The sequence below is a fragment of the Allobosea sp. FW305-C-101 genome (assembly GCF_058783685.1).
The window spans coordinates 224,580-280,538 of sequence record NZ_JBYSYT010000001.1; the positions used below are offsets into that span (position 1 = coordinate 224,580).

General features: G+C 66.4%; 50 protein-coding genes and 3 tRNA genes (1 of these 53 cut by a window edge). 13 read left to right on the forward strand and 40 right to left on the reverse strand.

What is annotated here, in order from left to right; all coding sequences use genetic code 11:
• The 3 genes in view from AC3WMA_RS01060 to AC3WMA_RS01070 are tightly spaced (each overlapping or abutting the next) and all read right to left on the reverse strand, a layout consistent with a single transcriptional unit that may run on beyond the window.
• Positions 1-1,300: the 5' portion of an FAD/NAD(P)-dependent oxidoreductase gene (locus AC3WMA_RS01060; RefSeq protein WP_492283570.1), read on the reverse strand. It extends 119 nt beyond the left edge of the window; the window shows 1,300 of its 1,419 coding nt (coding positions 1-1,300); the start codon lies at positions 1,298-1,300; its stop codon lies off the left edge, out of view.
• Entirely contained in the window at positions 1,297-1,593 is a 297-nt protein-coding gene (locus AC3WMA_RS01065; protein ID WP_492283571.1) for a (2Fe-2S)-binding protein, read from the reverse strand. Before AC3WMA_RS01065 ends, AC3WMA_RS01060 begins: the two co-directional genes overlap by 4 nt.
• On the reverse strand, positions 1,574-2,692 hold the full coding sequence (locus tag AC3WMA_RS01070) for an NAD(P)/FAD-dependent oxidoreductase (RefSeq protein WP_492283572.1): 1,119 nt from the start codon (positions 2,690-2,692) through the stop codon (positions 1,574-1,576). Before AC3WMA_RS01070 ends, AC3WMA_RS01065 begins: the two co-directional genes overlap by 20 nt.
• Positions 2,693-2,784: 92 nt before the next feature.
• Between AC3WMA_RS01070 and AC3WMA_RS01075 the strand changes: the two genes are divergently transcribed.
• A complete protein-coding gene (locus AC3WMA_RS01075) occupies positions 2,785-3,702 on the forward strand; it encodes a LysR substrate-binding domain-containing protein (protein WP_492283573.1) in 918 nt (305 codons plus the stop codon).
• 138 nt (positions 3,703-3,840) lie between these two features.
• Here the strand turns inward: AC3WMA_RS01075 and AC3WMA_RS01080 are convergent, their stop codons facing one another.
• From AC3WMA_RS01080 to AC3WMA_RS01125, 10 genes are all read right to left on the reverse strand, one after another.
• Positions 3,841-5,391 carry an ABC transporter substrate-binding protein gene (locus AC3WMA_RS01080; protein ID WP_492283574.1) on the reverse strand — a complete coding sequence of 517 codons (1,551 nt, stop codon included), beginning with the start codon at positions 5,389-5,391 and terminating at the stop codon, positions 3,841-3,843.
• A gap of 213 nt (positions 5,392-5,604) precedes the next feature.
• A complete protein-coding gene (locus tag AC3WMA_RS01085; RefSeq protein WP_492283575.1) occupies positions 5,605-7,521 on the reverse strand; it encodes a CocE/NonD family hydrolase in 1,917 nt (638 codons plus the stop codon).
• Positions 7,522-7,532: 11 nt separating this feature from the next.
• Positions 7,533-9,140 (reverse strand): ABC transporter substrate-binding protein, encoded by a 1,608-nt coding sequence (locus AC3WMA_RS01090; RefSeq protein WP_492283576.1) that lies wholly within the window; start codon positions 9,138-9,140, stop codon positions 7,533-7,535.
• Positions 9,141-9,154: 14 nt separating this feature from the next.
• On the reverse strand, positions 9,155-10,183 hold the full coding sequence (locus AC3WMA_RS01095) for an ABC transporter ATP-binding protein (RefSeq protein ID WP_492283577.1): 1,029 nt from the start codon (positions 10,181-10,183) through the stop codon (positions 9,155-9,157).
• Complete coding sequence (locus AC3WMA_RS01100; protein WP_492283578.1) at positions 10,180-11,151, reverse strand: ABC transporter ATP-binding protein; 972 nt, start codon at positions 11,149-11,151, stop codon at positions 10,180-10,182. The genes AC3WMA_RS01095 and AC3WMA_RS01100 overlap by 4 nt, the downstream gene beginning before the upstream one ends.
• Before the next feature lie 3 nt (positions 11,152-11,154).
• Complete coding sequence (locus AC3WMA_RS01105) at positions 11,155-12,075, reverse strand: ABC transporter permease (RefSeq protein WP_492283579.1); 921 nt, start codon at positions 12,073-12,075, stop codon at positions 11,155-11,157.
• Positions 12,075-13,046 (reverse strand): ABC transporter permease, encoded by a 972-nt coding sequence (locus AC3WMA_RS01110; protein ID WP_492283580.1) that lies wholly within the window; start codon positions 13,044-13,046, stop codon positions 12,075-12,077. The genes AC3WMA_RS01105 and AC3WMA_RS01110 overlap by 1 nt, the downstream gene beginning before the upstream one ends.
• Positions 13,047-13,153: 107 nt before the next feature.
• Complete coding sequence (locus tag AC3WMA_RS01115; RefSeq protein WP_492283581.1) at positions 13,154-14,053, reverse strand: LysR substrate-binding domain-containing protein; 900 nt, start codon at positions 14,051-14,053, stop codon at positions 13,154-13,156.
• A gap of 324 nt (positions 14,054-14,377) precedes the next feature.
• Positions 14,378-14,454: transfer RNA gene (locus AC3WMA_RS01120), tRNA-Asp, on the reverse strand.
• A 116-nt stretch (positions 14,455-14,570) separates the two neighbouring features.
• A complete protein-coding gene (locus AC3WMA_RS01125; protein ID WP_492283582.1) occupies positions 14,571-15,038 on the reverse strand; it encodes a hypothetical protein in 468 nt (155 codons plus the stop codon).
• A gap of 116 nt (positions 15,039-15,154) precedes the next feature.
• On the opposite strand from AC3WMA_RS01125, the gene AC3WMA_RS01130 reads away from it, so the two are divergent.
• Positions 15,155-15,230: transfer RNA gene (locus AC3WMA_RS01130), tRNA-Val, on the forward strand.
• A gap of 26 nt (positions 15,231-15,256) precedes the next feature.
• Here the strand turns inward: AC3WMA_RS01130 and AC3WMA_RS01135 are convergent.
• The 6 genes from AC3WMA_RS01135 to AC3WMA_RS01160 all read right to left on the reverse strand — a co-directional run bounded on the left by AC3WMA_RS01135 (position 15,257) and on the right by AC3WMA_RS01160 (position 22,395).
• Positions 15,257-15,469 (reverse strand): hypothetical protein, encoded by a 213-nt coding sequence (locus AC3WMA_RS01135; protein WP_492283583.1) that lies wholly within the window; start codon positions 15,467-15,469, stop codon positions 15,257-15,259.
• A gap of 123 nt (positions 15,470-15,592) precedes the next feature.
• The gene (gene lon / locus AC3WMA_RS01140) at positions 15,593-18,019 is read right to left on the reverse strand and encodes an endopeptidase La (protein ID WP_492283584.1); all 2,427 of its coding nucleotides are present in this window, start codon (positions 18,017-18,019) and stop codon (positions 15,593-15,595) included.
• Positions 18,020-18,364: 345 nt separating this feature from the next.
• Positions 18,365-19,636 carry an ATP-dependent Clp protease ATP-binding subunit ClpX gene (clpX, locus tag AC3WMA_RS01145; RefSeq protein ID WP_199092832.1) on the reverse strand — a complete coding sequence of 424 codons (1,272 nt, stop codon included), beginning with the start codon at positions 19,634-19,636 and terminating at the stop codon, positions 18,365-18,367.
• A gap of 266 nt (positions 19,637-19,902) precedes the next feature.
• Entirely contained in the window at positions 19,903-20,526 is a 624-nt protein-coding gene (locus AC3WMA_RS01150) for an ATP-dependent Clp protease proteolytic subunit (protein ID WP_257731782.1), read from the reverse strand.
• A gap of 263 nt (positions 20,527-20,789) precedes the next feature.
• Positions 20,790-22,220 (reverse strand): trigger factor, encoded by a 1,431-nt coding sequence (gene tig / locus AC3WMA_RS01155; RefSeq protein ID WP_492283585.1) that lies wholly within the window; start codon positions 22,218-22,220, stop codon positions 20,790-20,792.
• Between the two features lie 90 nt (positions 22,221-22,310).
• Positions 22,311-22,395, reverse strand: a tRNA-Leu gene (locus tag AC3WMA_RS01160).
• Positions 22,396-22,583: 188 nt separating this feature from the next.
• Here AC3WMA_RS01160 and AC3WMA_RS01165 point away from each other — a divergent pair.
• A complete protein-coding gene (locus AC3WMA_RS01165) occupies positions 22,584-24,020 on the forward strand; it encodes a multicopper oxidase family protein (protein WP_492283586.1) in 1,437 nt (478 codons plus the stop codon).
• A 139-nt stretch (positions 24,021-24,159) separates the two neighbouring features.
• On the opposite strand, the gene AC3WMA_RS01170 is transcribed toward AC3WMA_RS01165, so the two are convergent.
• The 3 genes from AC3WMA_RS01170 to AC3WMA_RS01180 form a co-directional block, all read right to left on the reverse strand.
• Positions 24,160-24,684 carry a gluconokinase gene (locus AC3WMA_RS01170; protein ID WP_492283587.1) on the reverse strand — a complete coding sequence of 175 codons (525 nt, stop codon included), beginning with the start codon at positions 24,682-24,684 and terminating at the stop codon, positions 24,160-24,162.
• A gap of 10 nt (positions 24,685-24,694) precedes the next feature.
• The gene (gene gnd / locus AC3WMA_RS01175) at positions 24,695-25,675 is read right to left on the reverse strand and encodes a phosphogluconate dehydrogenase (NAD(+)-dependent, decarboxylating) (protein WP_492283588.1); all 981 of its coding nucleotides are present in this window, start codon (positions 25,673-25,675) and stop codon (positions 24,695-24,697) included.
• A 79-nt stretch (positions 25,676-25,754) separates the two neighbouring features.
• Positions 25,755-26,624, reverse strand: coding sequence for a helix-turn-helix domain-containing protein (locus AC3WMA_RS01180; RefSeq protein ID WP_492283589.1), 870 nt, complete (start codon positions 26,622-26,624; stop codon positions 25,755-25,757).
• Between AC3WMA_RS01180 and AC3WMA_RS01185 the strand changes: the two genes are divergently transcribed.
• From AC3WMA_RS01185 to rpmG, 5 genes are all read left to right on the forward strand, one after another.
• Positions 26,623-27,033, forward strand: coding sequence for a DUF2000 family protein (locus AC3WMA_RS01185; RefSeq protein ID WP_492283590.1), 411 nt, complete (start codon positions 26,623-26,625; stop codon positions 27,031-27,033). The genes AC3WMA_RS01180 and AC3WMA_RS01185 overlap by 2 nt on opposite strands.
• Before the next feature lie 423 nt (positions 27,034-27,456).
• Positions 27,457-29,826 carry a ribonuclease R gene (gene rnr / locus AC3WMA_RS01190; protein ID WP_492283591.1) on the forward strand — a complete coding sequence of 790 codons (2,370 nt, stop codon included), beginning with the start codon at positions 27,457-27,459 and terminating at the stop codon, positions 29,824-29,826.
• Complete coding sequence (locus AC3WMA_RS01195; RefSeq protein WP_492283592.1) at positions 29,826-30,272, forward strand: DUF983 domain-containing protein; 447 nt, start codon at positions 29,826-29,828, stop codon at positions 30,270-30,272. Before rnr ends, AC3WMA_RS01195 begins: the two co-directional genes overlap by 1 nt.
• Entirely contained in the window at positions 30,269-31,003 is a 735-nt protein-coding gene (locus AC3WMA_RS01200) for an NUDIX hydrolase (RefSeq protein ID WP_492283593.1), read from the forward strand. The genes AC3WMA_RS01195 and AC3WMA_RS01200 overlap by 4 nt, the downstream gene beginning before the upstream one ends.
• Positions 31,004-31,143: 140 nt before the next feature.
• Positions 31,144-31,311 (forward strand): 50S ribosomal protein L33, encoded by a 168-nt coding sequence (gene rpmG, locus AC3WMA_RS01205; RefSeq protein WP_038367996.1) that lies wholly within the window; start codon positions 31,144-31,146, stop codon positions 31,309-31,311.
• 130 nt (positions 31,312-31,441) lie between these two features.
• On the opposite strand, the gene AC3WMA_RS01210 is transcribed toward rpmG, so the two are convergent.
• From AC3WMA_RS01210 to AC3WMA_RS01225, 4 genes are all read right to left on the reverse strand, one after another.
• The gene (locus AC3WMA_RS01210) at positions 31,442-31,753 is read right to left on the reverse strand and encodes an I78 family peptidase inhibitor (RefSeq protein ID WP_492283594.1); all 312 of its coding nucleotides are present in this window, start codon (positions 31,751-31,753) and stop codon (positions 31,442-31,444) included.
• Positions 31,754-31,841: 88 nt separating this feature from the next.
• On the reverse strand, positions 31,842-32,525 hold the full coding sequence (locus AC3WMA_RS01215; protein WP_492283595.1) for a DUF2161 domain-containing phosphodiesterase: 684 nt from the start codon (positions 32,523-32,525) through the stop codon (positions 31,842-31,844).
• A 194-nt stretch (positions 32,526-32,719) separates the two neighbouring features.
• Positions 32,720-34,288, reverse strand: a complete 1,569-nt coding sequence (guaA, locus tag AC3WMA_RS01220; RefSeq protein ID WP_492283596.1) for a glutamine-hydrolyzing GMP synthase — start codon at positions 34,286-34,288, stop codon at positions 32,720-32,722.
• Between the two features lie 49 nt (positions 34,289-34,337).
• Positions 34,338-35,636, reverse strand: a complete 1,299-nt coding sequence (locus AC3WMA_RS01225) for an RsmB/NOP family class I SAM-dependent RNA methyltransferase (protein ID WP_492283597.1) — start codon at positions 35,634-35,636, stop codon at positions 34,338-34,340.
• A gap of 183 nt (positions 35,637-35,819) precedes the next feature.
• On the opposite strand from AC3WMA_RS01225, the gene AC3WMA_RS01230 reads away from it, so the two are divergent.
• The gene (locus AC3WMA_RS01230; RefSeq protein WP_173046700.1) at positions 35,820-35,957 is read left to right on the forward strand and encodes a lipoprotein; all 138 of its coding nucleotides are present in this window, start codon (positions 35,820-35,822) and stop codon (positions 35,955-35,957) included.
• Between the two features lie 152 nt (positions 35,958-36,109).
• Here the strand turns inward: AC3WMA_RS01230 and AC3WMA_RS01235 are convergent, their stop codons facing one another.
• A complete protein-coding gene (locus AC3WMA_RS01235; protein ID WP_492283598.1) occupies positions 36,110-36,763 on the reverse strand; it encodes a pentapeptide repeat-containing protein in 654 nt (217 codons plus the stop codon).
• Between the two features lie 135 nt (positions 36,764-36,898).
• On the opposite strand from AC3WMA_RS01235, the gene AC3WMA_RS01240 reads away from it, so the two are divergent.
• Positions 36,899-38,059, forward strand: coding sequence for a glycerophosphodiester phosphodiesterase (locus AC3WMA_RS01240; RefSeq protein ID WP_492283599.1), 1,161 nt, complete (start codon positions 36,899-36,901; stop codon positions 38,057-38,059).
• Between the two features lie 86 nt (positions 38,060-38,145).
• On the opposite strand, the gene AC3WMA_RS01245 is transcribed toward AC3WMA_RS01240, so the two are convergent.
• The 6 genes from AC3WMA_RS01245 to AC3WMA_RS01270 form a co-directional block, all read right to left on the reverse strand.
• Entirely contained in the window at positions 38,146-38,430 is a 285-nt protein-coding gene (locus tag AC3WMA_RS01245; protein WP_492283600.1) for a hypothetical protein, read from the reverse strand.
• 121 nt (positions 38,431-38,551) lie between these two features.
• Positions 38,552-39,346 (reverse strand): amino acid ABC transporter ATP-binding protein, encoded by a 795-nt coding sequence (locus AC3WMA_RS01250; protein ID WP_374678830.1) that lies wholly within the window; start codon positions 39,344-39,346, stop codon positions 38,552-38,554.
• A 20-nt stretch (positions 39,347-39,366) separates the two neighbouring features.
• A complete protein-coding gene (locus tag AC3WMA_RS01255; protein ID WP_492283601.1) occupies positions 39,367-40,746 on the reverse strand; it encodes an amino acid ABC transporter permease in 1,380 nt (459 codons plus the stop codon).
• Between the two features lie 10 nt (positions 40,747-40,756).
• Complete coding sequence (locus tag AC3WMA_RS01260) at positions 40,757-41,953, reverse strand: amino acid ABC transporter permease (RefSeq protein ID WP_492283602.1); 1,197 nt, start codon at positions 41,951-41,953, stop codon at positions 40,757-40,759.
• A gap of 370 nt (positions 41,954-42,323) precedes the next feature.
• Complete coding sequence (locus AC3WMA_RS01265) at positions 42,324-43,364, reverse strand: amino acid ABC transporter substrate-binding protein (RefSeq protein WP_492283603.1); 1,041 nt, start codon at positions 43,362-43,364, stop codon at positions 42,324-42,326.
• Positions 43,365-43,510: 146 nt separating this feature from the next.
• Positions 43,511-44,533: an amino acid ABC transporter substrate-binding protein gene (locus AC3WMA_RS01270; protein ID WP_492283604.1), complete on the reverse strand. Its 1,023-nt coding sequence runs from the start codon at positions 44,531-44,533 to the stop codon at positions 43,511-43,513.
• Positions 44,534-44,798: 265 nt separating this feature from the next.
• Between AC3WMA_RS01270 and metC the strand changes: the two genes are divergently transcribed.
• Complete coding sequence (gene metC / locus AC3WMA_RS01275; RefSeq protein ID WP_492283605.1) at positions 44,799-45,989, forward strand: cystathionine beta-lyase; 1,191 nt, start codon at positions 44,799-44,801, stop codon at positions 45,987-45,989.
• A gap of 184 nt (positions 45,990-46,173) precedes the next feature.
• Here metC and ppx read toward each other — a convergent pair whose 3' ends face one another.
• From ppx to AC3WMA_RS01305, 6 genes are all read right to left on the reverse strand, one after another.
• Positions 46,174-47,700, reverse strand: a complete 1,527-nt coding sequence (ppx, locus tag AC3WMA_RS01280) for an exopolyphosphatase (RefSeq protein WP_492283606.1) — start codon at positions 47,698-47,700, stop codon at positions 46,174-46,176.
• The gene (locus AC3WMA_RS01285) at positions 47,684-49,879 is read right to left on the reverse strand and encodes an RNA degradosome polyphosphate kinase (RefSeq protein ID WP_492283607.1); all 2,196 of its coding nucleotides are present in this window, start codon (positions 49,877-49,879) and stop codon (positions 47,684-47,686) included. Before AC3WMA_RS01285 ends, ppx begins: the two co-directional genes overlap by 17 nt.
• Before the next feature lie 121 nt (positions 49,880-50,000).
• Complete coding sequence (locus AC3WMA_RS01290; RefSeq protein ID WP_492283608.1) at positions 50,001-50,699, reverse strand: P-loop NTPase family protein; 699 nt, start codon at positions 50,697-50,699, stop codon at positions 50,001-50,003.
• Positions 50,700-50,706: 7 nt separating this feature from the next.
• Positions 50,707-51,816, reverse strand: a complete 1,110-nt coding sequence (locus AC3WMA_RS01295; protein WP_492283609.1) for an AI-2E family transporter — start codon at positions 51,814-51,816, stop codon at positions 50,707-50,709.
• A 195-nt stretch (positions 51,817-52,011) separates the two neighbouring features.
• Positions 52,012-52,542, reverse strand: a complete 531-nt coding sequence (locus tag AC3WMA_RS01300) for a CDP-alcohol phosphatidyltransferase family protein (protein WP_492283610.1) — start codon at positions 52,540-52,542, stop codon at positions 52,012-52,014.
• A 40-nt stretch (positions 52,543-52,582) separates the two neighbouring features.
• Positions 52,583-53,248 (reverse strand): helix-turn-helix domain-containing protein, encoded by a 666-nt coding sequence (locus AC3WMA_RS01305; RefSeq protein ID WP_492283611.1) that lies wholly within the window; start codon positions 53,246-53,248, stop codon positions 52,583-52,585.
• Between the two features lie 109 nt (positions 53,249-53,357).
• On the opposite strand from AC3WMA_RS01305, the gene purM reads away from it, so the two are divergent.
• Together purM and purN are read left to right on the forward strand one after the other, a co-directional pair.
• The gene (gene purM / locus AC3WMA_RS01310) at positions 53,358-54,431 is read left to right on the forward strand and encodes a phosphoribosylformylglycinamidine cyclo-ligase (protein WP_492283612.1); all 1,074 of its coding nucleotides are present in this window, start codon (positions 53,358-53,360) and stop codon (positions 54,429-54,431) included.
• On the forward strand, positions 54,428-55,051 hold the full coding sequence (purN, locus tag AC3WMA_RS01315; RefSeq protein WP_492283613.1) for a phosphoribosylglycinamide formyltransferase: 624 nt from the start codon (positions 54,428-54,430) through the stop codon (positions 55,049-55,051). Before purM ends, purN begins: the two co-directional genes overlap by 4 nt.
• Here the strand turns inward: purN and AC3WMA_RS01320 are convergent.
• Entirely contained in the window at positions 55,048-55,803 is a 756-nt protein-coding gene (locus AC3WMA_RS01320) for a helix-turn-helix transcriptional regulator (protein WP_492283614.1), read from the reverse strand. The two genes, purN and AC3WMA_RS01320, sit on opposite strands and share 4 nt — an antisense overlap.
• Positions 55,804-55,959 lie beyond the last annotated feature (156 nt).

Genomic DNA, 55,959 nt, shown 5'->3' on the forward strand with positions numbered 1-55,959 from the left:
CGATATGGGCCATGGTGTAGCCGCATTGCCGGCCCTGGCACGGCCCCATGCCGGCGCGAGTGAAGGCCTTGAGCTGGTTCGGGCCGGGCCGCCCCTGAGCGGCACGCATGCGCAATTCACCGGCCGTAACCTCCTCGCAGCGGCAGACCAGCGTCTCGTCGGCCGGTGCGAAGACCTGAGGGCGCGGCGCATAGAGCGCATCGAGGAAGGGACGCAGCGCGAGCGCGCGCGCCAGCGTGGCCCGCTCGGTGCGCGCCGCCGTTTCAGCGGCGCCCTCACCCAGCTTTCCAAGCCTGCTCGCGACCCGCAGTGCCGCGAGCCGCCCACGCGGCTCAGCCGCCTCGGCCCCGCCGATACCAGCGCCGTCGCCGGCGACGAATATCTTCGCCTGCGTGGTCTCGCCCCAGGCGTCGAGCACCGGCACCTGACAGTGCTGGCTGGCGTTCCATGTCATCGCACAGCCGAGCGCGAGCGCGGCGTGGATGTTCGGCACGACACCTTCATGGACGAGCAGCACCTCGGCCGCGACCTGTGCCTCCCGTCCGTCCTCAGTGCGGTAGCGCAGGCTTTCGAGGCGCCCGTCGCCCTCGGCGCGCAGCTCCGCGATGTGACGGATGATCGGGAAGCCGGCCCGCTTCAGCGCGAGCGACCAGGACAAACCCTTCAGGAGATCGCCGAACCGCCCGATCGCCTGCGGCAGATGGCGCAAGGCCGGTGCGAGGCGACCGCGAGGCGTGGTGTCGAGGAAGCCGGCGATCCGCCCGCCCGCCGCGACGAGCTGCGTCATGTAGAGCAGCGGCAACGGCCCACAGCCGGCAATCCAGACCGGCTTGTCCGGCACGGAATCGGCGGTCTTCAGCAGGATCTGCGCGGCACCGACCGTCAGCACGCCGGGCAGCGTCCAGCCCGGGAACGGCACGGGGCGCTCCTGCGCGCCGGTGGCGAGGATGATCGCCTCCGCCGTGACGCTGCGGGCCTTGCCGTCGCGGCTCAGGAAGGCACGAAAGCCCGGCTCGATCTGCCAGAGCTGCGCCTGCGGCTCGTAGAGCGCGCCGCAGGCGCGGAAGGCGGTAGCCCGGTCGACGCCCGCACGATAGGCTTCGCCGAGGCGAGCGAGGCGCGGCGTCGCGGCAACGGTCTCGATGGCGCGCCAGATCTGGCCGCCGGGCGCCGGCTGGTCGTCGACCACCCGCACGGAAAGGCCATGCTGGCGCGCCGTCACGGCGGCGGCCATGCCGGCCGGCCCGGCGCCGACGATCAGGAGATCGGTATGGCTGAGGTCGGGATGCGCGTTGCTCATGCCGAGAGGCTCCGGCGGCCCTGCTGTCGGGTGACCGACATGCCGTCCCGCACCGGCGTCAGGCATCCCTGCACGGAACCCTGACCATCGACCTCGACGAGGCATTCGAAGCAGACGCCCATCATGCAATAGGGCGCACGGCGGCTTTCGGAGACCGGCGTCGTCCGGCTCCAGCCTTCGGGCTGGCGCATGAGCAGCGCGGCGATGCTCTCGCCGGCTTCGGCCCTGACCGGGCGCCCGTCGATATGGACCGTCACGGTTGCCGGCCCCGGATCATGCAGCTTGCGGAACATCGAAGCGTCTCTGGTGGAAGGGGGAAAAGCTTTCGGGCAGCGAGCCGGCGGCGATCGCCCCGGCCAGAATCTCGGCATGGAAGGCCGCGAGCGTCACGCCGGAGTGGCAGAGCGCGACGAAGGCGCCGGGATGGCTCTCGGATTGCGCATAGATCGGGTAGCTGTCCGGCGTCATGATCCGCAGGCCGGCCCATTGCCGGATGAGTCCGACACGCGCGAGCGTCGGGATCATCCTGATCGTCTTGCGGCTCAGCCCGGCCGCCGCCTCCGTCGTCGTCGAGGCGTCGAGGCCGACCCTGTCCTTGGTCGCGCCGACCATCACGGTGCCCTCGGTCGTCTGGCGCAGGCCGCTCACCGGCAACGGCAGGAAGGGGGCGAGCCGCTCAGTGACGAGGACCTGGCCGCGTTCCGGGTGCACTGGCACGTCGAGCCCGACCTGACGGCCGAGCTCCGTCGAGCCGAGGCCGGCGGCGATGACGATACGCGGCGCGCTCACGGTCTCACCGGCCAGCGCGAGCTGGAAATCCGCTCCGGCCTTCTCGATCCGCTCGACCCGCGCACGGTGGCGGATGTCGCCGCCGAGGCGCAGCAGCCCGCCATGCAGCGCAGCCAGCAGCCGGAGCGGATTGGTGTGGCCGTCATGGCGGCCGAAGCTCGCGCCCGACACATCCGGACCGAGCCCCGCCTTGGGCAGGAGGCGCTCCAGCGCCGGCCGGTCGAGCATCTCCCAATCCGGCTCGCCGGCGCCGCGCTGGTTATGGAGGCGCATGAGTTCGAGGCGCCGCTTCTCGAAGCCCTCCTCCCCCAGGCAGAAGGCAAGCCCCCCGTTCTGCTCGTAGCAGAGATCGGTTCCGGTCTCGGCTTCGAGCCCGTCGGAAAAGTCGCGCCACAAGCCGATGCTGTGGCGTGTCAGGGCCTGATAGGCGGGCATGCCGAGCCCCTTGCCCTGCAGCCAGACCAGCCCGAAATTGGCGCGCGCCGCCCGGAAGTCGCCGTCCTCGCCATCGAGCAGCAGGACCTTCTCCGTCCGCCGTGCGAGGCCGTAGGCGATGGCTGCCCCGACCGTTCCCCCTCCGATGACGATGATGTCCGGCCGCATGCGAATTTCCCTTGCCGGCCGTGACGTTAGGAAGCCATGTTGTATTTCGTCAAAGTCGTATTTCTCTCCCTCCTATTCTCCAGGGTTATGGCATGGTCAGGCGGCTCAACCTGCGACAGGTCGAGGCCTTCAAGGCGGTGATCGAGTACGGCACGGTGAGCCGCGCGGCCGAGATGATGAACATCTCCCAGCCGGCGATGAGCAAGCTGATCGCCCATCTCGAAGAGGATACGGGCTTGCGCCTGTTCGACCGGGTCAAGGGCCGGCTCGTGGCGACGCGGCGCGGCATGCGGCTCTACGAGGAGATCGACCGGATTTTCGCAGGCGTCCGGCAGGTCGAGAACGCCGTCGACGCCATCCGCCGCGACGAGCAGAGCCGGCTGCTGATCGGCGTGATGCCGGCCCTCTCTGGCGCCTTCATCCAGCAGGCGACCTGCCGCTTTCTCGCGAGCCAACCGAAGGTCTTCTGCTCGGTGCAGTCGCGCAGCTCGCAATGGATCGCGGACGGACTCGTCACCCGGAAGCTCGATGTCGGCTTCACCGTCGCGCCGATCGACAATCCCTATATCGTCTCCGAGCCGCTGATGGCCCATCCGCTTGTCTGCATCATGCCGCTCGGGCATCCGCTGGCGGAGAAGAGCGTGATCAAGCCCGCCGATATCGACGGGGTCGACTTCGTCTCATTCGACCCGGAGAGCTTCACGAACAGACGGATCGGTCAGATCTTCGACGCCCATGGCGTCGCACCCAATGTCGTCATGGTGGTGAGCATTTCGCCGACGCTATGCGAGTTCGTGGCCGCCGGCGTCGGCATATCACTGGTTCACCCCTCGGCCGTCGGGGGCCTGCGCGGCAGGGTCGCGATCCGAAGCTTCGAACCCGCGGTCAAGCTCGACTTCCAGCTGTGCCGCATCCGCGACAGCCGCAACGCCCGACTGGTCGACGCCTTCCTCGAAGGCGCCCGGTCCGCAGCCGAGGAGATCTCGCGGACGATTCTTATGCCGGACTGAGCCGGACGGCCGCGAGCGCGCGCAGCAACTGCGCGCGGTCGCCCGCGCGCAGTTGCGCCGTCAGGGGGGACCGGCGGAAGGCCGCGACATGGCCAAATCCGACACGCGATCCCCGTCGTTTCGCATCTCGCGTCCGCTTCAACGTGCCTTCAGGGTCGCGGCTTCCGTGATCGGCGGAGCCAGGTTCATCGACCCCTTCAGCTCATAGCCGAAATCGAGCCGGTCGCTGCGCGCCCAGACCTGCCGCAGCTCGAATAGCGGGATGGCGCAGACATCCTCCATGATCTTGCGCTGGGCTTCCTTCCACAGGGCCTTCTGCGCCTCTGCATCCGAGGCGGTCCGCGCCTGCTCGATCTCCTGGTCGCCAACCTTGCAATGCGAGAAATTGGTTGCCGCGGTTGGCGTGTTCACCGTGGCGCGCGAGTGGAAGAACTCACTGAGATAGGTGTCGGCGATCGGAAAGCGCGCCGCGCCGTAGAACACCACGCCGCTCAGGTCCTTGCGCGTCTGGCTCTGATAGGTCGCGTGGTCGACGACCTGCATGTCGAGCTTGATGCCTGCCTTGGCGAGCTGCGCCTGGATGATCTCCATGATCGGCTGCTGCGCCGAGATGTTGGAGACGATGGCCTTGACCGTGATGCCGTCCTTGTGGCCGGCCTCGGCCAGCAGGGCCTTGGCCTTGGCGAGGTCGAACGCGTAGCGGACGGAGCAATCCTCGCCGAGGTAGCCGGGCGGCACCACGGAGCAGCCCTTCGGCCCGACATCCTTGCCGACATAGCGCACGAGGTCGTCGACATTCACGGCGGCGGCGATGGCGCGGCGCACGCGAATATCGTCGAGCGGCGGCACGCTCTGGTTGATGTGGAGCAGCCGGTATTCGCCCGGCCGGAAGATCTCGACATTGAAGCCGGGCCGGCGGCGGGCGGAATCAACCCAGCGCTGCTCGCGCTTGGCATACATCAGGTCGACCTCGCCCGAGGTGAAGGCGAGCTCGCGGGCGCTGTCCGAGGGAATGTTGCGCACCATGATCGTGTCGATCTTCGGCTTGCCGCGGAAATAGGTCGGGTTGGCGGCGAGCTTCACGTATTGTTGGGTCACCTGTTCGACGAAGGCGAAGGGACCAGTGCCAACGGGGCGGCTGCCGAACTTGTCGCCGAGCTGCTCTGCGGCCTTGCGGCTGACGATGTTGCCGCCGTGATAATTCGTCACCCGCCCAAGGAAATTGACGTCCGGATATTTCAGGGAGACCCGCACGGTCAGGTCATCGAGCTTCTCGACTTTCTCGATCGCCGCGAAATCCGAGGAAAAGGTCGAGCGCTTGGGATCGGCCGAGCGCTGGAGCGAATAGACGACGTCATCGGCCGAAAGCGTGCCCCAATCGCCCTGGAACCTGACGTCCTTGCGCAGGTGGAAGGTCCAGACCCTGCCGTTCGGCGACTGCTCCCAGCGCTCGGCCAGGTCCGGCTCGATATCCTTGGGGTCGGCGCTGCCCGGCTTGAAGCGGACGAGCGCGTTGTAGATCCAGCCGACCACGCTCTTGTCGCTGGTGGCGCTGGCGCGATGCGCATCGAGCGTCGAGACGTCGCCGTCGGCGGCAACGCGCAGCACGGCTTCCTGGGCCTGCCCCGCGGCCGGCAAGCATGCGGCGAGCATCAGACCAGCCAGACCGATGACAGAATTCTTCATCATGCACCCCCTCGATTTCTCGTCTTTGAGCCAGTGTGGGCGGAGCGATCCCAAGCTGTCCAAGTCGAAATCCGGGGGAGTGTATTCTGATTGGTTATGGTCCTCCCGACGATCGGGGGCGTTGTCTTGCAAATCTCCAAGGGTTTCGATTGCAGCTGAACTCTGACCTTGGACGTTTCAGCGGCCGTGTTCAGCCCACCGCCAAAGTGTCGCGCGTCATTCCGTGACGCGCGACAGGCCGGACAGCGAGGACAGGGGCACGACGGGAACCATGATGCGGGACGGGCGCGCGGCGTCGCAGAACACCGTGTTGCGGGCAACCTGCCGCCGGCGCCCCTGCCCTTCCGGGTCGAAGGTATTGGGGTTCACATCGAATTTCGGGAAGTTCGAGGAGGAGATGTCGAGCCTGATCCGATGCCCGGCCTTGAACAGCGCCGCCGTCGCGAAAGGCTCGATGGTGATCCGGAACGGAACCTCCGGCTCGATCGGCTCCGGCTTCTCCCAGGACTGGCGATAGCGGCAGCGGAAGATGCCGTCCGTCAGGTTGAGCGCGAAGCCGGTCGGATAATCCACTGAGGGCGGATGCATGTCGACCAGCTTGGCGGTGAAATCCGTGTCGGGCGCGTCGGAGGCGACCCAGAGCTCGACCGTGATCGGCCCGATCACCGCCATGTCCTCCTCAAGCGGCAAGCTTTCGAAGGCGAGCACGTCGCGCCGCGCGATCAGGGGCATGCCGGCATCGCGCGAACCGAAGAAACGCGGTCCTTCGCGCTGGTCGAAGCCGCCGCCCTCGAAGATCGGCTGGCCGCTGGTCAGCGCGCCGCCGATGGTCGGCACGGGGTCGGCCGGGTCGAAATCATAGGTCAACGGCGCAGCGTCCGGAGCCGGCGCGTCGCGCGAGAGCCGGCCGTTGGCGTGAATGTACCAGGCTTGCTGATCCGTGCCGGGCAACGGCCAATGCGAGGTCTCGATCCAGCGTCCGCCCTGGACGAGGCGTCCGTCGGCGTCTTTCTCGCCCGAGCCGCCGCCCATCAGGAACAGGCGTAAGGTCGGGTCGGCCTCCAGCCCGTTGGGCTCGTCCCTGAGCCAGCGATCGAACCAGCGCTTGCGGAAATCGAGCCAGTTCGCGCCGACATTCCCGTCGAAGGGCGCGGCCTCGCCGAAGGAGACATCGCCCGCGAAGGTCGACTGGCGGTTGCCGTGCAAGCCGGCCCCCATGATGACGTTGAGATGCCGGCGGCCCGAAGCACTGAGACCCGCGAAATTGTCGAAGGTCGTCTTCACATAGACGTCGTACCAGCTCGACATCAGCAGGATCGGGATGTCGGGCACCACGTCGTAGAAGCCCTCCAGCCACAGGCCCGGCCGTTTCCATCCCGGGCCGAAGGTGCCGGCGCGCCACTGGTCGAGCAGATAGGTCTCGTATTCCGGCACCCAGCGCACCGGCGAACGGCCCTCGCTCCATGGCATCACGCGGAACCAGGCATGCAGGTCCTCCGCGGCGAGGCCGGCGGCGACGACGGGATCGGCGAGCGCGTCCGGGCTTTCCTGCGCCCGGTTATAGGCCCAGGTCGCCTGCTTGAGCTCGAAGGCGCCGCCCTGACGGATGCCGCACGAGAAGGCGTTGGAGAAGCCGCCGGAATCGAGAATCATGCAGGCAAGGCCGGGCGGCGTCAGCGAAGCCAGAGCCGCCTGGGTATGGGCGGCATAGGACAGGCCCATCGTGCCGATCCGGCCGTTGCACCAGGGCTGGCCGACGATCCAGGCGCAGGTATCATAGCCGTCTTCGGCATCGGAAACGTATTTGACGAACTCGCCCTCCGAGCCGTAGCGGCCGCGGCAATCCTGATAGACCACGGCATAGCCGGCCCGGACGAAATGCGCCGCGACATCGGCGCGGGCCATCGGCTTGATCTCGTCGCGACCGATCTCGGAACGCGAGCGCTCGGCCTTGCCATAGGGCGTGCGCTCCATCACGACCGGGAAAGGCCCCGGAAGCGCCTGCCCATTTTGCGCCGGCAGGTAGACATCGGTGGCGAGCCGGACGCCGTCCCGCATCGTCACCATGACATCCTTCAGCGTGACGACGTCATCGCCGCTCTCCGGAGCGACGAAGGGACTGGCGGCCTTCATCGATTGCGGGCTCACTTCGCCAGCCCCGCCCGCGCCGCCGTGGTGTCCTCGGCCATGTTGGCCTCGTAGGTGATGTTGGCCTTCGAGGCCCAGGCGATCTTCTGCCAGTAGAGCGGAATCACCGGCAGGTCGGCGAAGACCATCTTCGACGCGGCCTGGATGGCGGCGATGCGCTTGCCCTCGTCGAACTGCGTCAGCGCCTCGGCCAGCGCCTTGTCAAAGGCCGGGTTGGAATAGCGCGCCCGGTTGAAGCCGCCGGTGCCGGCCTTCGAATCCGCGGTCATGAACAGGTTGCGCATGCCCGGCCCCGCGGTCGGCGTCGTCGTGCCCAGCGAGAAGATGAAGGCGGAGAAGCTCTGCCGGCTCGCGGCGCTGGCATAGACGTTATAGGGCTGCGTCATCACGCCGTTCACCTTGATGCCGCCGCGCGAGAACATCTGGCCGATCGCCTGCGCGATATCCTTGTCACCGGCGAAACGGTCATTCGAGGAATGGATGGTGATGCCAAAGCCGTCCTTCAGCCCGGCCTGCTGCAGCAGGGTCTTTGCGCCGGCAAGGTCATTGGCCACCGGCTTGAGCGTGGGGTCGAAGCCGGCGACGCCCTCCGGCACGAGCTGGCCGGCCGGCACGCCGGCTCCATTCAGCAATCGCTCGACGATCGCCGGCACGTTGATCAGCTTGGCCAGCGCCTGACGCACCCGCAGGTCCTGCAGGGGGTTGGGCTTCAGCGGCTTGCCGTCCTTGTCGGTGACGAAGGGGCTCTCCTCGCGCGCGGTGTCGAGGGCGAGGTAGATCAGGCGGGCCGAGGGGATCGCGTGGACCTTGAGCCCCGCCGTCTTCTCCAGCACCGGCAGGTCGGCCGGCGGCACGCCGTCGATCAGGTCGACCGCGCCCGAGCGCAGCGCCGCGACGCGGGCTGCGTCATTGGCGATGAAGCGGATCGTCACCGTCTCGAAGGCGGGCTTCGGCCCCCAATAGCCCTCGTTGCGGGTCAGGATGACGCGGTCGCCCGGCACCCATTCCTTGAACTTGTAGGGGCCGGAGCCGACGAGCCCGTCGCCCTTGTTGTAGTCCTGCAGGCTCTTGCCCGCGGCGGAGGCGCGCTCGAGGATGTAGACGAAGCCGACCCGCTCCATCAGGTCCGGCGTCGGCACCTCGGTCTTCACTTCCAGCGTCGTCGCGTCGATCGCCTTGGCCGAGATCACGCCCGAGACATTGTTGGAGAACGGCGCCGGGCTGTTGGGCACGTTGCGGGCGCGCTCCAGCGAGAAGGCGACATCGTCGGCCGTGACCGGCTTGCCGCTCTGGAAGCGGGCATCCTTGCGCAGGTTGATCCGCCATGTCGTCGGGTCGACCGCCGACCAGCTCTCGGCGAGGCTCGGCTGCATGCGCAGATGCGCATCGGTCTCTACCAGCCGATCGAATATCTGCATGGCGATGTTCTGGTTGGGGCCGGTGCGCGAGAATAGTGGGTCCATCGCCGAGGGCTCGCTCGCCGTGCCGATGATGAGATCGGCCGCCAGGGCAAAGCCACCGCTGCCGAGCCAGGCGGCGCTGGCGAGCAAGGGCAGGAGCGCGGTGAGGCGAGGCTTGCGGATCGTGTGAAGCTTGGAGGTCATGCGATGTCTCCTCTTCAGGCGCTGCCGCCGGCCGTGAGCGATACGGCGGCGGCCTGGTTGAGATGGCAGGCGCTGAGATGTCCCTCAGCGATCGGTTCGAGAACCGGCCGCGCCTGAGCGCAAGGCGTGAAGATGCGCGGGCAGCGCGGATGGAAGGCGCAGCCGGAGGGCGGATGCAGCGGCGAGGGAATTTCGCCGCGGATCGGCGTGAAGGCGCGGCGGCGCTCCTTCACCGAGGGCAATTCGCGCAGCAGGGCCGCGGTATAGGGGTGGTTCGGCGCGGCGAAGAACGCATCGGCCGGCGCGGTCTCGACCACGCGGCCGAGATACATGATCGCGACCCGGTCGCTGATATGCTTCACCACGCTGAGATCATGGCTGATGAAGAGATAGGTCAGGCCAAGCTCCTCGCGCAGATCCATGAACAGGTTGATGACCTGCGCCTGGATAGAGACGTCGAGGGCCGAGACCGACTCGTCGCAGACGATCAACCGCGGCTTGACCGCGAGCGCCCGGGCGATGCCGATGCGCTGGCGCTGGCCGCCGGAGAACTGGTGCGGGTAGCGCCTGCGGTAGGAGGGGTCGAGCCCGACCTTCTCGAGCAGCTCCGCCACATAGTCGTCCACCTCCCCTGCCCGCACGAGGCCGTGCACCCGCGGCGCCTCGCCGACGAGATCGATGACGCGCTTGCGCGGGTTGAGCGAGGACATCGGGTCCTGGAAGATCACCTGCACGGCCAGGCGCATCTCCAGCGCCTCGCTGCGCGAGAGCGAGGTGACGTCCTTGCCCTGCCAGAGCAAGGTGCCCTCGGTCAGCGGCAGCAACCCGGCCAGCAGGCGGCCGAGCGTGGACTTGCCGCAGCCGGATTCGCCGACGAGACCGAGCACCTCGCCCTGCCGGATGGCGATGTCGACGCCCTCGACGGCATGGACAGTCTCCTCGGAGATGTTCGCGCCGAGGACACGGGCGAGCTTCTCCGCCGCGTCGAGACCGCGGGAAAAGCGCCGGACGAGGCCGCGTCCTTCGATCAGGGCTGCGGTCATGCTGCTGCTCCGGACACGAGCGGGTGGTGGCAGCGGAAGCTATGGCCGCTGCCTTGCTGGCTCGGCTCCTGCTGGCAGATGTCGCTCGCGGCGAAGCAGCGGGTCCGGAAGGCGCATCCGGCGGGCCGTGCCAGCGGAGACGGCGAGAGGCCGGGGATCGGATGCAGCCGCTCGCCGCGCGCCGCGTTGGCCGGCAGCGCTTCCATCAGGCCGCGCGTATACGGGTGTGCGGGCCGGTCCAGCACATCGTCGGTGGCGCCGGTCTCGACGATGCGGCCGGCATACATCACCGCGATCCGGTCGGCGAGGCTCGCGACCACGCCGAGATCGTGGCTGATCCAGATCAGCGCCATGCCGAACTCGCTCGCCAGCCGGCGCACCTCGAACAGGATCTGGCCCTGGATGGTGACGTCGAGCGCGGTCGTCGGCTCGTCGGCGATGATCAGATCGGGCCGATGCAGCAGCGCGATCGCGATGGCGACGCGCTGGCGCATGCCGCCCGAGAACTGATGCGGATAGGCTTTCAATCGCTCCTCGGGCGAGGGAATGCCGACGAGACCGAGCGCATCGCGGGAGCGCACCCGCGCCTCCTCCCGCGAGACCGCATCATGGGCGAGCACGGCCTCGACCATCTGCGTCTCGATCGAGAGCACCGGATTGAGCGTCATCATCGGGTCCTGGAAGATCATCGCGATCTTCTTGCCGCGAAGGCGCCTGAGCCGGTCCGTCGGGAGCCCGACGAGGTCCTCGCCCTGGAACAGGATGCGCCCGCCCGCGACCCGCCCGGGCGGCTCGATCAAGCCCAGGATCGAGAAGCCGGTGATCGACTTGCCCGAGCCGGATTCGCCGACGAGCCCGAGGATCTCGCCACGATCGACGCTGAAGGAGACGCCGTCCACGGCGCGGACCAGGCCCGCCGAGCTGGCGAACTGGGTTTCGAGGTTCTCGACGACGAGCACCGGGGTCATGGCTCAGCGCTCCGCGAGACGGGGGTTGAGCACCTCGCGCAGCCGGTCGCCGACGATGTTGATGCTGAAGACGAGGGTGAGCAACAAGAGCCCGGGATAGACGCTGATCCAGTACTGGCCGGCGAGCAGGACCTGATAGCCGTTGGCGATCAGCAGGCCGAGCGAGGGCTGGGTGATCGGCAGGCCGATGCCGAGGAAGGACAGCGTCGCCTCGGCTGAGATCGCATTCGCGACCTGGAGCGTGCCGATGACGATGAGTGGCGAGAGGCAGTTCGGCAGGAGATGGCCGAAGAGCATGCGCGGCCGCGACAAGCCCAGCATCCTGGCTGCCTCGATATAGTCCTTGCCCTTCTCGACCAGGGCTGCGGCGCGGACGGCGCGAGCGAACATCGCCCATTGCACCAGCACCAGCGCGAAGATGACCTTGCCGACGCCCTGCCCGAGGATGGCGAGCAGCATCAGCGCGACGAGCAGGGTCGGGAAACCCAACATCAGGTCGACGAGCCGCATGATCACGCTGTCGACGCGGCCGCCGAAATAGGCGGCGGAGAGGCCGAGCACGGTGCCGACGACGAGCGCGACGAGACCGGCGAGGACACCGACGAAGAGCGAGGTCCTGAGGCCGTAGATCATGGCCGAGAGCATGTCGCGGCCCTGCACGTCGGTGCCGAACCAGTAGACCGCACCGCTCATGCTCTCGGAGCCAGGGGGCAACTTCGAATCCATGATGTCGAGCGTCGAGAGGTCGTAGGGGTCCTGCGGAGCCAGCGCCGGGCCGAACACCGCGGTGAGGATCAGCAGGATGCAGATGACGGCGGCGATCGTCGCCTTCGGGCTCTTCAGGACGCCGGCGAGCGAGCGCGCCAGCAGGCTGTCGGCATCGGGGCGCAGCGCCGCGAACAGGGCGGGTTTCGCAAGGGCCATCAGTTGCGCCCCAGCCGGATGCGCGGATCGAGGATCGAGTAGAGCACGTCGACCGCAAAATTGAGCACGATGAAGAGGCTGACGACGACGAGCAGGTAGGCGACCACCACCGGCCGATCGAGCCGCATGATCGAATCGATCAGCAGCTTGCCGATGCCCGGCCAGGCGAAGATCGTCTCGGTGACGACGCCGAAGGCGATCAGCGAGCCGATCTCCATGCCGATTACGGTGACGAGCGGGATCATGATCGTCTTCAGCACATGGACGAGCACGACCCGGCGCTCGGTGAGCCCCTTGGCGCGGGCGAACCTGACGAAATCGAGCGGCATGGTCTCGCGCACGCCGGTCCGCGTCAGTCGGATCACCAGTGAGAGCTTGAACAAGGCGAGGTTGGTCGCCGGCAGGATCAGGTGGCGGATGCCCTCCCAGGAGGCGAAGCTGGTCTCGATGCCGAAGATCTGCCCGGTCGGCCCGCGCCCGCTCGAGGGCAGCCAGCCGAGCCAGACCGAGAAGATCATCACCAGCATCATGCCCTGCCAGAAATTCGGTAGGCTGAAGCCGAGGATCGAGCCGGTCATGATCGTCTCGTCAACGACGGAGCGCGGCTTCAGGCCGGCGATCAGACCGAGCGGGATGCCGATGACAAGCGAAATCAGGATCGCGACCAGCGCCAGCTCCAGCGTCGCCGGCAAACGCTCGAAGATCAGCGAGATCGAGGGCTGGTTGAAGACGAAGGAGCGGCCGAGATCGCCCTTGATCGCATTGCCGAGAAAGGCGAGGAACTGCACAGGCAGCGGCTTGTCGAGGCCGAGCGAGGCTTCGACTTGGGCCCGTTCGGCCGGGGTGGCGTCGGGCGCGATCAGCATCTCCGCGGGGTCGCCAATGGCATAGACCCCGACGAAGACGATGACGGCGGTCGCCGCCAGCACCAGCAGGCTCTGCATCAATCGTCGAATGACGAAGACGGTCATCGATGGCTCCCGGCATACGGCAGGGCGGCGTGATCGCCGTTCACCTGTCGCGCCGACCATGAGCGGCGCCGGAAACCCGCGCAACCTTATGCGCAAAGCGCATCGGGCTATGTCCGACCTTGCGCCTCCAGGCGGCTCTTCAGGATGTCGGTGAAGGCCTCCGCCGAGCGCGACATCGGCGCGCCCTTCAGCGTGACGATGCCGTAGGCGCCGTGGATGCAGGGGCTGAACGGGCGCTGCTCGATCGGCAGGTGTCGATAGAGGCCCGCGATCAGCTCGGGCACCACGGCGACGCCCAGTCCACGGGCGACAAGCCCGCAGGTGGCCTCGACGGAATGGACCTCGATGCGCACGATCGGGAAGACGCCCGCCCGCCGCAATTGCCGCTCGAAGGCGAGGCGCGCCGGCCGCTGGCGACCCAGCATGATCAGGTGATGCCCCGAGAGGTCGCGCGGCACGAGGTTCGGCCGCTCCGCCAGCGGATGGCCGGCCGGCATGATGCAGACCGACTCGGAGTGCACGATCTCACGGGCATCGAAGCCCTTGTCGCGCGGCGGCAGGCTGACGAAGCCGATATCAGCCGCCCGGGCCAGCACCATCTGCTCGATCGCATCGTAATGCCCTCCGATCAGCTCGACCGAGGCGTCATGGCGCTGTGCGAGATAGGTCTCGATCACCTCTGGCATCACCGTCGCGATGAAGGAATGCGGCACGGCCACCTTGAGGAAGCGTTGGCCTACGGTCCCGGCCCGCAGATCCTCGGTATAGCGCTTCAGCCGCGCGACCAGCGAGGCCAGCTCGCCGACCTCGTCCATCAGGGCGAAAGCCTCCGGCCGTGGCAGCAGGCGGCCCTTGCTGCGCTCGAAGAGCTCGAAGCCGAGCTCTTCCTCCAACTGCGTGAGCTGCCGGCTCACCGCCGATTGCGAGAGACCAAGCGCGGTGGCGGCGGCGATGGTCGATCCCCCCGCCATCACGGAGCGGAAAATCTCGATCTGCCGGATCTTCATTGGCCGAGTTTCACGCGGTGCAGTTGCAGCAAGAGATCATGCGAGATTGTCGTCATCGGAATCCGGTGTCGGTTCCCCAGGAACCAGACAACCATGGATCATGTCCACGGCACAGCGAAACCGCCCTGAGATTGTCGCAGGCCCCAAGTCCCGATTGGAGCAAGATCAGCGTCGGCCGCTCCCGGGGCGCGAAGGAAAGATCGACGCGCGCGGGCCGCAACCGAAAGCGGCTCATCGTTCCGCAACAGCCGGTCAGGCTACTCCGGACCGAGGCGTTCCAAGATTTTGAGAGAAAGAAAAGATCAGTATCTTCAGGGAGATACATGGCGCGGGCGACGGGGCTCGAACCCGCGACCTCCGGCGTGACAGGCCGGCACTCTAACCAACTGAGCTACGCCCGCGCAGGGCGGCTGGGGCATTCGCCGTCAGCGACGTGGTGAGTATTGCCCCCGGCCGGATGTGTCAAGCGAGTGTCGCCGGCAAAATCACATCTGGGGAAAAATATCCTCGACCTCTCTTATTGCTCGCCTGCGCCTGCCCCGTTTTCCGGGGATGCGAGGCAGGGATCGAGCAGGACATGACGCTTGTCCTGGCGGTTGTATCCGCCGCGCAGGACCGCCTTGTCGCCCAGTTTCAGGTCGCCGGCGCCGTAGGTCACACAGAGGACACGGACGCCCGGCTCGGCGCAGACGGCGACATACCAGAGCGCGCCATCGGTCCGGACGAGGCTCACCGTTCCCGCAATCGCTATGTCGACGCGCGAATCGGCAGGAATCGAATCGGGAAGTTGCGCCGCGATGGATTCGCAGCTCGCCGGCTTGGCGGGCTGCTCGGGATGCGAGAAGGCGGGGCGATCGGCGAAGAAGGAATCGGGCACGAGCGTCTGTGCCGCACCCTGCCCCGAGGCCAAGGCGAGCCCTACACAAGCAGCGACGCCTGCATGGCTCAGAACAGGATGAGGGCGGATCAGGCAGCGCATCTTCATGGTCGCCGCAGGGTGACGATGAAGATGGCGGAATTCGGCCTCTGGCCGATGTTTGCGGGCGGCCTGCCCGACAACGCTTGCGATGCGGCTGCCGAGGCCTTAAACGCGACCGCGTGGGGCGGTTAGCTCAGTTGGTAGAGCGTCTCCTTTACACGGAGAGGGTCGGCGGTTCGAGCCCGTCACCGCCCACCATCATCCCGCACATCGATGGCATCTGGCTATGCCGCGCGATCCGCACGCCGCCTGGCTGCGGCATCCAGCCGGTCGATGCGGCGCAACGCTTCTTCAGCATCCCCCACGCCAACCAGCTTAAGTGGGTCAAGCGGATAAGCGGCCTGCGCCAGCGCCTGCCGCGCCAGCTGCGGCAGGCTGTCGAACGCCGCCCAACGATCCGGCTGTGGCCTGGGCTTCGGACAATGTCGCAGCTTCATGGCTCTCCCGCCTGTTGAAACAGGCTCAAGATGGGCTTGAGCAAGCCGCGTCGCAATCGCGTCGCGCCAAACGAAAACCGCCGGCGCTTGCGCACCGGCGGTTCGTTCTTCCGAGATCTAAGGTCAGTGGGCGACGAGGCCCGCTGCCTCGTCATCCGCTCCCTTGGGCGGCGCGGCCTTGAGATCCTCCTCCCAGACGATCGGAACCGGCTGGCGGGTCAGCGCGTGCTGGAGCACCTGCTCCATGCGCGCGACCGGGATGATCTCCATGCCGTCCTTCACCGACTTCGGCAGGTCGATCAGGTCCTTGGCGTTCTCCTCGGGGATCAGCACCTTCTTGATGCCGCCGCGCAGCGCCGCCAGGAGCTTCTCCTTCAGACCGCCGATCGGCAGCACCCTGCCCCGCAGCGTGACCTCGCCGGTCATGGCGACGTCGCGATTGGTCGGGATGCCGGTCAGGATCGAGACGATGGTGGTCGCCATCGCGATGCCTGCCGACGGGCCGTCCTTCGGGGTCGCCCCCTCGGGAACGTGGACGTGAATGTCACGCCGGTCGAAGAGCGGCGGCTCGATGCCGAAATCGACAGCCCGCGAGCGGACATAGGATGCCGCCGCCGAGATCGATTCCTTCATCACGTCGCGCAGGTTGCCGGTGACGGTCATGCGGCCCTTGCCGGGCACCATGACGCCCTCGATCGTCAGCAATTCGCCGCCGACCTCGGTCCAGGCCAGACCGGTGACGACACCGACCTGGTTTTCCGTCTCCGCCATGCCGTAGCGATAGCGCGGCGGGCCGAGATACTCTTCCAGCAGCGGCTCGTCGACGACCACCTTGGCCTTCTTGCCGAGCACGATGTCCTTCACGCCCTTGCGGACCGTGTTGGAGATCTCGCGCTCCAAGTTGCGGACGCCGGCCTCGCGGGTGTAACGCCGCACCAGGGTCTGCAGGGCGTCGTCGGTGATCGACCACTCCTTGCCGTCGAGCCCGTGCTTCTTGATCGCATTCGCGATCAGGTGCTTGCGGGCGATCTCGGTCTTCTCTTCCTCCGTGTAGCCGGCTATGCGGATCACCTCCATGCGGTCCAGAAGGGCCGGCGGGATGTTCAGCGTGTTCGCCGTCGTCACGAACATCACGTTCGACAGGTCGTAATCGACCTCGAGGTAATGGTCGTTGAAGGTCGAGTTCTGCTCGGGGTCGAGCACCTCCAGCAGGGCCGCCGAGGGATCGCCGCGGAAGTCCTGGCCCATCTTGTCGATCTCGTCGAGCAGGATGAGCGGGTTCGAGGTCTTGGCCTTCTTCATCGACTGGATGATCTTGCCGGGCATCGAGCCGATATAGGTGCGGCGGTGACCGCGGATCTCGGCCTCGTCACGCACGCCGCCGAGCGACATGCGCACGAACTCGCGGCCGGTCGCCTTGGCGATCGACTTGCCGAGCGAGGTCTTGCCGACGCCCGGAGGGCCGACGAGGCACAGGATCGGACCGGCGAGCTTGTTGGCGCGCTGCTGCACGGCGAGATATTCGACGATGCGGTCCTTGACCTTGTCGAGGCCGAAATGATCGTCGTCGAGCACCAGCTGGGCGGCGTTGAGATCCTTCTTGATCTTCGACTTCTTGCCCCACGGAATGCCGAGCATCCAGTCGAGATAGTTGCGCACCACGGTCGCTTCCGCGGACATCGGCGACATCTGGCGCAGCTTCTTCAGCTCGGCCGTCGCCTTGTCGCGGGCTTCCTTGGTCAGCTTGGTCTGGGCGATGCGCTCTTCCAGCTCGGCCAGCTCGTCACGGCCTTCCTCGCCGTCGCCCAGCTCCTTCTGGATCGCCTTCATCTGCTCGTTGAGATAGTACTCGCGCTGGGTCTTCTCCATCTGGCGCTTGACGCGCGAGCGGATGCGCTTCTCGACCTGGAGCACGGACATCTCGCTCTCCATGAGCGACAGGACCTTCTCCAGGCGGTGGGCGACGTTGGTGATCTCCAGCACGCCCTGGCGATCGGCGATCTTGACCGCCAGATGCGAGGCGACGGTGTCGGCGAGCTTGGCCGGCTCGTCGATCTGAGTGACCGCGGCGACGATCTCGCCCGAGATCTTCTTGTTGAGCTTCACATAGCTCTCGAACTCGCTGACGACCGAACGGGCGAGCGCCTCGACCTCGACCTTCTTGCCCTCCTCCTCGGCAAGGCCGGTGGCCTCGGCCTCGTAGAAGGAATCGGACGCGGAATAAGACAGCGCCTTGGCGCGGCCGACGCCCTCGACCAGCACCTTCACGGTGGAATCGGGCAGCTTCAGGAGCTGCAGCACGCGGGCGAGCGTGCCGATCTCGTAGATCTCGTTGGGCTGCGGGTCATCGTCGCCGGCGTTCTTCTGGGTCGCCAGCAGGATGAGCCCGTCCGTCTTCACCACTTCCTCAAGCGCGCGGATGGACTTCTCGCGGCCGACGAAGAGCGGGACGATCATGTGGGGGAAAACGACGATGTCGCGCAAAGGCAGAACCGGGTAGGTGCCGGTCTCGCCTGTGACGAAAGGAGCGCGGGGCGTCGAGCCAGTCATGGCAGTTCCTTTGCAGTTGCGCCCGGCGGACCCCCAAGATGGGCGGAGCGATCGGACGTGTGCGGCCTAGGCGACCATTCGCCTCTCCGCCCTCGCGCATCGCACCCTCATCAGGCATGCGACTCTCGCAAGTGCACCTAAAGTGGAGACTTCCTCGCCGGCTTTCAAGCGAGGTATCCGGCTCATGCACCGCTGTCCTGCAGCAGACGAAGGACGGATACCGCGCCTTGCAGCGGTTCAATCTCGCGCAGGGGTGTTGCGATGCGAAACCGCGGCCAGCCCATGCCACCTGAAACGCAAAACGCGCGCCAAGGGCGCGCGTCCTGTTGTCGCAATCGGTGAGAGTCAGGAAGCCGAAGCGGTCTTCGTCTCGTCCTCGCGCTCCGCATAGATGAAGAGCGGGCGGGCCTTGTTCTCGACAGCCTCGGGGCCGATCACCACCTGCTCGACGCCTTCCAGGCCGGGCAGTTCGTACATGGTCTCCAGCAGGATGCCTTCCATGATCGAACGCAGGCCGCGCGCGCCGGTCTTCCGCTCGATCGCCTTGCGGGCGATCAGGCTGACGGCCTCGTCGGTGAAGGTGAGCTGGGTGTCCTCCATCTCGAACAGGCGCTGATACTGCTTGACCAGCGCGTTCTTCGGCTCGGTCAGGATGGTCTTCAGCGCCGGCTCGTCGAGATCCTCCAACGTCGCGAGGACCGGCAGACGGCCGACGAATTCGGGAATCAGGCCGAACTTCAGGAGATCCTCGGGCTCGACCTGACGGAAGATCTGGCCGATGCGGCGATCATCCGGGGCCTCGACCTTGGCGCCGAAGCCGATCGAGGTGCCCTTGCCGCGGCTCGAAATGATCTTGTCGAGACCGGCGAAGGCGCCGCCGCAGATGAAGAGGATGTTCGTCGTGTCGACCTGCAGGAACTCCTGCTGCGGATGCTTGCGCCCGCCCTGCGGCGGCACGGAGGCGACGGTGCCTTCCATGATCTTCAGCAGCGCCTGCTGGACGCCCTCGCCCGAAACGTCGCGGGTGATCGAGGGATTGTCCGACTTGCGGCTGATCTTGTCGATCTCGTCGATATAGACGATGCCGCGCTGCGCCCGCTCGACATTGTAGTCGGAGGCCTGGAGCAGCTTGAGGATGATGTTCTCGACATCCTCGCCGACATAGCCGGCCTCGGTCAGCGTCGTCGCGTCGGCCATGGTGAAGGGCACGTCGAGGATGCGGGCGAGCGTCTGCGCGAGCAGCGTCTTGCCCGAGCCGGTCGGCCCGATCAGCAGGATGTTCGACTTCGCGAGCTCGACGTCGTTCTGCTTCGTCGCGTGCGAGAGGCGCTTGTAGTGGTTGTGCACCGCCACGGAGAGCACCTTCTTGGCGTGCTCCTGGCCGATGACGTAGTCGTCGAGGACCTTGCGGATTTCCTTGGGGGTCGGCACGCCGTCCTTCGACTTCACCAGCGCGGATTTGGATTCCTCGCGGATGATGTCCATGCAGAGCTCGACGCATTCATCGCAGATGAACACGGTCGGGCCCGCAATGAGCTTGCGCACCTCGTGTTGGCTCTTGCCGCAGAAAGAGCAGTAAAGCGTGCTCTTCGAGTCGCCGCCGGGCTTGTTAGCCATCCGTCCATCTCCAGTTCGGGAGCCGTGAGCCGCATCGCGCGAGGCGGATGCGGCCGTCGTCTCTCCGTCATATCTAAGCGCTCAGATCACGATGATTAGGTTAACGGCCCGTTCCGGTACATTCGGATACGCAGGGCCGGCCCAAGCCGGATCAGAATGGAGCGCTCGTCCGCTCACCCCCGACCCCATGCAAACACGGGGCCGTCTCTCATTCAATATGGGGGCTCCGATCAGCCGGGCCAACCCACAGGATCGCGAGCGCCGGGTCAGGCCTCGGTCTCCGGCCGGCGCTCCATGACCTTGTCGATCAGGCCGAATTCCTTGGCCTGCTCGGCGGTCATGAAATTGTCGCGCTCCAGCGCGGCGTGGATGTCCTCGTAGGAGCGCCCGGTGTGCTTCACGTAGATCTCGTTCAGCCGCTTCTTCAGGCTCTCGACTTCCTTGGCATGGATCAGGATGTCGGTGACCTGGCCCTGGAAACCGCCGGAGGGCTGGTGAACCATGATGCGCGCGTTCGGCAGGGCGAAGCGCATGTCCTTGGCGCCGGCCGTCAGCAGGAGCGAGCCCATCGAGGCGGCCTGGCCGATGCAGACCGTCGTCACCGGGCAGCGGATCAGCTGCATGGTGTCGTAGATCGAGAGGCCGGAGGTGACCACGCCGCCCGGCGAATTGATGTAGAAGGAGATTTCCTTCTTGGGGTTCTCGGCTTCGAGGAACAGGAGCTGCGCCACGATCAGCGAGGCCGAGTAATCCTCGACCGGGCCGGTGAGGAAGATGATGCGCTCGCGCAGCAGGCGCGAATAGATGTCGAAGGCGCGCTCGCCGCGGCTCGACTGCTCGACCACCATCGGGACGAGATTGTTGTAGGTCTCGAGCGGATCGCGAAGCATGGATCTGTCCTTGAGGTGAAGGCACCGGGGAGCCGGCGCAATATCGAATCGGCAGCGTTTAGGAAGCCACCCACATAAGCACGGCAATCGCGGCTGAAAAGGGAAGCGCCGCCGGTCGCGAAGGCCGGCGGCGCGAATGCTGTCGTTAAGGTTGCCGTGAAGGCCAAATCGCCGGGCGCCCTATCGGACGCAAGGTGGCGATCCGGCTCTCTGGCCAGCATCAGATTGTTCCGAAAAGTGGTGCCCACTTTTCGGTCCGATGCTCAGGCAGACGCGTCGTCGGCCTTGGCTTCGGCCTTCTTCGTCTTCTTGGCGGCGGCCTTCTTCGGCTTGGCCTCGGTGGTCTCCTCGGCGTCCTCGTCAGCGTAGAGCGCCTCGCGCGAAACCGTCTGGTCCTCGACCTTCACCTGGCCGAGCAGATGGTCGACGACCTTCTCCTCGAAGATCGGGGCGCGGATTTCGGCCAGAGCCTGCGGGTTCTTGCGATAGAAGTCCCAGACCTGCTTCTCCTGGCCCGGGAACTGGCGGGCGCGCTCGATCAGGGCCTGCGTGACCTCGTCATCCGAGATCTGGACCTTGGCCTGCTCACCGATCTCAGCCAGCACGAGGCCCAGGCGCACGCGGCGCTCGGCGATCTTGCGGTAGTCGGCGCGGGCGGCGTCCTCGGTGGTGTCCTCGTCGGCGAAGGTCTTGTTGGCCTGCTTCATGTCGGCCTCGACCTGGCTCCAGACGCTGGCGAACTCCTGCTCGACCAGGGTCGGCGGCAGCTCGAAGGTGTACTTGCCGTCGAGCGCGTCGAGCAGGCCCTTCTTGAGCTTGCGGCGCGACTGGGCGGTGAAGTCACGGCCGATCTGCTCGCTCACGGCTTCCTTGAGCTTATCGAGCGACTCCATGCCGAAGGCCTTGGCCAGCTCGTCATTGATCTCGATGGCTTCCGGGCCCTGCACGTCGGTCACGGTGACCTCGAACTCGGCCGGCTTGCCGGCGAGGTTCTCGGCCGCATAGTTCTCGGGGAAGGTCACCTTGACGGTGCGGGTCTCGCCGGTCTTGGCGCCCTCGAGCTGCTCCTCGAAGCCCGGAATGAACTGGCCGGCGCCGAGATCGAGCGGGATGCCCTCGCCCGTGCCGCCGTCGAACTTCTCGCCGTCGAGCGTGCCGACGAAGGAGATGATCAGGCGATCGCCCTTCTCGGCCTTGGCCTTCTCGCCCTTGGAGGTGTAGCTGCGGTTGCCCGAGGCCATGCGCAGCAGCGCGGCGTCGACATCGGCGTCCGGAACCTCGGCGACCGGCTTCACGAGCGAGACGTCCGAGAGGTCGGCGAGCTCGATCTTCGGGAGAACCTCAAGCGCGACGGTGAAGGCGAGATCGCCCTTGGCCTCCATCGCGGCCTCGATCTCGTCCTTGTTCTCGGGGAAGCGAATCTGCGGCTCGAAGGCGAGCTTCAGGTTGTTGTCGGCGACGATCTTCTGGTTCGCCTCGTTGACGGCGTTCTGCAGCACGTCGGACATGACCGAGCGGCCATAGAGGCGGCGCAGATGCGCGACCGGCACCTTGCCCGGGCGGAAGCCATTGATCTTGGCCTTGCCCTGGAGGTCCTGAAGGCTGCCGTCGAGCCTGGTCTTCAGGTCGGCGGCATTCAGCACCACCTGGAATTCGCGCTTGAGGCCCTGGGACAGGGTTTCGGTCACGTTCATTTTTGTACCGCCAACAGCTCGTTTACGTCTCAATGTCCAAAGCGCGACGCCGGTTCCGACCGCCGCCGCGCTCGCGAAAAACTATGCCAGTGGTGCGGGCGGAGGGACTCGAACCCCCACGACTTTCGCCGCTGGTACCTAAAACCAGTGCGTCTACCAATTCCGCCACGCCCGCCGGCCGATAGCGCTGCGCGCGAGCAAACGCAGCGCGGCCATCGTCAAGCCGCAGGCCTATACGCATTTCGGCCGGGCCATGCAGCAAAAAAATGACGGTTCTGCAAAACAGGCCACCCGCAGCGCTTTTCGAAGCCGGGGCTGGACCGGCTCTCGCCAGAACCGGCCGGCCGGATTATGCGATAGGCCATGACGAAGCCGCCCGCCGCCGCCCGCCCCTCGCTCACGCGCCGCCATATGCTGGCGGGGCTCGGCGGCGCCTGCCTGATCGCGCCCTCAGCGGGTTTCGCGCAAGTTCCCGCCCCGACCGCCAAGCCGGCAAGCGAGCCGCAGCGGCAATCGCTCGTCGCCGCCCCGACGAAGGCCCGGCTGCGCCCGTCGCCGCCGGTCGATACGGAAATCTGGACCTTCGATGGCGCGACGCCGGCCCCTCCCTTGCGAATCAAGCAGGGCGAGACGCTGGCCGTGAAGCTCGAGAACAAGACCACGGCACCGCTCGACCTGCATTGGTACGGGCTGCGCGGCGAGGCCGAGCGCGATGGCGCCGCCAGCTTCACCCGCCCGCCGATCGCGCCCGGAGAAACCGGCGAGTTCCGGATCACGCCGCAGGATTCGGGCACCCTGCTCTATCGCCCGCTTCGAACCGCCGGCTCATCCGAACCTGCGGGCCGGGGCCTGAGCGGGCTCATCATCGTCGAGGAGAAGGAACCGCCCGCCGTCGATCTCGACCTGCCCGTCCTCATCACGGACTGGCTGATCGGCGACGACCAGGCGATCCAGCCCTTCGTGCTGCAGGGCAACGCCGCGGCCTCGGCCGGGCGGCTCGGGAGCTGGCTGACCGTCAATGGCCGTTCGCCGCCGCAGCCGATCACGGCCCGGCCGGGCGCGCGCATCCGCCTCAGGCTCGCCAATGCCTGCAATGCCCGGATCATGCGATTGCGCTTCGACGGCGGCAAGGCGACCGTGATCGCGGTCGACAGCCAGCCGACCGAGAGTTTCGAGCCGGTGCGCGCGCAATTGCCCTTCGCGCCGGGCACGCGCTACGACGTCATCCTCGACCTGCCGATCGAGGTCGGCGCCGCCGTCAATGTCAGCGCCCTGATCGGCGGCGGGCTGCCTTTGGTGCGGATCGTCACGGCGGGCCAGCCACAGGTGCCGCCAGCGGCCGCGCCGGCCCTCAAGCTCAACCCTGCCCTGCCCCTCGGCGTGCGCATGCAGGATGCGCTTCGCCCCGAACTCGTGATCGAGGGCGGCGCCAAGCTGACCGAGGACCAGAAGCTCGATTTCACCGGGCTCGATCTTGCCAGCCCGTGGCGGGTCAATGGCGGCACCGGCTCCTTCGAGGGCAAGCCGCTGTTCAGCGTCAAGCGCGGCACGCCGATCGTCATGGCGATCGACAACCGCACCGCCTTCATCCAGCCGTTCCATGTCCACGGCCACAGCTTCCGGCTGCTGCATCCGCTCGACGACGGCTGGGAGAACTATTTCCTCGACACCGTGCAGATTCCCGAGCGCAAGAAGCTGCATATCGCCTTCATCGCCGACAATCCCGGCCGCTGGCTGATCTCGTCGACGGTGCTGGAGCGCTTCGACCTCGGGCTGTGGAGCTGGTTCGAGGTGACGTGAAAGTGGACGGCCTCGACTCAGTCGTCATTCTCGGGCGGAGCGAAGCGCAGACCCGAGAATCTCATGACGAGAAGACACTGGTTTCCGAGATGCTCGGGTCAAGCCCGAGCATGACGGCTGCGGTTGGCCATCCAGCCGCCTACAACCCCAGCCGCTCGACCACGTCCTGCACGATCGCGTCCTTGCTGTCCTCGACCGAGACGACCAGCGGCCTCTCGTCGTCGCCCGGCTCCTCCAGCGCGGCGAACTGGCTGTCGAGCAGGGCCGGCGGCATGAAATGGTGCTGGCGGGCCGCCATGCGCCGGCCGATCAGCTCACGCGAGCCCTTGAGATAGACCAGGCGCACATCCGGCCGGTCGCCGACGATCACCTGCCGATAGGCGCGCTTCAGCGCCGAGCAGGTGACGATGCCGTGCTCGCCCTTGGCCCGCAGGTCATCGATCCATGCAGCAATGGCCGCGAGCCAGGGCTTGCGATCGTCGTCGTTGAGCGGCGTGCCGCCGGCCATCTTGGCGACGTTCTCTGGCGGATGGAAGGAATCGGCATCGCGGAAGGGCCAGCCGAGACGCTCCGCCAGCCGTTCGCCGAGCGAGGTCTTGCCCGAGCTGGCGACGCCCATGACGACGATGACGGCCGGGCGACCGCCGCTTGCTGCCTCTGCCACCGCTTCGGCCCTACTTCTTGGCTTCGACATGGCCGCCGAAGCCGGCTCGCATGGCCGAGAGGATCTTCTCGCCGAAGGTATGGTCGACGCGCGAGCGGAAGCGGGCGAACAGCGCCGAGGTCAAGACCTCGGCCGGGGTCGCGGTTTCGACGGCGGCATCGACCGTCCAGCGGCCCTCGCCGGAATCCGAGACATTGCCGGTATAGGAGGAGAGCTCCTCGTCGGCGGCCAGCGCCTCGGCCGTGAGATCAAGCAGCCAGGAGGTGACGACCGAACCGCGGCGCCAGACCTCGGCGATCTCGGCGGTATCGAAATCGAAGCCGTATTCGGCCGGCAGGCCTTCCTTGGCCGAGGCGTTGCGCAGCAGGTCGAAGCCCTCCGCGAAAGCCTGCATCATGCCGTATTCGATGCCGTTATGGATCATCTTGACGAAATGGCCGGAGCCGGTCGGGCCGCAATGCAGATAGCCCTGCTCGCTCGTCGGGTTGCGGCCCTCGCGATGCTTGGTCGGCTCGATCTCGCCCTTGCCGGGCGCCAGTGTGGCGAAGATCGGCTCCAGCCGGTCGAAGGCCGCCTTGTCGCCGCCGATCATCAGGCAGTAGCCGCGGTCGAGTCCGTGGACACCGCCGGAGGTGCCGATATCCATGTAATGGATGCCCTTGGCCCCAAGCTCCTTGCCGCGGCGGACATCGTCCTTCCAGAAGGCGTTGCCGCCGTCGATCAGCGTGTCGCCCTCACTGAGGAGGCCGGCGAGCTCGGCCAGCGTCGCCTCGGTGATCTTGCCGGCCGGCAGCATCACCCAGATGGCGCGGGGCGCCTTGAGCTTGGCGACCATGTCCTTGAGATCGGCGGCAACGATCGCGCCATCGGCGGCGAGCGCCTGGCCCGGCTTCGGATCGCGATCATAGACCACGCATTCATGGCCGGCGCGCATCAGGCGGCGCACGATGTTGCCCCCCATCCGGCCGAGGCCGATCACTCCAAGCTGCATCTCAGACACTCCGCAAAGCCGGCTCTCGCTGCTTCAAGCATGGAGGCGGCGGGCGGAGCAAGCCAGCGCGACGCAGGTCTCAGGCCCGGATTTGCCGTTGCAGAGCCCGCCAGCGCCCCGGCGTGACGCCATAGGCGCGGCGGAACTGGCGGGTGAGATGGCTTTGGTCGGCGAAGCCGCAGGCGAAGGCCACATCGGCCAGGGACGCGCCTTCCGCCAGCATCCGGCGGGCGCGATCCAGGCGGCGCATCACGAGGTAGTTATAGGGGCTGGTGCCGAAAGAGGCGCGGAACTGGCGCGCCAAGGCGAAGCGATCGAGCCCCGTCATGACTTCCAGCCGGCTTGAATCCACGGCCTCCGTCGCGTGGGCATCGAGATAATCGCGCGCCCGCTCCAGCGCCGTGGCATCGCGCCTGGACGGGCGAGCACTCCCGGCCGAGGGATCGAGCGCGAGCAGGGCCTGCGCGAGCCGCTCGACCAGATCGTCCACCGCCAGCGGATCAAGCGGCTCGTCGAGATCGCGCAGCGCGCGGGCGATCGCCGCGACGAGGCGGGGCTCCTGCGAAACGGCTGTGGATATGAAGGGCAAGGCGCGGCCGCCCTCGCCCATCGCCTGCCGGATCAGGCGCGGCTCGACATAGAGCATGCGGTAGCGGAAGCCGCTCTCGATGCCGGAGCGGCCGTTGTGGACCTCGTCGGGATGCAGGACGATGGCATGGCCACCGAGGCTGTCGCGCCTGGTGCCACGATAATCGAAGGACTGCACGCCCGAGAGTGTCAACCCGAAGGCATAGGTGTCATGGCGGTGCGGATCGTAGGCATAGCCGCGGAAGAACGCCTCCATGCGCTCGATGCCATCCGCGCCGGTGCCGAGCCGGACCCAGTCCCGCTCGGGCCCGCACGATCGTTCAAGACGGGCCTTGCCGGCCTCGGTTAGCGATGCATCCATGCGTTACGATACCAAGATCGCCATCGTGGTTCGCGATGATCTCGCAACCTGGCAAAAACTCAATGTCGCCAGCTTCCTCGCCGGCGGCCTCGTCGGAGCCTCTCAGAAACTCGCCGGTGAACCTTATCAGGATGCCTCCGGCCGCTTCTACGGGTCCTTGATCCGCCAGCCCGTCCTGATCTTCGCGGCCAGCGCCGCAGAGCTTACCAACGTGCTCCAGCGGGCGCAGCAACGCGGCGTCCGGCCGCATCTCTATACGAAAGAGCTGTTCGCGACCGGCAATGACGTGGACAACCGCGCTGCCGTCGCTGCGGTGGCTACGGATGCGCTCGATCTCGTCGGCATCGGGCTCCATGCCGAGCGCAAGGAGATCGACAAGATCATCAAGGGGCTGAAGCTGCACGGCTAACGCGTTGCGGATGGTGCCCTTCTCGCAGACTTCGCTGCCTCATTCCTGTGCAACGCAAGAGCCGGCTCATATTTTTACGGCCCGGAACGCGACTTTCGTCGGGCTCGTCCAGCGCATTTTTTGGCATTTACGACTACCGCAGAATCGCCTTAGCCTCCTTCTTGTCGGTAACAACTGAAAGGAGGTGATCCAGTGTCTCATTGTCATCAACCGCTGGTGCAAGGCGGGCGGACCTGGACCTCTTCTTGCTGGGGTTTCTTTTCCGCGTGAGTTTTCGCACCTTCAGATCCGGTTCGCCGGGTCGCGGTTCGGCAATGGAAGGGCTGCCCGCAAGGGCAGCCCTTCTTGCTTTTGGGCCGCCAATGCTGGCGCCCGGCCGCAAGCCGTGGCAGACAGGCGGCGTGTCACGCTTTTCCCTGCCCAATGCCCCGAGTACCGGCCGTGTCCGTTCCTGATCCGAGCCGCGAGGCCATTCTCGACTTCATCGAGGAAGAGCGCGCTGCCGGCCGCGAGGTCGGCCGCCGCGAGATCGCCAAGGCCTTCGGGCTCGATGGCGGCGGCAAGATCTGGCTGAAGCGCCTGCTCAAGGAGATGGCGGAGGAAGGCGAGATCGGCGGCGACGGCAAGGAGCGCCCCGTCCATTCGCGCGGTGCGCTGCCGCCCGTGCTGCTCTCGGAGATCAAGCGCCGCGACCGCGAGGGCGACCTCGTCGCCCAGCCGCTGGAATGGGACGAGGCCGAGAACGGCGCCCCGCCGCAGATCCTGATCGAACGCAGCCGCGAGGGGCGCCGCAAGGACAAGTCGACAGCGCCTGCGCCAGGCGTCGGCGATCAGGTCATCCTCAAGCTGACGCGTCTGCGTGGCGTCGATGGCTTCGGCTATTCCGGCCGCGTGCTCAAGGTGATGGGCAAGGCCAAGGCCGCCATCCTCGGCATCTTCCGCGCCCTGCCCGATGGCTCCGGCCGGCTGGTGCCGATCGACAAGAAGGCGCAGGGGCGCGAAGCGATCATTCCGAAGGGCCGCACGGCCGATGCGCAGGACGGAGACCTCGTCTCGGTCAGCCTGCGCCGCGAGAGCCGCTTCGGCCCGCCGGAGGCGCAGGTGCGCGAGCGGCTCGGCTCGATCAAGTCCGAACGCGCCGTCAGCCTCATCGCGATCCATGCCCACGGCATCCCGCATGAATTCCCGCCGGCCGCCCTTCAGGAAGCGGCGAACGCGCCGCTTGCGAGCCTGAAAGGGCGTGAGGATTGGCGCGCGTTGCCGCTCGTCACCATCGACCCGGCCGATGCCAAGGACCATGACGACGCGGTCCATGCCGTGCCGGACGACAATCCGGACAATCCCGGCGGCTTCATCGTCACCGTCGCCATCGCCGATGTCGCGAGCTATGTCACGCCGCACTCTGCGCTCGACCGCGAGGCGCTGGAGCGCGGCAACTCGGTCTATTTCCCCGACCGCGTCGTGCCGATGCTGCCGGAGCGGATCTCGAACGATCTTTGTTCGCTGCGCGAGCAGGAGGACCGGCCGGCGCTCGCCGTCCGGCTCGTGCTCAAGGCGGACGGCTCGAAGAAGAGCCATTCCTTCCACCGTGTGCTGATGCGCTCGGCGGCGAAGCTCTCCTACCAGCAGGCTCAGGCCGCGATCGACGGACAGACCGACGAGAAGACCGCGCCGATCCGGGAGAGCGTGCTGATGCCGCTCTGGGCGGCCTATGGCATTGCGGCGCGCGCCCGCGACCAGCGCCAGCCGCTCGAGCTCGACCTGCCAGAGCGCAAGCTGATCCTGAAACCGGACGGTTCGGTCGATCGCGTCATCGTGCCGGAGCGGCTCGCTGCGCACCGATTGATCGAGGAATTCATGATCCTCGCCAATGTCGCGGCGGCCGAGACGCTGGAGAAGGCCGGCAGCCTCTTGATCTATCGCTGCCATGACGAGCCCTCGCTGGAGAAGATGCGGGCCCTCAGTGAGGTGCTGGCCTCGATCGGCATCAAGCTGCCGCAGGACGGGGCGCTGAGGCCCGTGCTGTTCAACCGCATCCTGGCGATGATCAAGGGCTCGGAGAACGAGACACTGATCAACGAGGTCGTGCTGCGCACGCAGGCGCAGGCCGAGTATGTCGCCGAGAATTACGGGCATTTCGGCCTCAACCTGCGCCGTTACGCCCATTTCACCTCGCCGATCCGGCGCTATGCCGACCTGATCGTGCATCGCGCCCTGATCACGGCGCTGAAGCTTGGCGATGACGGCCTGCCGAAGAGCGTCACGCTCGCGGAGCTGCGCGAGGTCGCGACCCGCATCTCGGCGGCAGAGCGGCGCGCCATGGCGGCCGAGCGCGAGACCACCGACCGCCTGATCGCGCATTTCCTCGCCGACCAGATCGGCGCGAGCTTCGACGGGCGCATCGGCGGCGTGCACAAGGCCGGTCTGTTCGTGAAGCTCGACGGCACCGGCGCCGACGGCTTTATCCCAGCCTCGACGCTGGGCGGCGACTACTATCGCTATGACGAAGCGGCCCACGCGCTGATCGGCGAGCGCACCGGCGAGAGCTGGCGCCTCGGGGACCGCGTCCATGTGAAGCTCGTCGAGGCCGCACCGGTCGCGGGCGCGCTGCGCTTCGAGATCCTCTCGCCCGGGCGGAAAGTGGCCACAGGCGGCGCCGGCAGGCGACGCGGCGGTGCCGTGCCTTTCGGGACGAGCCGGCCGGCGGCCAGCTTCGGCAAGAAGGGCAAGCCGGGCGGGGGCAGCTTCGGCAAAAGCAAGTCGGGCAAGGGCAAGCCCGGCAAGAGGCGGTGATGGGCGTCCAGGTCCATAGCGCGGGCACGCAGCTCGAAGAGCGCGACTGGCGCCAAGCGGTAGCGCGCGGCCTGCGCGGCCGCTGCCCGCATTGCGGCAAGGGCCGTTTGTTCCGCGCCTTCCTAAAGCCCGTCGATCGATGCGAGGCCTGCGGCGAAGACCTGCATCACCAGCGTGCCGACGACCTACCGCCCTATATCGTGATCACCATCGTCGGCCACATCATCGTCGGCGGCCTGTTGCTCGCGGAGAAGTTCGCGGACTGGCCGATGTGGCTGCACATGACCGTCTGGCCCTTGCTCACCATCATCCTGTCCTTCGCGCTGATGCAGCCCGTCAAGGGTGGCGTCGTCGGCCTGCAATGGGCCGTGCGCATGCATGGCTTCGGCGGCGAGCCCGACCGGCCCGAACGCCAGCCCCTGCCCCCTTCGGATTCCCGTTCATGACCGACCATACCGTCACCTTGACCCAGGCCGAGCGGGCGCGCACCACCGCCAACCAGCGTCCCAAGGACGCCGCGACCATGATGATCCTGGATCGCAGCGGCACGCGCCCGAAGGTGCTGATGGGCAAGCGCCATGCGAGCCACAAGTTCATGCCGGGCAAATATGTCTTCCCCGGCGGGCGCGTCGATGCCGGCGACCGGCAGATGGTCGCGACCGGCGCCGTGCCGCAGATCTGCGAGGACCGGCTCGGCAAGCGCTGCCTGCGCCCCAGCGCCGGCAAGGCCCGTGCATTGGCGATGGCCGCGATCCGCGAGACCTTCGAGGAAACCGGGCTGCTCTTCGGCTCCGACGAGTTCGGCGCGCCGGATGCCCCGCCGCCGGGAAGCTGGAGCGATTTCGCCGCGCAGGGCATCTATCCCGATCTCTCGGCGGTGACCTTCGTCGCGCGCGCGATCACGCCGCCGCGCCGACCCAAGCGATTCGACACCCGCTTCTTCGCGATCGACGCCTCCGCCGTCGCCAAGCGTATCGACGGCATCATCGGCCCCGATTCGGAGCTGGTGGATTTCGTCTGGGTCGATTTCGACGAAGCGAAGGAACTCGACCTGCCGACCATCACCAAGGTGATCATCCAGGAGGTCGAGGCCCGGATCGAGGGTGGTTTCGCGCCCTATCTGCCGGTCCCGTTCTATTGGGAGAAGCGCGGCAGCTTCGTGCGCGAGGAGCTCTGAGAGGCCTTTCGCGCCGCCGAGCTATTCTTCCTTGACTTCGCCGGCCCTTTGCGGCATTCCCCGCGCTGACGGTTTGCCGGGTTCGCCCGGCCATTTTCTTTTCCGAGGGCCTTTGGCCCGCATGGTTCGAGGATAGACCCATGGCCAAGGCCGTGACGATCAAAATCAAGCTGCTTTCGACCGCCGACACCGGCTTCTTCTACGTGACGAAGAAGAACTCGCGTACGATGACCGAGAAGATGTCGAAGAAGAAGTACGACCCCGTCGCGCGCAAGCACGTCGAGTTCAAGGAAACCAAGATCAAGTGAGGCCTTGGCCTCCCGATCTGATTTCACTTTGAAAAACCGCCCTTTCGGGCGGTTTTTTCGTTCAGGGCCTTAGCGTCGCGACAGCGCAGCCGGCGGCGACCGAAGGCTCGGAGATGCCGCCGCTCCGCCCCTAGCCGCAATAGGCGCGGATGATCCGGCCGGTCTTCGGATCGGTCTCGATGGTCACCCGCTCCTTGCGGTAATCCATGGTCACGCCCTGCCCCGGCCGAATCTGACGCACGATCGTCGCGCCGGTGGCCTGCTGGGCTTCGGCATCGCTGACACGGGCCTTGCCGGCCAGAGCCTCGGCAGCATCCTCGCTGCACGCACCGGGCAAGCCTGGCGCGGTTCCCATCGGAGCCTGCTGCGCATCGCTCTGGCAAGCCGCCAGTGTCAAGGCTGCCAGCGACAGCACCCCAGCCGCCAGAAATTTCTGCGCCATCATCACAACCCCTTTCAGGCAATTCGAACGATCGCCGGAGGCTCTACGATCGCGTTGAGGCGCAGCCATGGCAAGGGGATGGCCGCGCTCAGGCTGCGAGCCCCGCCGCCGGGGTCACCGGGAGCTGGGCATGCCATGCGGCCAAGGCGCTGCGGCCGGCCTCCGTCAGCGCATAGACCCCACGCCCGGAGCGCTCGAACCAGCCATAGACGTTGCGGTGCAGGATTTTCTGGGCATCGGGACAGGACGGCTTGAGGTCGCGCGGCCGTTTCGGCTCAGCGGCCATGGCCGCGGCGCAGGCCAGCGCCTGCTGGCGATAGGCCGTCATGATCGGCTTGCGCGTGCCGCCACCCATGGCCGGGTCGCCCTGGCGGCGCTTGTGCTCATCCACCAGCCGCGAGCGCCGGCGCGGGTCCTTGCGCGGCGTGGGTGCCGCCGGTGAGACAAGGATGGAGACATCGCCGGCCTTCGAGATGCCGAGCAATCCGAAGCCGAGGCGCCGGCAGAGATTGCGATAGCGCGGATCGCTCTCGCGCCCCTTCCCGCGGGCGGAGAGCTGAGCCGCCAGCCAGATCTCATCGCCGAGGCTGAGCCGATCGACGCCCTGCAGGACGAGCTCGAGATTGAAGCTCATCTTCAGTTCGCCGATCACCACGACGGAGGGATCGCCGTCACGCAGCCCGACAAGGTCGCAAGGCCCGATCTCGCCCTTGACGGTGTAGCCTAGCGCTTCAAGGAAGCGCTTGACGGGCAGATAGAGCGACGTTTCCACATCCACCTCCGGAGAACAGGCAGCCATCTTGACCGGCAGTCGTTTCGGAGAGGCAAATGCCGGCAGCGTCATGACGACTCAAACGAAAAATCCACCCGCCATGGGCCGAGATCGTCGGCCGATGGGGGTGGATTTGATGTCAACGATCTGCGATCAGCCGCGAATGCGGCTCGGGTAGATGGCGTTGCCGCCCCTCACTCCCACTCGATCGTGCCGGGAGGCTTCGAGGTCACGTCGTAGACGACGCGGTTGATGCCCTTGACCTCGTTGATGATCCGGGTCGCGGCGCGGCCGAGGAAGTTCATGTCGAAGGGATAGAAATCCGCCGTCATGCCGTCGACCGAAGTCACCGCGCGCAGCGCGCAGACATGGTCATAGGTCCGGTAATCGCCCATCACGCCGACGGTGCGCACCGGCAGCAGCACAGCGAAGGCCTGCCAGATCACATCGTAGAGGCCGGCCTTGCGGATCTCGTCGAGATAGATCGCATCCGCCTTGCGCAGGATGTCGAGCTTCTCCCTGGTGATCTCGCCGGGGCAGCGAATGGCGAGGCCCGGTCCCGGGAAGGGGTGGCGGCCGACGAAGGCCTCGGGCAGGCCGAGCTCGCGGCCGAGCACGCGTACCTCGTCCTTGAACAATTCGCGCAGCGGCTCGACGAGCTTCATCTTCATGCGCTCGGGCAGGCCGCCGACATTGTGGTGGCTCTTAATGGTCACCGAGGGACCGCCGGAGAACGACACGCTCTCGATAACATCGGGATAGAGCGTGCCCTGCGCCAGGAAATCGGCGCCGCCGAGCTTGGCGGCCTCGGCATCGAAGACGTCGATGAAGAGCCGGCCGATGGTCTTGCGCTTGGCTTCCGGATCGGCGCCGCACTTGGCAAGCTCGGAGAGGAAAAGCTCTTCGGCCTCAACATGGACCAGCGGGATGTTGTAGTGATCCCTGAACAGGCGGACGACCTCTTCGGCCTCGTTCATCCGCATCAGGCCGTGGTCGACGAATACGCAGGTGAGCTGGTCGCCGATCGCCTCGTGAATCAGCACCGCCGCCACCGCCGAGTCGACACCGCCGGAGAGGCCGCAAATGACGCGGCCGGTGCCGACCTGCTCGCGGATCTTCTTCTGCATCTCGGAGCGGTAGGCCGACATGCTCCAGTCCGGCTTGCAGCCACAGATCTCGACGACGAAATTGCGCAGCAGCTTGCCGCCATCGGGCGTGTGGACCACTTCGGGGTGGAACATCGTGGTGTAGAAACGCCTCTCCTCATCGCTCGCCACCGCGAAGGGGGCGTTCTCCGAGGTCGCCTTGACCGAGAAGCCAGCAGGCAGTTCGGTGACGCGGTCACCATGGCTCATCCAGACCGGATAGCGCGCGCCCTTTTCCCAGACGCCTTCGAACAATTTCGACGGCGCGACGATCTCGACATCGGCGCGGCCGAATTCGGCAGCGTGGCCGCCCTCGACCTTGCCGCCGAGCTGATGCGCCATGGTCTGCTGGCCGTAGCAGATGCCCATCAGCGGGATGTTGGCGCTGAAGACGGCGTCGGGAGCGCGCGGGCTGCCCTCGTCCGGCACCGAGGCCGGGCCGCCCGAGAAGATCACGCCCTTCGGCTTCATGCGCGCGAAGGCGTCGGCCGCCGACTGGAACGGGGCGATCTCGCAATAGACGCCGATCTCACGGATGCGCCGCGCGATCAGCTGCGTCACCTGCGAACCGAAATCGATGATGAGGATGGAGTCGTGATGGGGCTGAGCGCTCGTCATCGCGTTCCGTTAATGGATCGCGCGGGCGCGTGCAACGCCCGCGACAGCCTCAATCCCCGCGCTGGAGGCAAGCCAGATAGAACCCGTCCGTGCCGGTGCGCCGTGGCGAGAGCTGCAGGCCGAATTCCGTGCCGAAGCGGGCGAGCAGGGAGAAGTCGCTTTCGGCACCCTTGAGCACGTCGATCGGCGCGATGGCGGAGAAGCCAGCATGCTTGCCGAGGAAGGCGCGGATCGCCTCGTCGTTCTCCTCCGGCAGCACCGAGCAGGTGATATAGGCGATGCGGCCGCCGGGCTTCACCAGCCTCGCGGCGCGGGCCAGAACCTCGGCCTGATCCTTGACGCGCTCGGCCAGCGCGCCGGGACGCACGCGCCATTTCGCATCCGGATTGCGCCGCCAGGTGCCGGAGCCGGTGCAGGGCGCGTCGACCAGCACGAGGTCGACCTGGCCGGCGATATCGGCGAAGGGCTCGTGGCCGCGCGAGCGGGGAATGCGAACCTCGACGATGGAGGCGCCCGAGCGCGCCAGCCGGTCATGCAGCGGCGCGAGGCGGCGGCTGTCGAGATCGGTGGCATAGAGGCTGCCGCGATTGGCCATCAGCGCGGCCAGCGCCAGCGTCTTGCCCCCTGCCCCGGCGCAGAGATCGATCACGGTCTGGCCCGGCTGGGCTCCCGCCAGCAGCGTCACCAGCTGCGAGCCCTCGTCCTGTATCTCGAAGGCGCCGGCGAAGAAGCCGGGCTCGGTCTGCAACGAGGGGCCGCGCCCGTCATGGCCGGGCTGGAAGCGCAGGGCGTCGGGCGACCAGGGGCCCTGCTCCGGCTGGAGATGGGCGAGATCGTTCAGCACGGCATCACGGCCAGCCTTGAGGCGGTTGACGCGCAGATCGATCGGCGCGCGCGCGGCCAGCGCCTCGCCCTCAGTGATGGCAGCCTTGCCCAAGCCCGCATGGAACGATGGCCAGAGCCATTCCGGGACGTCTGCCTGCACCCAATCAGGCGCGCCCTCGACCGAAAAGGCGGTGAGCAGCGCGGTCTCGTCGTCGCTCAGGGGCTGCGGCGCGTGATTCTCGCCGGAGCACAGCGCCGCGATCTCGGCGACGCCGAGGCCGCGCAGGCCGGCGAGCATGCCGAGGACGAGCGCGCGCGGCGTCTCGGACGCCATCGCATAGCCGGACGAAGCCTTGCGGCGGAGCGCGTCATAGACCAGCGAGGCGACGGCCGCGCGGTCCTTCGAGCCGGCGAAGCGGCGCGACAGGCCCCAGTCCTTGAGCGAATCGGCAGCCGGCCGGCGGCGTTCGACGATATCCTGAAGCACCTCGATGGCGGCGCTGATCCGGGCGGCTGGGGTCATGACACTTCAATCCTGGCACGGCCGGACGCGCTCCGGAATGCCGCAAAACGAGGTCGAACGAGCTTCGACCGATTCAAACATGACGCTGGGACATGAAGGCCCCGGCGCCAGACTCTTGACGCGGTCGTTTCACAAGGGGAAAGACGATGCAACCGCATGTCGCGGCCAACGGGATCTCCACACATGAAAAGCGCCAGCCGCATCCTCATCCTGAGCCTCGTCGCGCTCGGCCTCGCCGCCTGCGCCACCCAGCAGCCGGACTACACCCCGCCGGCCTCCAAGCGCCTCGACGCCAAGACGACCCTCGAGAACCGCCGCTGAGATTGCGCGGGACGGGACGGCAGCGCTTAAGCAGCGTTCCGATCGCATCAGCGCTCGAACGAAACCCGCACCGGCTTTCCGGAGCGGGTTTTTTCTTGGGCTGAATCACAGTCCGTTTCCGGGCAAGGCTGCTGCGATGATCCGCGGCAAGGTCATTTCCGGCGGACATCCAGCCCCAGCGCTTTTGCGAAGATGATCGTCTGATCGATCGTGATGATCGCGCCCCTGATCTGCGTGTTCGCCGGCTCCAGTGCGCTGAGATCGCTGCCTCTCAGGTCGCAATTCGAGAAATCGGCGCTGTGCAGCCACGCGCCCGACAGGTCGACGTCCCGGATCGAGCCATCCTGGCAGCGCGCGCCGGTCAAGTCCGCCTCGCGTAATCGCGTACCCCGGAAACTCGCTTTCCGCAGGTCCGCTCCGGGAAGCCCGACAAAGGACCAGTCGCCGTCGACGACTTTCATGCTGTCGAACTGGCAACCGTCGAACATGCTGCCCACGAACTTGCATTCGGTGAAGGTCGTGTCGAAGAAATTGCAGCCAGCAAAGGTGCAGTTCACGAAAGCGGCGCTGTGATGCGTGGAGCCGTTGAAGCGCGCCCGGCGAAATGTACATTCGGTGAAGACGCAGCCCGTATTCCGGGCCTCGCTCAGATCGAGATCGGCGAACAGCGTGCTCTGGTAGCGCTGCCGGTTGAGTTCGTCGCCATACCAATCCGCGCCGGCAATCGTTTCGATCGTCTTGGGCGCGGGTTCGCCGTATCGTCGTTCAGCCGTGATGTGTGTGCTCGTCCGAAACGCGGCCCGCACACTATCCGATTCCCGACCACTCCCAAGTCAGGTGAAAGCCGCTACACTCCCCTCAAATCCAAGCGCTCGCCTTCATGGCCGTGTCATATCCGCCGCCTTAAGGTCCCACGCATTTTCGCGAGGCTGAGCCAGACCATGACAAAGCAATTCCTTCTCTCGACGACGCTTCTCGCCGCTCTGGCCTTCCAGGCTCCGGCCGCGTTCGCGCAGGCCGCTCCGACGCTTTCCGGCCAGAAGCCGATCGTCGTCGCCCATCGCGGCGCCAGCGGCTACCTGCCGGAGCATACGATCGAGGGCTACAAGCTCGCGATCCAGCAGGGCGCCGACTTCATCGAGCCCGACCTCGTCTCGACCAAGGACGGCGTGCTGATCGTCCGCCACGAGCCGATGCTATCAGGCACGACCGATGTCGCCGATCGCCCGGAATTCGCCAACCGCAAGACCACCCGTAAGGTCGACGGCGTCGACACCACCGACTGGTTCGCCAACGACTTCACCGCTGCCGAGATCAAGACGCTGAGGGCCAAGCAGGCCTTCGCCGATCGCGACCAGTCGCATAACGGCAAGTACGCGATCCCGACCTTCCAGGAGGTGATCGACCTCGCCAAGGCCGAGAGCGCTCGCACCGCCCGCACCATCGGCATCTATCCCGAGACCAAGCATCCGACCTATCACGCCGCGCTCGGCCTCGCCTTCGAGGACAAGCTTTTGGACATGCTCAAAGCCGCCGGCTGGACCGACAAGGCGGCGCCGGTCTTCATCCAGAGCTTCGAGACGGCGAACCTGAAATACCTGCGCCCGAAGACGCAATTGCGCCTGGTTCAGCTCGTCGATGGCGATGGCGTCGACAAGGACGGCAAGGTGACACTGGTCGCGCCCTTCGACCGCCCGTACGACTTCGCCGTGCTCGGCGACAAGCGGACCTTCCAGGACATGCTCTCGGCCGAGGGCCTGAAGGAGATCGCGACCTATGCCGACGGCGTCGGCCCGTGGAAGCCCTATCTGATCGGCGCCAAGCAGACGATCGGCACTGATGGCAAGCCGCAGGACCTCAATGGCGACGGCGCGATCGACGAGCGCGACCGCACCCTGATCGCCCCGACCAATGTCGTGAAGGACGCCCATGCGGCGGGCCTGCTGGTCCATAGCTGGACCTTCCGCAGCGAGCCGAAGCGCCTGGCCTCCGACTTCAAGGGCGATGCCGGCGCCGAGTACAAGGCCTTCTTCGCGATCGGGCTCGACGGCCTGTTCTCGGACTTCCCCGACCAGGCCGTGAAGGCGCGCGACGGCAAGTAAGTCCGATTTCCAGCAGAAGGCCCGCGACGCTCGGCGTCGCGGGCCTTTTTCATGGACGGATGTCGCGCCTGCCGGAGCAGCAAAACTCAATCGCAAACGCGAGTCGTGCGTCGCACGGTGCCGCGCGGGGTTTCGCGCTCGGTCGTCACGGTGCGGCAGTCGTCGCCGCGATAATTGGCCCGGCGCCATTCGCGCTCGCGATGCCGCTCATATCGGTCGCGCCGCTCCTCGCGGATTTCCCGGTCGATGGCTCGGTCACGCGGTGAGCGCGTATCGACGCTGACGCCGCCGGGGCCGACATTGATCGACTGGGCATAGGCCCCGCCGCTCATCAGAATGGCGGCGAGCAGGGCAGGAACAAGTCGTTTCATGGCTTTTCCTCCGTTTGCACAACAACGGATCAGCCAGGCATTCGTTCCACGATGCATCCGGAACGCAAAAGGGCGCGCCGGAACTCCGGCGCGCCCTTGTCGATGAAAAAGTCTTCCAGGCTCAGTGCAGGATCTGGCTGAGGAAGAGCTTGGTGCGCTCGTGCTGCGGGTTCTTGAAGAACTCGTTGGGGGTGTTCATCTCGACGATCTGGCCGGCATCCATGAAGATGACGCGGTCGGCGACCTGACGGGCGAAGCCCATCTCGTGGGTGACGCAGAGCATGGTCATGCCTTCCTCGGCCAGCGAGACCATGGTGTCGAGCACTTCCTTGACCATTTCCGGATCGAGCGCCGAGGTCGGCTCGTCGAACAGCATGATCTTAGGGCTCATGCAGAGCGAGCGGGCGATCGCCACGCGCTGCTGCTGGCCGCCCGAGAGCTGGCCCGGATATTTGTGAGCCTGCTCGGGAATCTTGACGCGCTTGAGATAGTGCATGCCGATCTCCTCGGCATCCTTCTTGGGCATCTTGCGCACCCAGATCGGCGCCAGCGTCAGGTTCTCGAGGATCGTCAGATGCGGGAACAGGTTGAAGTGCTGGAAGACCATGCCGACGTCGCGGCGGATCTCGTCGATCTTCTTGAGATCGTTGGTCAGTTCCGTGCCGTCGACGATGATCTGGCCCTTCTGGTGCTCTTCCAGACGATTGATGCAGCGGATCATCGTGGACTTGCCCGAGCCGGAAGGTCCGCAGATGACCAGCTTCTCGCCCCGGCCGACCTTCAGGTTGATGTCGCGCAGCACGTGGAACTCGCCATACCACTTGTTCACGCCGATCATCTCGACGGCGGTCGCGGTGTTCAGCGAGGTCTGCTTCAGCGCCGCGGGGCGGGAGCCGGTCGTCTTGGTTTCTGCCATTGCCATTGTTGTCGTCCCTCTCAACGTTTTTGGCCGGCGGCGAGGCGCTTCTCGACCGCAATCGAATAGCGCGACATTCCCCAGCAGCACAGGAAATAGAAGATGGCGGCGAAAGCGTAACCTGTCGACCGTGTCGTGGGCGTCGCCCAGGTCGGATCGATCAGCGTCGCCTCGATGGTGCGCAGGAAGTCGAAGATGCCGACGATGGTGACCAGCGTCGTATCCTTGAACAGCCCGATGAAGGTGTTGACGATGCCCGGGATCACGATGCGCAGGGCCTGCGGCAGAATGATCAGGCGCATCATCTGCCAGTAGCCGAGGCCGAGCGACATCGCGCCCTCGTACTGGCCCTTCGGCATCGCCTGCAGGCCGCCGCGCACCACCTCTGCCATATAGGCGGCGGCGAAGAGCGCGACGCCGATCAGCGGCCGCAGCAGACGGTCAGGCGACCATTCCTGCGGCACGAAGAGCGGCAGCATGGTGTTGGCCATGAACAGAACGGTGATCAGCGGCACGCCACGCACGAACTCGATGAAGATCACCGAGAGCAGCTGGATCGCCGGCAGCCGCGAGCGTCGGCCGAGAGCGAGCAGCACGCCGAGCGGCAGCGAGAAGACGATGCCGACCGCCGAGATCAGGAAGGTCACGGTCATGCCGCCCCAGAGGCCGGTATCGACGCGCGGCAGGCCGACCTTGTCGGCGAGGATCGCCAGCAGGCCGAAGACGACGAGCGAGATCAGGATCAGGCGCTTCGGCCGGTAGAAGCGCTGCCAGGCCGGCATCGCCTCCTCGACCGCGAGTTGCCCCTCGCCGATCCAGAACTTCATCAGCCCCGGCACGAACGAAAGCACCAGATAGAGCACCGCCAGAGCGAAGGTGACGATGATCAGGAAGCGCAGGAAGCTCTCGGCGCGCGGGCCGCCGAGCAGCAGGATGAAGGCGCTCGCCGGCAGGATGACGAAGAAGAAGAAGAAACCGACCTTCTTCAGTGGCATCCTGTTCCAGAGCAGCCAGACCACGCCCAGCGCGAACATCGCGAAGACGATGTTGACGCGCCAGCGCTCCGCCACGGGATAGGAGCCATAGATGAAGTACTGGGTGCGATCCGCGATATAGGCCCAGCACGCCCCGACGGGCCGGCCAACCTTGTCGGCGAGGCAGGCGTCGCGGTTCGTGCCGGTCCAGACCGCATCAAGGATGTAGAAGCGGACCATCCCCGGAACCGTGTCGATCACGAGCCAGACGCAGAGCAGCGTCAGGATCGCGTTGAGCGGGCTGGAGAACAGGTTGCCCCTGATCCAGGCCAGCGGGCCGGCGACGGAGAGCGGCGCCGGCTCCTGCTGGAGCGTCTCCTTGCGGACGAAGGCGAAGGGCGCGTTTTCGGTTGTTGCGTCGGTCATCGCGCAGCCCTCACCGTTCCACCAGCGCCATGCGCTTGTTGTAGATGTTCATGAAGAGCGACGTCACCAGCGAGATCGTCAGATAGACCGCCATCGTGATCGCCACGACCTCGACCGCCTGGCCGGTCTGGTTCAGCACCGTGCCGGTGAAGACCTGGACGAGATCGGGATAGCCGATCGCAACCGCCAGCGACGAGTTCTTGGTCAGGTTGAGGTAGTTGGAGGTCAGCGGCGGAATGATCACCCGCATCGCCTGCGGGATCACGACGAGCTTCAATGTCGGCCCGCTGCGCAGGCCGAGCGCATGGGCCGCCTCGCTCTGCCCCTTCGAGACCGCGAGGATGCCGGCGCGCACGACCTCGGCGATGAAGCCGGCCGTATAGGTCGTCAGGCCGATCAGCAGCGCCACGAATTCCGGGAAAATCTGGATGCCGCCGCGCAGGTTGAAGCCGGCGAGTTCGGGATAGATGAAGGAAACCGGCCGGCCCGTCACGAAATAGACGAGCAGAGGCAGGACCACGATCAGCGCAACCGCGACCCAGCCGACCGGATACTGCCGGCCAGTCGCCGCCTGCTGCTTGCGAGCCCAGTAACGGAAAACGAAGGTGGCGACGAGGCCGATCAGGAACGCCCAGACGATCAGGTTACCGCCAGGCCCGAGCTGCGGATCGGGAAGGTAGAGGCCGCGGTTATTGAGCAGGGCGCCGGTCGGCAGCTTGATCGAATCGCGCGGGTTCGGCAGCGGCTTCAGCACCGCGTTGTACCAGAAGAAGAGCTGGAGCAGCAGCGGGATGTTGCGGATGACCTCGACATAGATCATCGCGAGCTTCGAGATGACCCAGTTGTTCGACAACCGGGCGACGCCGACGAAGAAGCCGAGGAAGGTCGCCAGGATGATGCCGAGCCCGGCAACCAGCAGCGTGTTCAAGAGGCCGACGATAAAGGCGTCGCCATAGGTCGAGCCGCCCGAGGCGGAGAACGGGATCAGCTTCTGGTTGATGTCGAAGCCGGCGGCGTTGTGCCAGAAGCCGAAGCCTGAGGCGATCTTCTGCGCGCGCAGGTTCTCGATCGCGTTCGAGGCCGCCGACCAGATCAGGAAGACGACGACCGCTACCAGAGCAATCTGATAGACATAGCCCCGGATCTTCGGGTCGTAGAATAACGACGCCTTGCCGGGTGATACCTGTTCGCTGGGAATGCTCGACACCTGTCACGCCCTTTTTTGCTTCGCTTGTCGTGGCCGGCGATCCTGCGGCGGTGCGGTTGCGCCGTGGTCGTGTTGTTGTCCGTGCCACTGTTCTGGTCTTGCGAGCTGCGCCCGGCCGAAAAGCCGCGCGCCCCTCTTTCAGCCCCCGGTTCCGGTCCGCGCCATGCGCTGTGACAGGTATCCGACGCCGGCAGCCGCCGACGCAAAGATGATCTTCATGCGGTTCCCCTGTTCGGAGCGGGTTTGTCCCGCCCTCGGCTTGCCAGCAAGTCCCGGGCCAAGCAGCCCGAACCTTGCCTCGTTTGCTTCGTCTCGCGCAGGGCCTAGCGGCCCTGTTTCATTTTTCGCGCCGGGTTTCGCCCGGCTTCATTCAACGGATCGGGGGAGCGTATTGCAGGCCGCCCCGAGTCCACAGTGCATTCTGGCCACGTTCGATCCTCAGAGGCGAGTCCCGACCGAGGTTTCTCTCGAAAGATTCACCATAATTGCCGACATGATGCACAATGCGATAGGCCCAATCGCGATCGAGGCCCAACGCCTCGCCGAAATCGCCCTCGATTCCGAGCAGACGCCGGACGTCCGGCCGCTCCGAGGATCGCATCGCCTCGACATTGCTCTGGCCGACACCAAACTCCTCGGCATTCACCATGGCGAAGAGCGTCCATTTGACCAGATCGAACCATTGGTCGTCGCCATGGCGCACGGCAGGGCCGAGCGGTTCCTTCGAGATCGTCTCCGGCAGGATGATGTGCTCCTGCGGCGCCGCCAGCTTCATCCGCTGGATGGCGAGCCCGGCCCGGTCATAGGCATAGGCGTCGCAGCGGCCGCTGGCATAGGCATCGACAGTCTCGTCGCTGCCCTTGAAGGTGACGATCTCGTATTTCAGGCCGTGGCTACGGAAGAAATCGGCGACGTTGAGCTCGGTCGTGGTGCCCTGTTCGGCACAGACGGAGGCGCCCGCGAGCTGCAAGGCCGAGTTCAGGCCCAGCCTGGCGCGGACCATGAAGCCCTCGCCGCCGTAGAAATTGATGCCGGTGAAGTTGAGGCCGAGCGCGGTGTCGCGCGCCATCGACCAGGTCGAGGTCCGCGAGAGAAGATCGACATCGCCGGTCTGAAGCGCCGTGAAACGGTCCTTCGACAATAGCGGAACGAACTGCACCTTCTCGGGATCGTCGAAGATCGCGGCCGCGACCGCCCGGCAGAGATCGACATCGAAGCCGGTCCAGCGCCCCTGCCTGTCGGGGATCGAGAAGCCGGCCAGCGAGGGGGCCACGCCGCAGACGACAGCCCCGCGATGCCTCACCTGCTCCAGCAAGCCGCCTTCCGGGGCAGCCCAGCCGCGATCCGGCGCGAGGCTCGCCAGGGCGGCGAAGGCCATCGCGAAGAGGGGCGGCATCCTTGCTTTTCCCATGGCGGAACAGGCCCTGGACGACAGCAGCGACGGCACCGTGCGGCAATCGAACACTCAGAATCCGCGCTCCGTCGGCTGAAGCCGTCGAAAGGCGCGTACGCGAAATGGAAACGGGGCGCCGGTCAAACCGGCGCCCCGCAAACCTCTTAGCGAACCGGCGGGGCGTATTGCAGGCCGCCCTTGGTCCAGAGGCCGTTCTGGCCGCGGGCGATCTTGAGCAGCGAGCCCTGGCCGACGTTACGCTCGAAGGATTCGCCGTAGTTGCCGACATGCTTGACGATGCGGACGACCCAGTCCGCGGTCAGGCCGACCTGCTCGCCGAACTTGCCTTCGGTACCGAGCAGACGCTTGATCTCCGGGTTGTCGGACTTCAGCTGCTGCTCGACATTCGCCTGGGTGACGCCGAGTTCCTCGGCATTCAGCATGGCGAAATGGGTCCACTTGATCAGGTTGAACCACTGCGGATCGTTATTGCGGACGGAGGGGCCGAGCGGCTCCTTCGAGATGATCTCGGGCAGAACGAGATGCTCGTCGGGGTTCGCCAGCTTCAGGCGCTCGGCATAGAGGCCAGAGGCGTCGGTGGTGAAGGCGTCGCAGCGGCCGGCGTCATAGGCCTTGACCGTCTCGTCCGAGGTCGCGAAAGCGACGACTTCGTACTTGAGGTTGTTGGCGCGGAAGTAGTCGGCGAGGTTGAGCTCGGTCGTGGTGCCCTGCTGGGTGCAGACCGAGGCGCCGTTGAGCTGCAGCGCCGAATTCACGCCGAGCTTCTTGCGGACCAGGAAGCCCTGGCCGTCATAGTAGTTCACGCCGGTGAAGAGCAGGCCGAGCGAGGCGTCGCGCGTCATCGTCCAGGTCGAGTTGCGGACGAGAACGTCCACTTCGCCCGACTGGAGCGCCGTGAAGCGGTCCTTGGCCGAAAGCGGGATGAACTTCACCTTGTTGGGGTCGTTGAAGATCGTCGCCGAGATAGCGCGGCAAAGATCGACGTCGAGGCCCTTCCAGTTGCCCTGCGCGTCCGGCACGCCGAAGCCGGCGAGGCCGGTGTTCGAGCCGCAATTCAGGATACCGCGCTGCTTCACCTGCGCGAGCGTGGCCTGGGCCGAGGCCCCGGTCGCGGAAACCGCCATGCCGATCCCTGCTGCGAGGGCGGCTGCAACAAACTTTTTCATCGGTACTCTCCCGTTGGAACCCCTTGTCCGGCTGATGCCGGAAGACATTTCTGGTCCCGCCGCCGGCGGCATTTTCACCGCTCGGTTCGTCGTGCTTTCGCGCGGCGTCCCCATATCCTCGAGTCGATTGCCAGAGCGACTCATGAGCGTCAAGCAACCGCCATACGCATGAGCCGCCCCTTGTTCCCTGCATATATCACATGCGAGTTTGTGGGGAGTGGTCAAGCCTGACCATGATCTTCCCAATTTCTGGCCGTGCCGTTCCATGAAAAAGCTGACTTCGCCTGAATTTGCGCGCCTCGGCGAGCGCACGCGCCTGGCTCTCGCGGGTCGCGACCCCACCGACAGCTACGGCTTTGTCAATCCGCCTATCGTACGAGGCTCGACGGTCGTTTATCCGAACACCGAAGACTTCCTCGTGCGCAAAGCACGCTACACCTACGGCACGGACGGCAACCCGACGATCGACGCCCTGATCGCCGCCGCCAACACGATCGAGGGTGGCGCCGGTGTGGTCGTGACGCCTTCGGGGCTGATGGCCTGCACCCTCGCCTTCCTGACCCTGCTATCGTCCGGTGATCACGTTCTGGTGACGGACAGCGTCTACAGGCCGACGCGGATCTTCTGCGACACCTTCCTGAAGCGGATGGGCGTCGAGGTGACCTATTACGATCCGCTGGTCGGCAGCGACATCGCGAAGCTGTTCAAGCCGAACACCAGGGCCGTCTGGACCGAGGCGCCGGGCTCGCAGACCTTCGAGATGCAGGACATCCCGGCGATCGTCGCCGCGGCCCGCGAGCGCGACATTCTCGTCGCGCTGGACAATACCTGGGCGACGCCGCTGTTCTTCGACGCCCATGCCTTCGGCGTCGATCTCTCGGTGCAGGCCGGCACCAAGTATTACGCTGCCCATTCGGACGTGCTGATCGGCACCGTCTCTGCCCGCACGCCGGAGCTCTACAAGAAGCTGCGCGCCGCCTGGGGCCAGCTCGGCCTCATCGTCGCGCCTGAAGACGCGTTCCTGACCCTGCGCGGCATGCGCACGATGGCGATCCGCCTGAAGGAGCAGATGCCGGCCGGCATCGCCATGGCCGAATGGCTGCAGGGACGGCCCGAGGTCGCCCGCGTGCTGCACCCCGCCCTGCCGGGCGCGCCGGGCCACGAGATCTGGAAGCGCGACTTCACCGGCGCCTCCTCACTCTTCACCTTCGAACTGAAGCCGGTCTCGATGAAGGCCGTCGGCGCGATGCTGGACGGGCTCGCCCTGTTCGGGATCGGCGCTTCGTGGGGCGGCTACGAGAGCCTCGTCCTGCCCTTCGACTGCAAGGACTACCGCACGGCGACGAAGCCGGATTTCAAGGGACCGACGATCCGCATCCATATCGGGCTTGAGGACCTCGATGACCTCAAGGCCGACCTCGACGCCGGTTTTGCCCGGCTGCGCGCAGTGGGGTGAGTCAGCGCGCCCTTTGTCATTCCGGGGGCTTCGCAAAGCGAAGACCCCGGAACCCGCGACCGGGTGAGCCGCACCCAACCAAACACCTGATGTTCCGCCCAGTCGTGGGTTCCGGGTTCGCGCCTGTGGCGCCCCCCGGAATGACGAGGGTGCTGCACAGCCTTTGCGCGCGGTCGCCAGTGCCTCAGAGCTTGCCGATCTCGAAATCGCGGCCGAGCAGCTTCGCCAGCTGCTTGAGCCGCCCTTCGACACGCTCGCTCGCCAGCGCCGCGAGGTCGTCGGGGAAGCGCAGGAGCAGGCGATTGTCGACGCAGGATGCCGGAATGCGCGGCAGGATGCCGGACATGCCGGCCGAGAGCAGATAGGCGACGCGGAAGATCGCCGCGATCAACATGGCCCGCGCGAGAATCGCCGGCGGCAACAGCGTCTTCAGCCCGGCCGCGGCCGGCGAACTCGCCTTCATGCCGGCATAACGGTGGAAGATCGCCAAGGCCAGGAAAGCCCGGCCGACATGGTCGAGACCGGTGAAATAGGCGTGGGCGATGACGTTCATGCTCTGCTCGCCGCGATAATCGGGATGAGCACGCCAGCCGATATCGGAGAGCAGGCAGACGGTCTCGATCATCCGGCCGGACGGCTCGTCCTGCGGCAGGCCGGCCGTCTCCAGGATGCCGCGCGTCCAACTGATCAGCTCGGCTGCATGGCGCGGGTCCCGGGCGCGCAGCAGGTTGTAGTCGCGCGCGGCCTGCATCAGCGGGTCGGCGCTCTGCTCCTCCGGCGAAAGCTGCTCATGCAGCAGGCCTTCGCGCACGCCCTGCGCCGAGATGATGATCTCGCGCGGCCGGCCGCGCTTGATCAACTCGTCGAGCACCAGCGCGCCATAGGCCAGGAGCGGCCGGCGAGCGGAGGACACGGAATCGATCGCGTCGAGCACCGAGACATCGGCTCGCTCGACCAGCTTGACGAAATCGGCGACGTCGCGCGTCGGCACGGAGTAACCGTGCATCACGTTGAGCGGATAGGCCGCGCGATGCTGGTGGAGCGTGGCGAGCGCGCGCCAGGTGCCGCCGACGGCGTAGAAGTCGCGGCCCTTCATGGCGGCGAGCTGCGGCAGCTTGTCGAGCTCGTCCTTGACGATCTTCTCGGCCGCCCTGAGCGAGCCCTTCGAGCGATCGAGCAGGGCGAGGCCACCGAGCGGGACACTGGCGCCCTGCCCCACAGCGCCGTCCTTGACGGAGATCAGCTCCAGGCTGCCGCCGCCGAGGTCGCCGACGACGCCGTCTGGATTGTCGAAGCCCGAGATGACGCCGAGGCCCGAGAGCACGGCCTCGCGCCCGCCCGAGATCAGCTCGATCGGCTGGCCGATCGCCGCCTCGGCGCGCGCGATGAATTCCGGGCCGTTGCTGGCATAGCGCGCGGCGGCGGTGGCGATGACGCGGATCTCGCCGACATGCATGGCCTCGCAGAGGATGCGGAAGCGCACCAGTGCATTGATCGCCTTCGCGATGGCATCGTCGGCGAGACGGCCGGTCGACGCGACCTGCCGGCCGAGGCCCGCCATCTCCTTCTCGTTGAAGACCTGCGAGGGAGCGCGCGCCAGCATCTCGTAAACGACGAGACGGACCGAGTTCGAGCCGATATCGACGATGGCGATGGTATGGGACAGCGCAAGCCGCCCCGGCGCATGCCGGAGCTCAGGCTTTACGTCCACCTCGACGCGAGAGGGAACGGGGACTTGAATTGGAGAGCGATTTTCCACGTCCGGACAGACTCGGGTTCGTCATGAAGTACTTATGCGCGTTGAACGGCTCGTCGTTCGGCGCGGGGACAATGCGGCGAGAGCCGCCATCGGGCAATATCGTCCAGCTCTGCTCGTTGTCGAGCAGGTTGGCCAACATGATCTGATCCAGCAACTGCTGATGCACAGTCGGGTTCAGGATCGGGGTCAACGCCTCAACACGGCGGTCGAGATTGCGCGGCATCAGATCAGCCGAGGAAATGTAGATCTTGGCCTTGGGCGACGGCATGCCGTGGCCAGCGCCGAAGGCATAGACGCGGGTGTGCTCGAGGAAGCGGCCGATGATCGACTTGACCCGGATATTCTCCGAGAGCCCGGGCACGCCGGGCCGCAGGCAGCAGATGCCGCGCACGACGAAGTCAATCTCGACGCCGGCCTGGCTGGCATCATAGAGCGCGTCGATGATCTCGGGATCGACGAGCGAATTGCACTTGCCCCAGATCGCGCCCTTGCGGCCGGCTTTCACATGCGCGACCTCCTCGGCGATGTCGTCGAGCAGGCGCTGCTTGAGGCTCGTCGGCGAGACGGCCATGCGCTCCAGCCCGGCGGGCTCGGCATAGCCGGTGATGAAGTTGAAGACGCGGGCGACATCCTGCGACAGCACGGGATCGGCGGTGAAGAAGGAGACGTCGGTATAGATGCGCGCCGTGATCGGGTGGTAATTGCCGGTCGCGATATGGCAGTAGCTGACGAGCTGACCGGCCTCGCGTCGCACCACCAATGACAGCTTGGCGTGGGTCTTGAGCTCGATGAAGCCGTAGACAACCTGGACGCCGGCGCGCTCCATCTCCTTGGCCCAGCGGATATTCGCTTCCTCGTCGAAGCGGGCCTTGAGCTCGACCAGCGCGGTGACCGACTTGCCGGCTTCAGCCGCTTCGGTCAGCGCCTTGACGATCGGGGAGTTCGCCGAGGTGCGATAGAGCGTCTGCTTGATCGCGACGACATTGGGATCGCGCGCCGCCTGCTGCAGGAACTGCACGACGACGTCGAAGCTCTCATAGGGGTGATGGACGAGCAGGTCCTTCTGGCGGATCGCGGCGAAGCAGTCGCCGCCATGCTCGCGGATGCGCTCAGGGAAGCGGGCGTTATAGGGCTTGAACTTGAGGTCAGGGCGGTCGACGCCGACGAGCTGCGAGAGCTCGTTCAGGCCGATCATGCCATTGACCTCGACGACCTCGTCGCTGTCGACCTTGAGCTCGCGCACGATCATCCGGCGCAGATGGTCGGGCATGCCGGTCGAGAGTTCGAGCCGGATGACGACGCCGAGACGGCGTTGCTTCAGCATGGTCTCGAAGACGCGGACGAGATCCTCGGCCTCCTCCTCGATGTCGAGATCGGAGTCGCGGATGATGCGGAAGGAGCCGGCGCCCTTCACCTCGTAACCGGGGAAGAGCTTGCTGATGAAGAGCGAGACGGCGTCGTCGAGCGCGATGAAGCGGTGCAGCCCCTCGCGCGCCAGGTCCGGCAACTCGATGAAGCGATCGATCTTGGTGGGCACGCGGATCAGCGCGTCGAGCTGGCGCCCGTCATGCTTGCGCTCCAGCGCCAAGGCGATGGTGAAGCCGAGATTGGGAATGAAGGGGAAGGGATGGGCCGGGTCGATCGCCAACGGCGTCAGCACCGGGAAGATGTAGTTGAGGAAGTAATCCTCCAGCCAGATCCGGTCCTGCGCGCCGATATCGCCCGGCTGCAGAAGGTGGATGCGGTGGCCGTGCAGTTCGTTGCGCAGCTCGACCCAGCGCGCCTGCTGGTCGGCGGTCAGCGCCGCGACCGCCTCGCCGATGGCGACGAGCTGGCCAGCCGGGGTCAGTCCGTCCTGACTGCGGGTGACGACGCCGGCCTTGAGCTGCTCGCGCAGGCCGGAGACGCGGACCATGAAGAATTCGTCGAGGTTGTTCGCGGAGATCGAGAGGAAGCGCAGCTGCTCCAGCAGCGGATGGCTGCGATTCGAGGCCTCCTCCATGACGCGGCGGTTGAACTGGAGCCAGGACAGCTCGCGGTTCATGAAGCGCTCCGGCTGATGGCGCAGGGGCGCAGCATCAGCCTCGCTGGAGAGCTTCTCCGGCTCGTCGATCACGGTGTCGAGGGTCATGCGCTTCACTCGCGTCCTGGTCGTCTTTCCGCTCATGCTGCCGTTGAAGCCATTCTAGTGCGACGGTTCGATGACAAGCGACATGATTTGAAGCATGGGGCTTGCGCAGAGATGGCCAGGTTCAACCCGGCTCCTCCGGAAACAGTTCCGCCAGCGCCTCCTGCACCAGCGGGCGCGTCACGCGCCGGCCACGTTCGAGCGCGAGCCGGTCGAGCCGGTCGACCACCTGCCGTGCGGCGGCGAAGGAGCGCTCCATCCGCATGGCCAGAGTGTCGATCACGGCGATGTCGACGACGAGCTGACGGTCGATGAAGAGCTTGACCAGCAATGCCCGCAGCAACCCGTCATCCGGCGGCTCGATCGTCGCGGCCGGTGCTAGGCGGAGGCGCGAGAGAAGGTCCGGCACGCTCAGGCCCCAAAGATCTGGCGCACTTCGCGCCGTCAGCAACAGGAAGCCACCACGCGCCTTGATCGCGTTCATCAGGTGGAACAGGGCGTGCTCGTCGAGGGCGCCCGCATTGCAGTCCTCGATCACCAATGCGCCACCCGAGACGAGATGCGGCACCTGCGCCTCGCTCAATTCCTTGGCGGGAATCGTCCAGGCGTGGGAGGTCCGCGCCCAGATCGCGGCGAGATGGGTCTTGCCGGCACCTTCCGGGCCGGTCAGGCGCAGCCAGGCCTCGGGCCAGGCCGGCCAGCGCTCGATCAGACCGTAAGCCGCTTCATTGGAAGCGCCGACGAGGAAATCCTCGACGCCGTGGCGACTATCGACCGGCAGGTCGAAGGCGAGCTGGCGCGGACGCGGGGGAATGTCGGACATGGACAACTCAGGCGTCGGTGCCGATGCGCGCCTTCGCAGCCGCTGCGCGAGTGGCGTCGCCACCGTGATAGAGATTGCTGGCGAGGTATTGCCTCAGCGCGAAGCGGCAGAGCACGCCGATGACGGCCGCCAAAGGCACCGCCAGCAGCAGGCCGACGAAGCCGAACAGCGAGCCGAAGGCGAGCAGCGCGAACATCAGCCAGACCGGGTGAACGCCGATGGAGTCGCCGACGAACTTGGGCTGGAAGATGTTCCCTTCGAGGAACTGCCCAGCAAAGAAGACACCGAGCGTCGCCAGCGGCCAGGTCCAGTCCGGCCAGAACTGCACCGTCGCGACGCCGACCGAGAGCACGAGCCCGGTCAGCGAGCCGACATAGGGGATGAAGGACAGGAAGCCCGAGATGATGCCGATCAGCGCGCCGAAATTGACGCCGATGACGCTGAGCCCGATCGCGTAGAAGCCGCCGAGCAGCACGCAGACCAGCGCCTGCCCGCGCAGGAAACCGGCGATCGCCATGTCCATCTCGTGCAGCAGGCCGCGGATGGTGTCGCGATGGTCGAGCGGCAGCCAGCTATCGACGGTCGCGACCATGCGGTCCCAGTCGACCAGCAGGTAGAAGGCGATGACCGGGGTCAGCACCAGCAACGAGAACACGCCGACGATGGCCGTGCCGCCGCTCCAGAGCGATTGCAGCAATCCGCCGACCCATTTCACGCCGTCGCCGACAAGGTTGCCGAGCGAGCTCTGCGCATCCTTGGTCAGTTCGGAGGCGCCAAAGCGTTCGAGCCAGGGCGTACCCTTCTCCAGCACCAGCGCCTGAAGCTTGGCGGCATCGCCCGGCAGGCGCGCGACGAGGCCAGCAAGTTGCTGGCCGAGCAGCGGCGCCAGCAGCACCAGCGCCAGCACGAAGATGAGAAGGAAGACGACGAGGATGACGATCGTCGCCACCATCCGGCTCATGCCCATGCGCTCCAGCCTGTCGGCGAGCGGATCGAGCAGATAGGCGAGCGCCAGCGCCGCGATGAAGGGCAGCAGCACGTCGCGCAGCACCACCAGGAACAGGACGAAGACGAGAAGGGAGCCGACCCAGAAACCGATCTGGCGTTGCAACGTCATCGATCAGCCTCTCTCGTATCTTGCGGCTGGAGCAATTCCACAATTCTTCGAACCGCGCCATTGCTCCAGGTCTTTGCTTTAACGCATTTTCTTCACGCGAACCGGTGTCCACTTCGCTCGAAAATGCTCTAGCGTGACCTGTCAGATGTGCATCGTGGCCCGCAGTTCCAAGCCGTTCGGCCGGATCAAGCCCCGTCAACCTGCCATGTGGCGCAGCCAGAAGCCGAGATAGGCCGTCATCGAGGCGACCGTCAACAGAGCGACGAGGAGTTCACAGGCTAGCGCGAACGAGCCGAGCTCGATGCCGAAGGCGCGGGAGCCGAGCGCCAAAGCGGCAAAGGCGATCTGGGCGGCAGTATTGAGCTTGCTGACGACGATGGGCGCGATCGTCAGCGGCTTGTCGAGCAGCCAGGACAGGATCACTGCTGCCACGATCATCAGGTCGCGCGCCACGACGAGCACCACGAGCCAGACCGGGATCGCTCCGACGACGGCGAGCGTGATGTAGATCGAGACGATCAGCGCCTTATCGGCTACGGGATCGAGCCATGCTCCCAGCTCGCTCGCCATGCCGCAACGCTTGGCGAGGAAGCCGTCGACCGCGTCGGAGATGCCGGCCACGACGAAGAGGATGAAGGCCGCATCCCAGTTCGCACTGATGATCATGACGATGACCAGCGGCACCAGAAACAGGCGGCCGATGGTGATCAGGTTGGGGATCGTCATGGCGGGTAGCCTTGCTCGTCGCGGATCGGCTTACGGGCAGCTATGCCACCTTCAACGCACGCAGGGCGGCTTCTGGCTCCTTGGCCACGATGGTGAGCAGCGCCCGCGCCGCCGGATCGGGAAGCGTTCGCCCCTGCTCCCAATTGCGCAGTGTCGGCAACGGAATGCGGAGCGCTGCTGCGAACTGCTCCTGCGTCATCCCGAGTTGCCTACGGACGACCTGAACCGGCAAGACAGGGGCATAATCGGCAGCTTCGTCGTCCGGCCTCAGACCGTCCTCTTCCGCGTGCAGCAGTATCTCGTTTTCGGTGGTCGCAGCCATTCGCGCGCGGTCTATCGCCGGCCGGGCAGCCTTGATGTCCGCTAGCGACTTGCGAATGCTTGCCATAGCGCGCGTTCCTTCCGGTTGGCGAGACGGGCCGAGATGATCCGGCGGACAGGCGGCCGATCCGTGTAGACCACCACCAGAACGAAACCCTCGACCTCGCCGATGGCCTGGATGCGACGCTCTCCATTCCGTGCGGAGATCCGGCGCCTCCAGCGTCGGGCCTTCGAAGATCAGGGCGGCGAAGTCGAAGCCGAACCCACGCCCCACACGGTTGGCCTCGGATTTCGCGTCGTCCCACTCGAATTCCATTGACGGCAGGCTACGCTTCAAGCGCAGTCCGGTCAATGAGCCGCAACCGCATTCGAGGCGGGCGGCCATCGGTCTCAGTCGCTCATGCGACCGAATACCCTGCAAAACCACCCAAACGCCTTGCCAGCGCGGGCGTGCTTGCCTATCGCTCGCGCGAGCAGAAGGAAGGCGAAACGCGATGAGCAAGCCCGGCGCAAACGGACTGACCTATGCGCAGGCAGGTGTCGATATCGACGCCGGCAATGCCATGGTCGACGAGATCAAGCCGCTGGTGCGCGCGACGCGCCGGCCGGGCGCGGACGCCGAGATCGGCGGGTTCGGCGGATTGTTCGACCTCAAGGCCGCCGGCTTCAACGATCCCATCCTGGTCGCGGCCAATGACGGCGTCGGCACCAAGGTGAAGATCGCCATCGAGAGCGGGCTGCATTCGACGATCGGCATCGACCTCGTCGCGATGTGCGTCAACGACCTGATCGTGCAGGGCGCCGAGCCGCTGCTCTTCCTCGACTATTACGCGACCGGCAAGCTCGATCCTAAGGTCGGTGTCGAGATCGTGCGCGGCATCGCCGATGGCTGCCGCCAGGCCGGCTGCGCGCTGATCGGCGGCGAGACCGCCGAGATGCCGGGCATGTATGCTGAAAAGGACTACGACCTTGCCGGCTTCGCCGTCGGTGCAGCCGAACGCGGCACGCTGCTGCCGCGCGAGGATCTGAAGCCCGGCGACGTGGTGTTCGGCCTGCCCTCCTCCGGGGTGCATTCGAACGGCTATTCGCTCGTCCGCCGCATCGTCGCGCTCAGCGGCCTCGGCTGGGCGGCGCCCGCTCCCTTCGCCCCCGAGAAAAGCCTTGCCGAAGCACTGCTGGAGCCGACCCGCATCTATGTGAAGCCGCTCCTGCAGGCTCTGAAGGCGACCGACGGCATCAAGGCGCTGGCGCATATCACCGGCGGCGGCTTCCCCGACAATATTCCGCGCGTGCTGCCCGAGGGGCTCGGCGTCGCGCTCGACCTGCCCGCGATTCCGGTTCCGGCCGTGTTCGGCTGGCTTGCCAAGGTCGGCGGAGTCGCCGAGCGCGAGATGCTGCGCACCTTCAACTGCGGCATCGGCATGATCGTCGCGGCCGAGGCCAGCAAGGCGGATGAGGTTCTCGCCGCTTTGAAGGCCGCAGGCGAAGCGCCGGTGAAGCTCGGCGAGATCGTGCCGGTCGCGGCCGGCGGGGAGCAGGTCAGCTATCGCGGCAAGCTCTCGCTGTGAGCACCGGCCTTCCCCGCAAGCGCGTCGGGGTGCTGATCTCCGGGCGCGGCTCCAACATGGTCTCGCTGGCGGAAGCGGCGCAGGCGCCGGGCTATCCAGCCGAAATCGCGCTGGTCATCTCGAATATCCCCGATGTCGCCGGGCTCGACCGCGCGCGCGATTTCGGCATCGCCACCGCGACGGTCGATCACCGTTCCTTCGGCAAGGACCGCGAAGCCTTCGAGCGCGCGGTCGATGAAGTGTTGCGGGTGAACCAGATCGAGCTCATCGTGCTCGCCGGCTTCATGCGCATCCTGACGCCCTGGTTCGTGGCGCGTTGGGAAGGGCGGATGATCAATATCCACCCCTCGCTGCTGCCCCTGTTCAAGGGCACGCACACCCATCGGCAGGCGCTGGAAGCCCGCGTCACCGAGCATGGCTGCTCGGCGCATTTCGTCGTGCCGGAGCTCGATGCCGGGCCGGTGATCCTGCAAGCCAAGGTGCCGGTCCTACCGGGCGACGACGAGGAGACGCTGGCGAAGCGCGTGCTCGTCGAGGAGCACAAGCTCTATCCGGCGGCGCTGGCAGAGGTCGCCTCCGGCCGCGTGAAGCTCGAAGGCGGCGCGGTCATCCGCAGTTAAGCCGCGACGCCTTCGGCGCTTGCCGGCATTCCGCCACCCTCGCGCTTGCAGCGTTCCCACTCCTCCTTCGCGCGCTCCTCCTCCTTCTGCCAGCGGCGGAAGAGATCGGCGCGGCGGGCGGGATAGCGCTCCTCCAGCGCGACGAGGCCCGTCAGGCGGTCGGTGCGGAAATGGCGGAAGGCCTGCCGCAGCTCGCACCAGGCGATGACGATGCGCACGCGCTCGTAGAAGGTCATGCCGATCGGCCAGATCATCCGCTGCGTCGCATGGCCGCTCTCGTCGCTATACTGGATCGAGAGCTTGCGGCCGTTGCGGATGGCGGCGCGCACGGCCGCGACATCGACCTGATCGGCCGGCATGTCGCCCGGATGGGACGCCGCGAACAAGGCGCCGTCGAGCAGGATGGGCCGCAGATGCGGCGGCAGCACCGCCGCGACCTTGCTGACCACATCCTCGGCAGCACGCGCCAGCACCGGGTCGGCCCGCTCGCTCAGCCAGCGCATGCCGACCAGCACGGCCTCGATCTCGTCGGGCGAGAGCATCAGCGGCGGCAGGTCGAAACCGGCATCGAGGACATAGCCGATGCCGGCCTCGCCGCGCACAGGCACGCCCTGGCGTACCAGCGCACCGATATCGCGATAGACCGTGCGCACGGAGACATCGAGCTCGGAGGCCAGCGTCTCGGCGGTCACGGGGCGCCTGCGACGACGCAGGCTCTGAATCATGTCGAGCAATCGTTCAGCGCGCTGCACGGCGGCGTCTCCCCACTCGTATCCCCGGTCCAACAGCCACGCCGTTCGATCGCGGGGATCGAACGGATCACGATGTGGACCTGCGGCAGAATGGCTCAGCCGCGCTGACAGCTTCTGTCAGCAGTCTGTCAGCAGCAAGGCGCACTTGTCGAGAAG

Excerpts from the sequence above, each read along its gene's own strand:
- AC3WMA_RS01065 (WP_492283571.1), bottom strand. The coding sequence starts at position 1,593 with ATGTTCCGCAAGCTGCATGATCCGGGGCCGGCAACCGTGACGGTCCAT.
- AC3WMA_RS01070 (WP_492283572.1), bottom strand. The coding sequence starts at position 2,692 with ATGCGGCCGGACATCATCGTCATCGGAGGGGGAACGGTCGGGGCAGCC.
- AC3WMA_RS01075 (WP_492283573.1), top strand. The coding sequence starts at position 2,785 with ATGGTCAGGCGGCTCAACCTGCGACAGGTCGAGGCCTTCAAGGCGGTG.
- AC3WMA_RS01080 (WP_492283574.1), bottom strand. The coding sequence starts at position 5,391 with ATGATGAAGAATTCTGTCATCGGTCTGGCTGGTCTGATGCTCGCCGCA.
- AC3WMA_RS01085 (WP_492283575.1), bottom strand. The coding sequence starts at position 7,521 with ATGAAGGCCGCCAGTCCCTTCGTCGCTCCGGAGAGCGGCGATGACGTC.
- AC3WMA_RS01090 (WP_492283576.1), bottom strand. The coding sequence starts at position 9,140 with ATGACCTCCAAGCTTCACACGATCCGCAAGCCTCGCCTCACCGCGCTC.
- AC3WMA_RS01095 (WP_492283577.1), bottom strand. The coding sequence starts at position 10,183 with ATGACCGCAGCCCTGATCGAAGGACGCGGCCTCGTCCGGCGCTTTTCC.
- AC3WMA_RS01100 (WP_492283578.1), bottom strand. The coding sequence starts at position 11,151 with ATGACCCCGGTGCTCGTCGTCGAGAACCTCGAAACCCAGTTCGCCAGC.
- AC3WMA_RS01105 (WP_492283579.1), bottom strand. The coding sequence starts at position 12,075 with ATGGCCCTTGCGAAACCCGCCCTGTTCGCGGCGCTGCGCCCCGATGCC.
- AC3WMA_RS01110 (WP_492283580.1), bottom strand. The coding sequence starts at position 13,046 with ATGACCGTCTTCGTCATTCGACGATTGATGCAGAGCCTGCTGGTGCTG.
- AC3WMA_RS01115 (WP_492283581.1), bottom strand. The coding sequence starts at position 14,053 with ATGAAGATCCGGCAGATCGAGATTTTCCGCTCCGTGATGGCGGGGGGA.
- AC3WMA_RS01125 (WP_492283582.1), bottom strand. The coding sequence starts at position 15,038 with ATGAAGATGCGCTGCCTGATCCGCCCTCATCCTGTTCTGAGCCATGCA.
- AC3WMA_RS01135 (WP_492283583.1), bottom strand. The coding sequence starts at position 15,469 with ATGAAGCTGCGACATTGTCCGAAGCCCAGGCCACAGCCGGATCGTTGG.
- lon (WP_492283584.1), bottom strand. The coding sequence starts at position 18,019 with ATGACTGGCTCGACGCCCCGCGCTCCTTTCGTCACAGGCGAGACCGGC.
- clpX (WP_199092832.1), bottom strand. The coding sequence starts at position 19,636 with ATGGCTAACAAGCCCGGCGGCGACTCGAAGAGCACGCTTTACTGCTCT.
- AC3WMA_RS01150 (WP_257731782.1), bottom strand. The coding sequence starts at position 20,526 with ATGCTTCGCGATCCGCTCGAGACCTACAACAATCTCGTCCCGATGGTG.
- tig (WP_492283585.1), bottom strand. The coding sequence starts at position 22,220 with ATGAACGTGACCGAAACCCTGTCCCAGGGCCTCAAGCGCGAATTCCAG.
- AC3WMA_RS01165 (WP_492283586.1), top strand. The coding sequence starts at position 22,584 with ATGACGAAGCCGCCCGCCGCCGCCCGCCCCTCGCTCACGCGCCGCCAT.
- gnd (WP_492283588.1), bottom strand. The coding sequence starts at position 25,675 with ATGCAGCTTGGAGTGATCGGCCTCGGCCGGATGGGGGGCAACATCGTG.
- AC3WMA_RS01185 (WP_492283590.1), top strand. The coding sequence starts at position 26,623 with ATGCGTTACGATACCAAGATCGCCATCGTGGTTCGCGATGATCTCGCA.
- AC3WMA_RS01180 (WP_492283589.1), bottom strand. The coding sequence starts at position 26,624 with ATGGATGCATCGCTAACCGAGGCCGGCAAGGCCCGTCTTGAACGATCG.
- rnr (WP_492283591.1), top strand. The coding sequence starts at position 27,457 with ATGCCCCGAGTACCGGCCGTGTCCGTTCCTGATCCGAGCCGCGAGGCC.
- AC3WMA_RS01195 (WP_492283592.1), top strand. The coding sequence starts at position 29,826 with ATGGGCGTCCAGGTCCATAGCGCGGGCACGCAGCTCGAAGAGCGCGAC.
- AC3WMA_RS01200 (WP_492283593.1), top strand. The coding sequence starts at position 30,269 with ATGACCGACCATACCGTCACCTTGACCCAGGCCGAGCGGGCGCGCACC.
- rpmG (WP_038367996.1), top strand. The coding sequence starts at position 31,144 with ATGGCCAAGGCCGTGACGATCAAAATCAAGCTGCTTTCGACCGCCGAC.
- AC3WMA_RS01210 (WP_492283594.1), bottom strand. The coding sequence starts at position 31,753 with ATGGCGCAGAAATTTCTGGCGGCTGGGGTGCTGTCGCTGGCAGCCTTG.
- guaA (WP_492283596.1), bottom strand. The coding sequence starts at position 34,288 with ATGACGAGCGCTCAGCCCCATCACGACTCCATCCTCATCATCGATTTC.
- AC3WMA_RS01225 (WP_492283597.1), bottom strand. The coding sequence starts at position 35,636 with ATGACCCCAGCCGCCCGGATCAGCGCCGCCATCGAGGTGCTTCAGGAT.
- AC3WMA_RS01230 (WP_173046700.1), top strand. The coding sequence starts at position 35,820 with ATGAAAAGCGCCAGCCGCATCCTCATCCTGAGCCTCGTCGCGCTCGGC.
- AC3WMA_RS01240 (WP_492283599.1), top strand. The coding sequence starts at position 36,899 with ATGACAAAGCAATTCCTTCTCTCGACGACGCTTCTCGCCGCTCTGGCC.
- AC3WMA_RS01245 (WP_492283600.1), bottom strand. The coding sequence starts at position 38,430 with ATGAAACGACTTGTTCCTGCCCTGCTCGCCGCCATTCTGATGAGCGGC.
- AC3WMA_RS01250 (WP_374678830.1), bottom strand. The coding sequence starts at position 39,346 with ATGGCAGAAACCAAGACGACCGGCTCCCGCCCCGCGGCGCTGAAGCAG.
- AC3WMA_RS01255 (WP_492283601.1), bottom strand. The coding sequence starts at position 40,746 with ATGACCGACGCAACAACCGAAAACGCGCCCTTCGCCTTCGTCCGCAAG.
- AC3WMA_RS01265 (WP_492283603.1), bottom strand. The coding sequence starts at position 43,364 with ATGGGAAAAGCAAGGATGCCGCCCCTCTTCGCGATGGCCTTCGCCGCC.
- AC3WMA_RS01270 (WP_492283604.1), bottom strand. The coding sequence starts at position 44,533 with ATGAAAAAGTTTGTTGCAGCCGCCCTCGCAGCAGGGATCGGCATGGCG.
- metC (WP_492283605.1), top strand. The coding sequence starts at position 44,799 with ATGAAAAAGCTGACTTCGCCTGAATTTGCGCGCCTCGGCGAGCGCACG.
- AC3WMA_RS01285 (WP_492283607.1), bottom strand. The coding sequence starts at position 49,879 with ATGACCCTCGACACCGTGATCGACGAGCCGGAGAAGCTCTCCAGCGAG.
- AC3WMA_RS01290 (WP_492283608.1), bottom strand. The coding sequence starts at position 50,699 with ATGTCCGACATTCCCCCGCGTCCGCGCCAGCTCGCCTTCGACCTGCCG.
- AC3WMA_RS01295 (WP_492283609.1), bottom strand. The coding sequence starts at position 51,816 with ATGACGTTGCAACGCCAGATCGGTTTCTGGGTCGGCTCCCTTCTCGTC.
- AC3WMA_RS01300 (WP_492283610.1), bottom strand. The coding sequence starts at position 52,542 with ATGACGATCCCCAACCTGATCACCATCGGCCGCCTGTTTCTGGTGCCG.
- AC3WMA_RS01305 (WP_492283611.1), bottom strand. The coding sequence starts at position 53,248 with ATGGCCGCCCGCCTCGAATGCGGTTGCGGCTCATTGACCGGACTGCGC.
- purM (WP_492283612.1), top strand. The coding sequence starts at position 53,358 with ATGAGCAAGCCCGGCGCAAACGGACTGACCTATGCGCAGGCAGGTGTC.